The sequence below is a fragment of the Slackia faecicanis genome, from assembly GCF_003725295.1.
Lineage (GTDB): Bacteria > Actinomycetota > Coriobacteriia > Coriobacteriales > Eggerthellaceae > Slackia > Slackia faecicanis.
This window is the reverse complement of the sequence record NZ_QICB01000007.1, coordinates 57,672-101,354: the sequence shown is the minus strand read 5'-3', so window position 1 is coordinate 101,354 and position 43,683 is coordinate 57,672. Positions and strand designations below refer to the sequence as shown.

General features: G+C 61.6%; 35 protein-coding genes and 1 CRISPR repeat array (1 of these 36 cut by a window edge). Of the genes, 4 read left to right on the top strand and 31 right to left on the bottom strand.

What is annotated here, in order from left to right; all coding sequences use genetic code 11:
* From DMP07_RS08035 to DMP07_RS07995, 9 genes are all read right to left on the bottom strand, one after another.
* Positions 1–2,571, bottom strand: a 2,571-nt coding sequence (locus DMP07_RS08035) for a hypothetical protein (RefSeq protein ID WP_211324549.1), incomplete at its 3' end; no start/stop codon positions are given.
* A gap of 285 nt (positions 2,572–2,856) precedes the next feature.
* Positions 2,857–3,708 (bottom strand): twin-arginine translocase subunit TatC, encoded by an 852-nt coding sequence (gene tatC, locus DMP07_RS08030; RefSeq protein WP_123198628.1) that lies wholly within the window; start codon positions 3,706–3,708, stop codon positions 2,857–2,859.
* Positions 3,708–4,355, bottom strand: a complete 648-nt coding sequence (locus DMP07_RS08025) for a twin-arginine translocase TatA/TatE family subunit (RefSeq protein ID WP_123198627.1) — start codon at positions 4,353–4,355, stop codon at positions 3,708–3,710. The genes tatC and DMP07_RS08025 overlap by 1 nt, the downstream gene beginning before the upstream one ends.
* A 393-nt stretch (positions 4,356–4,748) precedes the next feature.
* Positions 4,749–5,423 (bottom strand): winged helix-turn-helix transcriptional regulator, encoded by a 675-nt coding sequence (locus DMP07_RS08020; RefSeq protein WP_123198626.1) that lies wholly within the window; start codon positions 5,421–5,423, stop codon positions 4,749–4,751.
* Between the two features lie 8 nt (positions 5,424–5,431).
* Positions 5,432–6,763, bottom strand: a complete 1,332-nt coding sequence (locus tag DMP07_RS08015) for a glutamine synthetase family protein (RefSeq protein WP_123198625.1) — start codon at positions 6,761–6,763, stop codon at positions 5,432–5,434.
* A gap of 139 nt (positions 6,764–6,902) precedes the next feature.
* A complete protein-coding gene (locus DMP07_RS08010) occupies positions 6,903–7,631 on the bottom strand; it encodes a type 1 glutamine amidotransferase (protein ID WP_123198624.1) in 729 nt (242 codons plus the stop codon).
* A gap of 2 nt (positions 7,632–7,633) precedes the next feature.
* Positions 7,634–9,004 carry a Mur ligase family protein gene (locus DMP07_RS08005; protein ID WP_123198623.1) on the bottom strand — a complete coding sequence of 457 codons (1,371 nt, stop codon included), beginning with the start codon at positions 9,002–9,004 and terminating at the stop codon, positions 7,634–7,636.
* A 100-nt stretch (positions 9,005–9,104) separates the two neighbouring features.
* Complete coding sequence (locus DMP07_RS08000; protein ID WP_211324548.1) at positions 9,105–9,299, bottom strand: CASC3 protein CASC3; 195 nt, start codon at positions 9,297–9,299, stop codon at positions 9,105–9,107.
* A gap of 1 nt (position 9,300) precedes the next feature.
* Complete coding sequence (locus tag DMP07_RS07995) at positions 9,301–10,680, bottom strand: amidohydrolase family protein (RefSeq protein ID WP_244594949.1); 1,380 nt, start codon at positions 10,678–10,680, stop codon at positions 9,301–9,303.
* Between the two features lie 105 nt (positions 10,681–10,785).
* Here DMP07_RS07995 and DMP07_RS07990 point away from each other — a divergent pair, with 105 nt between their 5' ends.
* Positions 10,786–11,643 (top strand): class I SAM-dependent methyltransferase, encoded by an 858-nt coding sequence (locus DMP07_RS07990; RefSeq protein ID WP_123198621.1) that lies wholly within the window; start codon positions 10,786–10,788, stop codon positions 11,641–11,643.
* 72 nt (positions 11,644–11,715) lie between these two features.
* On the opposite strand, the gene DMP07_RS09065 is transcribed toward DMP07_RS07990, so the two are convergent.
* The 12 genes from DMP07_RS09065 to ppk1 form a co-directional block, all read right to left on the bottom strand.
* Complete coding sequence (locus DMP07_RS09065) at positions 11,716–11,844, bottom strand: hypothetical protein (RefSeq protein ID WP_280176196.1); 129 nt, start codon at positions 11,842–11,844, stop codon at positions 11,716–11,718.
* A 64-nt stretch (positions 11,845–11,908) separates the two neighbouring features.
* Positions 11,909–13,297, bottom strand: a complete 1,389-nt coding sequence (locus DMP07_RS07985) for an MFS transporter (RefSeq protein WP_123198620.1) — start codon at positions 13,295–13,297, stop codon at positions 11,909–11,911.
* A 6-nt stretch (positions 13,298–13,303) separates the two neighbouring features.
* Positions 13,304–14,755 (bottom strand): M20/M25/M40 family metallo-hydrolase, encoded by a 1,452-nt coding sequence (locus DMP07_RS07980; RefSeq protein ID WP_123198638.1) that lies wholly within the window; start codon positions 14,753–14,755, stop codon positions 13,304–13,306.
* Between the two features lie 263 nt (positions 14,756–15,018).
* A complete protein-coding gene (locus DMP07_RS07975) occupies positions 15,019–15,645 on the bottom strand; it encodes a TlpA family protein disulfide reductase (RefSeq protein ID WP_161957060.1) in 627 nt (208 codons plus the stop codon).
* A 70-nt stretch (positions 15,646–15,715) separates the two neighbouring features.
* Entirely contained in the window at positions 15,716–16,636 is a 921-nt protein-coding gene (locus DMP07_RS07970; RefSeq protein WP_123198618.1) for a 4Fe-4S binding protein, read from the bottom strand.
* Positions 16,637–16,640: 4 nt separating this feature from the next.
* The gene (locus tag DMP07_RS08810) at positions 16,641–16,838 is read right to left on the bottom strand and encodes a CD1871A family CXXC motif-containing protein (RefSeq protein ID WP_123198617.1); all 198 of its coding nucleotides are present in this window, start codon (positions 16,836–16,838) and stop codon (positions 16,641–16,643) included.
* A 119-nt stretch (positions 16,839–16,957) separates the two neighbouring features.
* Entirely contained in the window at positions 16,958–18,544 is a 1,587-nt protein-coding gene (purH, locus tag DMP07_RS07960; RefSeq protein WP_123198616.1) for a bifunctional phosphoribosylaminoimidazolecarboxamide formyltransferase/IMP cyclohydrolase, read from the bottom strand.
* A 275-nt stretch (positions 18,545–18,819) separates the two neighbouring features.
* Positions 18,820–19,800, bottom strand: a complete 981-nt coding sequence (locus tag DMP07_RS07955) for an XdhC family protein (protein ID WP_123198615.1) — start codon at positions 19,798–19,800, stop codon at positions 18,820–18,822.
* Positions 19,801–19,990: 190 nt separating this feature from the next.
* The gene (gene purN / locus DMP07_RS07950) at positions 19,991–20,608 is read right to left on the bottom strand and encodes a phosphoribosylglycinamide formyltransferase (protein ID WP_123198614.1); all 618 of its coding nucleotides are present in this window, start codon (positions 20,606–20,608) and stop codon (positions 19,991–19,993) included.
* Positions 20,609–20,709: 101 nt separating this feature from the next.
* Positions 20,710–21,759, bottom strand: coding sequence for a phosphoribosylformylglycinamidine cyclo-ligase (purM, locus tag DMP07_RS07945; RefSeq protein ID WP_123198613.1), 1,050 nt, complete (start codon positions 21,757–21,759; stop codon positions 20,710–20,712).
* A gap of 138 nt (positions 21,760–21,897) precedes the next feature.
* On the bottom strand, positions 21,898–22,986 hold the full coding sequence (locus DMP07_RS07940; RefSeq protein WP_161957059.1) for a class B sortase: 1,089 nt from the start codon (positions 22,984–22,986) through the stop codon (positions 21,898–21,900).
* 430 nt (positions 22,987–23,416) lie between these two features.
* Positions 23,417–26,593, bottom strand: coding sequence for a polyphosphate kinase 1 (gene ppk1 / locus DMP07_RS07935; RefSeq protein ID WP_123198611.1), 3,177 nt, complete (start codon positions 26,591–26,593; stop codon positions 23,417–23,419).
* 278 nt (positions 26,594–26,871) lie between these two features.
* Here ppk1 and DMP07_RS07930 point away from each other — a divergent pair, with 278 nt between their 5' ends.
* A complete protein-coding gene (locus DMP07_RS07930) occupies positions 26,872–28,518 on the top strand; it encodes a polyphosphate--AMP phosphotransferase (RefSeq protein ID WP_123198610.1) in 1,647 nt (548 codons plus the stop codon).
* Positions 28,519–28,791: 273 nt separating this feature from the next.
* Here DMP07_RS07930 and DMP07_RS07925 read toward each other — a convergent pair whose 3' ends face one another.
* The 3 genes from DMP07_RS07925 to DMP07_RS07915 all read right to left on the bottom strand — a co-directional run bounded on the left by DMP07_RS07925 (position 28,792) and on the right by DMP07_RS07915 (position 31,686).
* Positions 28,792–29,292, bottom strand: coding sequence for an L-2-amino-thiazoline-4-carboxylic acid hydrolase (locus DMP07_RS07925; protein WP_123198609.1), 501 nt, complete (start codon positions 29,290–29,292; stop codon positions 28,792–28,794).
* 76 nt (positions 29,293–29,368) lie between these two features.
* Positions 29,369–30,985 (bottom strand): chaperonin GroEL, encoded by a 1,617-nt coding sequence (groL, locus tag DMP07_RS07920; RefSeq protein ID WP_123198608.1) that lies wholly within the window; start codon positions 30,983–30,985, stop codon positions 29,369–29,371.
* A 218-nt stretch (positions 30,986–31,203) separates the two neighbouring features.
* On the bottom strand, positions 31,204–31,686 hold the full coding sequence (locus DMP07_RS07915) for a low molecular weight protein-tyrosine-phosphatase (protein WP_123198607.1): 483 nt from the start codon (positions 31,684–31,686) through the stop codon (positions 31,204–31,206).
* A 172-nt stretch (positions 31,687–31,858) separates the two neighbouring features.
* On the opposite strand from DMP07_RS07915, the gene DMP07_RS07910 reads away from it, so the two are divergent.
* Together DMP07_RS07910 and DMP07_RS07905 are read left to right on the top strand one after the other, a co-directional pair.
* Entirely contained in the window at positions 31,859–33,079 is a 1,221-nt protein-coding gene (locus DMP07_RS07910) for a cation:proton antiporter (protein WP_123198637.1), read from the top strand.
* Positions 33,080–33,147: 68 nt separating this feature from the next.
* On the top strand, positions 33,148–33,348 hold the full coding sequence (locus DMP07_RS07905) for a hypothetical protein (protein WP_123198606.1): 201 nt from the start codon (positions 33,148–33,150) through the stop codon (positions 33,346–33,348).
* Between the two features lie 67 nt (positions 33,349–33,415).
* Positions 33,416–34,433: a CRISPR direct-repeat array (repeat unit 36 nt; unit sequence GTTGTGCTGTTACCCAGAATGACGCTGCACCAAAAC).
* A gap of 52 nt (positions 34,434–34,485) precedes the next feature.
* On the opposite strand, the gene csn2 is transcribed toward DMP07_RS07905, so the two are convergent.
* From csn2 to DMP07_RS07870, 7 genes are all read right to left on the bottom strand, one after another.
* On the bottom strand, positions 34,486–35,169 hold the full coding sequence (gene csn2, locus DMP07_RS07900; RefSeq protein ID WP_123198605.1) for a type II-A CRISPR-associated protein Csn2: 684 nt from the start codon (positions 35,167–35,169) through the stop codon (positions 34,486–34,488).
* Positions 35,166–35,474 carry a CRISPR-associated endonuclease Cas2 gene (cas2, locus tag DMP07_RS07895; protein WP_123198604.1) on the bottom strand — a complete coding sequence of 103 codons (309 nt, stop codon included), beginning with the start codon at positions 35,472–35,474 and terminating at the stop codon, positions 35,166–35,168. Before cas2 ends, csn2 begins: the two co-directional genes overlap by 4 nt.
* A gap of 10 nt (positions 35,475–35,484) precedes the next feature.
* Positions 35,485–36,357 (bottom strand): type II CRISPR-associated endonuclease Cas1, encoded by an 873-nt coding sequence (gene cas1, locus DMP07_RS07890; RefSeq protein WP_123198603.1) that lies wholly within the window; start codon positions 36,355–36,357, stop codon positions 35,485–35,487.
* Positions 36,347–40,471, bottom strand: coding sequence for a type II CRISPR RNA-guided endonuclease Cas9 (cas9, locus tag DMP07_RS07885; RefSeq protein ID WP_148039659.1), 4,125 nt, complete (start codon positions 40,469–40,471; stop codon positions 36,347–36,349). The genes cas1 and cas9 overlap by 11 nt, the downstream gene beginning before the upstream one ends.
* 387 nt (positions 40,472–40,858) lie before the next feature.
* Positions 40,859–41,386, bottom strand: coding sequence for a gamma carbonic anhydrase family protein (locus DMP07_RS07880; RefSeq protein ID WP_123198601.1), 528 nt, complete (start codon positions 41,384–41,386; stop codon positions 40,859–40,861).
* A 684-nt stretch (positions 41,387–42,070) separates the two neighbouring features.
* Entirely contained in the window at positions 42,071–42,952 is an 882-nt protein-coding gene (locus tag DMP07_RS07875) for a TrmH family RNA methyltransferase (protein ID WP_123198600.1), read from the bottom strand.
* Positions 42,953–43,223: 271 nt separating this feature from the next.
* Positions 43,224–43,683: the end of a PFL family protein gene (locus DMP07_RS07870; protein ID WP_123198599.1), read on the bottom strand. 905 nt of this gene lie beyond the right edge of the window; the window shows 460 of its 1,365 coding nt (coding positions 906–1,365); the start codon falls outside the window, past its right edge; it ends in the stop codon at positions 43,224–43,226.

The following is a 43,683-nucleotide window of genomic DNA, read 5'->3' as shown; positions in this document are numbered from 1 at the left end:
GCCGGCCTGGGCGGCCTCGTCGGAGACGGTCACCTCGGTGGAGGTCACGTTGCCCTCGGCGTCCTTGGACACGACGGACTCGGTGCCGTCGGCGGACTCGGTGGTCACGGTCTGGGAGCCGTCGGGCTGGGTGACCGTGGTGACGGTGGAGCCGTCGGGACGCTGCTCGACATCGGTCTCAGGCTGAGGCTCGGGCTGGGGAGCCGGGGCCGGCGGCGCAGGCGGGACGATTTCGGAAACGGTCCACTTGCCGTTAGACTCGCTGGCCTTGTAACCTTCCGCAACGAACTCGTCGGCAGGCTTAGACGAGAACGTTCCGCCCGTGATAAAGCCCGTGCAATTCTCGGAATAGACAGCGTTGACACCGCCATTGGAGGCGCTGAAGGAACCGCCCGTAATGTTGAGCTTCACCTTCGCCGTAGCATCCTCGGGATTATTCTGAGGATTGCTCTGGTAGAAAGCGGTATGACCGGCAACAGTTCCCCCGGAGACATTGACCTCAATCGGAAGCTTCGTAGTGTGCTGGGCGATAGCGATGCCCGCACCATCCGTCGTGCTTCCGTTGCCGTTAGGCTTGACGCCAGTGGGAGTACTGGTGCCCTCGATCGATCCGCCCGTCACGTTCAAGACGCCCGCACGAATCTCCATGCCCGTATCACCCTTGATCTCGGCGCCATCGATGTTCCACTTGGCGTATCCGGCGGCATAAATCATGCCGTCAATCTTCGCGGTAGACCCAACGTTAACAACAGGAACATTGCCTTCGGTATCAACAATCGAGCCGTTCAGATACATGCCGCCGTTAACGGTAGTGCCATCCATCTTGACCGTAACGCCAAATGCATGGGGCTCTTTGAGAGCCTTATCGTAATTAATATCGACACCGTAGCCGAATCCGACCGTTCCATCATTCGGATAAGAGATGGTCGCATCCTTGCCAACAATTACATTCGAATAAGCTTCGGCCGTCGGAAGGGTGGAACCGAAAACACAAATTGCATCAGCGCCGTACGGTTTGTCGCCCGACATCCAGGTTCCAAGCGGGGCAATCGTTCCGTCCTGAAAGTCAAACGTACCAGCTTTGACGAGAACAACGGGATCGGCCTTAGTGGCAACGATTTTTCCATCGACACCAGAATCCTTGATGGCCAACGTTGCAGCAGGGTCATCAAGGGTGATGAAATTCGAAGAAACATCGGTCGTCACCGTGTGGCCAGCCAAGTCGAGCGCGACGCTCTTCCCCTTCACCACAAGACGCTCGTTACACTCTGAGTCCTTGAGTAGCGCCACCGTTTCGCCATTCCGAGCGGCAACAAACGCATCGGCAATCGACGGATAATAAACACCCGCTATTTCAGCAACGCGGCTTTCTTCGGGAACCTCAACCGTCCACTTTCCATCGGAATTCTGAACAGGCTTGTATCCAGGGGCGCAGAAATCCTCTCGAATAGAGCTGCTGAACTTTCCTCCAGAAACCAAAACGGAAGCCTTATTGCTGCCGCCGGAGGCAATGACCAATGCATCGCCTTCAGCGATAATGTCGCCTCCCGATATTTTCGCACTAACGTCCCCATACTTAGCATTAACATTGATGGCCGCATTTTTGAGACCGCCGGTGCCATCGCCCCAGCTACCAGTATCTCCCTGGCCCTTCGACGTAACGATTCCACCAGTCATGACAAGATTGCCGGCATTCAAGGCGATACCGCCCGCCTGACCATAAACAACGCCACCGTTGATGGAAACAGTGCCTTTCTGAGGGTTGTAGATAGCATAATCGGCCCGAGAAACAAGCGTGCCACCATTGACGGTAATATTTCCGTCATAGGTCTTATTGTTGCCATTGCCGGAGACCGCATACCATCCAGCCTCGATCTTTCCGCCATTCATGATGAAAGAAGAATCGGCTGTCTTGTTACCAAGCGTGACCGCGAATTGTCCCCTATTCGCATTGTCAGCAGTAAACGAAGCGGTGTCGATCTTGCCGCTTTCCATGACAACAACACCGCCGCTTTCGGCGCTAACAACTCCGTAGCCAGTATCGGCGGAGGCATACTCTGTTTCAGTGTAAATTCGGCCCTTACCAGAACCATCTTTTTTCGCGTCCGTGCTATCGGTAATAGTCAAGCTGCCATGTACCACAATATTGCCCGTTTTGGTATTTGCCGCCTTGAGCTGGTATCCGCTAAGGTCAAGAACAACACCGATACCCGCATTCACGCATGCCGATGATTCACTTTGGGAGATATCGGCATCAGAAGCAAGTTTGATTGTATCTCCATCAACCGCCTTCTCAAAGGCTTCGTTCAACGAAGCATACTCAACCGTACCAATGGTGGCAACGCAACGGGTATCAACAGCAGTTTTACCAGTCGAATCCTCAGCTACCGTTTCATCCTGGACCGCCAGCATTTCGTCGACTACGTTACCGCGCTGATAGGCGGTTTCCTGGGCGGCAGCAGCCTGATCGACCTCTTCGGCGATGGCGACCGCGGGAACGCCCAGCGATGCGGCAAGGGTGGCTGCCGTAACGACGGAAAGCGCCTTGCCTCGTTTGCTCTGCATATCCATGTATGTTCTCCTAACCCCTGTTCAAAGGTATGAATTCTCTCTCTTGACACCCTCGAACAGACCGATCCGATACGCTTTTCATAGTACCAATATTCACCCTTGGCCGCGACGGGAAAACGCCGTTTTGCTCCCTCGCGGGTCGCAAATCGACAAACGGCGGGCGTCGGCGAACGGCGCATGCGGCAAGCGCGCGCCGCGCATACAAAAAGCGGGCCCCTTTCGGGAACCCGCTTCGATGGCTTCGACACTCATACGGCCCGCGCAATCGCGCGGCGGCCTTCGTGCTTAATCGTCGGCAAGACGCTTCTTGATGGCCTCTTTCTTCTGGCCCCATTCCTCCTGCCATTCGGCCTCTTCGCGCGCCTCGCGCTCGGCCTCTTCCTTCTGCTTCTTCACGCGGTTGCCCAGCACCAGGCGCGCCACCAGAAGGCTGACCTCATACAGCATGAGCAACGCGGCAAACATCATGAGCATGGTGACAGGCGATGCGTCCAGCGTGACCATGGCGGAAATGACCATGAGCACGATGTAGACCGTACGCCAGGAATTGCGAAGCTTGGCATACGGAATGATTTCGAACACCACCAGATAGAACACCACCAGCGGCAGCTCGAACGCGAAGCCGAACGCCAGCTCGAAGTTGATGATGACGTCGATCCACGCCTTGGCATCGGGGAAGATGTTCGCGAAGCCGTTGGCCTGGTCGGTCAGCCACTGCACGGCCGGGTTCAAGATCAACGTATAGCAGAACACGGTGCCGCCGATGAACAGCAGCACGCCCGCCATGAACGTGGGAATGAACCACTTGCGCTCGTTAGGCTTGAGCGCCGGCAGGAAAAACGCCAGGATCTGCCACAAAATGATGGGCATGCACGCCACGACCGACGTCCACAACGCCACCTTGAAGCGAATGGTGAACGAACCGAACACGTCGAAGACGTTCAGGGCGATGGCGCCCGTGGTGGGGTCTTTCGGCAGGTAGTCATATACCGGCAGGCACATGAACTGGATGATCGTGGGGGTTGCCATGTAGAAGATGCACATGGCGATGAACAGGCTGACCACGATACGGACAAGGCGCATGCGCAGCTCGCCCAGATGGTCGAAAAGGGGCATACGCGCCGGACCGATAGGCATTAGTTGTCCTCCTTCTTGGCAGAATCAGACGCCTCGGCGGCATCGGCGGACGCGGGGGCTGCCGCATCCTGGTTCTGGAGCTTTTTCGCGACGGGCTTGGTGCCGAAGATTTCGTCGGCGAGGTCTTTGTCGGCGGCCTTTTTGGCCTCCTGCTGGGCGGCCACCTGGGCGGTAGCCTCCTTGCGGGCGCTCATGACCTCTTCGTGCACCTGGGTGGGGGTTTTCACCGCTGCGGCGGCAACGGCGGTGCCGGCAGCGGCTGCGGCGGCAGCGGCCTCGTCGGACGCCTTCTTCTCGGCGGCAGCGGCGGCACGGACTTCCTTGGCGGCCTCGTTGGCGGCCTCGCGCTTCTTCTTGTCTTCGCGCTCTTTGTCGTACTTGGCCTTGCGGGAAGCGAAGGATTCCTTCTTCTCCACCTTCTGCTTGTTGTCTTTATCGATCGCATCGAGCGGGTTTTTCACCGGCTTGTCGCTCATGGGATCGTAGATTTCGGTCTTGACGACCTTGTTCATCTCCTCCTGCGCGCTGCGGAACTTCTGCACCGCCAAGCCGATGGTCTTGGCAAGCTGCGGCAGCTTGTCGGGGCCGAAGATCAAAAACCCGAACAGCAAGATGAGGAATAGTTCGAATCCACCTATACCGAACACAATCAACCTCTCAAACTCTCGTAGAATAACCGGCCTATCTTATCACACGCGCGAGCGGCGACCTGCACCAATGGCGCGCGGGGGCATCTTCATTTTTTATCCGCGCCGACGCCATAACGGTCCCACGGTTTCGGCATACGCGCGCGTGCGTTTCGTGATAGCGAATGAGCAAAGAGGCAGCCGGGTGCAAGCGCAAGCACGACGTTCGGGCGGATCGGCAGGCGGCTGCGCAAAACGCCGGCGACGACCGGCGGTCGGAATGCCGCCGGCAATGCGCGACGGCCGCCATGCCGCAGCCGACTCAAGGCAGCAGCCGGCGCGATCGTTTCCGCCCTGCTGCGGCGCCTTAGGCGAATGTCCCGCGCGACACGGCGCCCGACCGCCCCGCTTCTATCAGTTAGACCACAGGTACCCCGCGCCGCGCACGGTTTGGATATGCTGCGCCGCCTCGGTGCCCAGCTTGGCGCGCAGCCTTCGCACATGAACGTCCACCGTGCGGCTGCCGCCGTAATAGTCGAAGCCCCACACCTGCGAAAGCAGCACCTCGCGCGAATAGATGCGCCCGGGGTGCGTGATCAGAAACGCCAGCAGCGTGTACTCCATGAACGTCAGGTCGATCGGCTCGCCCGCCACCTTTACCTGATAGGTGGCCAGATTCACCGTGAGCGGGCCCACGTGCACGAAATCGGAATCGGACGTCATCTCACCCGGCCACAGAAGCCTTCTGCAGCGCAGCTTCACCTCTTCGTCGGTGGCGTACGCGCACGCGAAATCGGCGTTCACCTGCACGGGAAGACGCACCGACGCCATGGTTTCGGAATCGAGCACCAGCAGAAGCGACGCGTGGCCGCCGCGCGCCAGGGCCTCCTCCACCCCGGCGACATCGCAGCCCCCGTCCGTCGCGTCGATCACCAGCAGGTCGAACGACGCGCCGCGCATGGCATCGAGCGCCTGTTCGGGCGGCACTTTAAGCGCTCGCGCGTCCACGTCCATCGACGCGAACAGCTGCGAGGCGCGCTCGGGCGTGATCACGCGCCCGCACGAAACGATAACCGTCTTCGAATGCATGATGCCTCCTAGAGCGCAGCCAGATAGCGGTCGATTTCCCACGACGTCACATGCGCGCGGTATTCCTCCCATTCGGCGCGCTTGGCGCGCACCAGGTAGCCGTGAACGGCGTCGCCGAGCACCTCGCGCATCAGCTCGGACGCCTCGAACGCATCGATCGCGCGGGACAGGTCGCGCGGAAGGGGCGCATAGCCCGCAGCGGCTACCTGATCGGCCGACATAGAGAAGATGTCGCAGGTCGCGGGCGGCTCGAGCGTCAGGCCTTCCTCGATGCCTTTCAGGCCCGCGGCGATCGTGACGGCGAGCGTCAGATACGGGTTGGCGGCCGAATCGACGCTGCGGATCTCGGCGCGCGTGGACGAACTCTTGCCCGGCTTGTAGCGCGGCACGCGCACCATGGCGGAACGGTTCGCCTGGCCCCAGGACGCATACAAGGGCGCGCCCATGCCGGCCACGAAGCGCTTGTACGAGTTCACGTACTGGCTGGTTATCAGGGAATATTCGGGCGCGTACTTCAAAAGGCCCGCGATGTAGCCCTTGCCGACGGCCGAAAGCCCCCAGCCCTGGGGGTCGTCGGCGTCGAAGAAGGCGTTGCCGTTCTCGTCGAAGAGCGACTGATGCACGTGCATGGCGCTGCCAGGATGGTTCTCGAGCGGCTTGGGCATGAACGACGCGTGCATGCCGTGCGCCGAAGCGGCCTCTTTCACCACGTGGCGAGCCGTGACCACCGCATCGGCCGCGGCCAAGGCGTCGCAGTAGCGCAGGTCTATTTCTTGCTGCGCGGGCGACGATTCGTGATGGGAGTATTCCACCGACACGCCCATCTGCTCAAGCGTGAGCACCGTATCGCGGCGCAGGTCGGCCGCGTCGTCGAGCGGGGCCAGGTCGAAATAGCCGCCGCGGTCGATCGGGTCGGGCGAGGTGGCGCTTTTGAAGCAGAAGTATTCGACGGCCGTTCCCACGTTCACCGAATAGCCCATCGAGGCGGCCTTCTTGAGCATTTCCATCAGAATATGACGCGAGTCGGCGGGCGCGGGCGTGCCTTCGGGCGTGCGCAGGTCGCAGAACATGCGCGCCACGCCGTTGTTGCGCGGGCGCCACGGCAGCGTCTGAAACGTGGACGCGTCGGGGTGCGCCAAAATGTCGCTTTCGTTCAAAGACGCCAGCCCCGCCACCGACGACCCGTCGAAGCCGATGCCTTCCTCGAACGCGGTGTGTATGTCGGAAGGCGTGATGGCGAGGTTCTTCAGGTTTCCGAACACGTCGACGAACCATAGGCGCAAGAACCTGATATCGCGCTCTTCGATCTGCTTGACGACGTATTGCGTGGTGTCGATCATGGGTCATCCTTTCATGAAGCGGCGCCCGCGAAGGCACCGGAAAACGACGAAGGCCGGCTCGCAGCGGAGCCGGCCTGGCTGGTCGGGATATGCGCGAGCGGCGGCCGGCGGCCTCGCGCAAAGGTTCGCGCGGCGGCGTCTACGAAACGCCCAATCTGCGCGCCATCACGCGGTTCGCTTCGGCCTCCACCGCGTCGTCGAGAGGCGCCAGTTCGCAGGATTCGCCCCGACGTTCGAGCGCACGCGCCAGAAGATAGTCCGCCACCTGGGGGTTTTTCGGCAGAAGCGGGCCGTGCAGATACGTGCCGATCAGGTTGCCCTGATGCACGCCTTCGAAGCCGTCTTCGCCGTTGTTGCCGTGCGTGGCGCCCAGCACGCGGCCGAGCGGCTTCACGCCCGCGCCCAGCGTGGTGCGGCCGCCGTGGTTTTCAAACCCGACGACTGGCATGGAGGCGATATCGCTTTCGATCACCGCGTTGCCGATCAGGCGGCCTTCGCCGCGCACCGTTTCCATATCCACGATGCCCAGGCCCCCCACGGATTCGTCGCCCATGGTGTAGCGGTGGCCCAGGAACTGGTAGCCGCCGCACACGGCGAGCAGCACGCCGTTATCGGCCACATACGAACGCAGCTCGGCCTTACGCGCGGCGATTGCGTCTTTGGCGATCATCTGCTCGCGGTCGGCGCCGCCGCCGATGAACACGATGTCGGCGTGCGAGAAATCCATGGCGTCGCCCATGCCCACTTCGGTCACCTGCACGGGAATGTCGCGCCACTCGCAGCGGCGGCGCAAGGCGATCACGTTGCCGCCGTCGCCGTAGAGGTTCAAAAGCTCGGGGAACAGATGCACGATGTTGAGAGGCTTCATGGCTACTCCCCTTCCTTGCGCGCGCAGCCGTCGGCGGACGCTTTTTCGAGCGCTTCGAGCTCGCGGCGCAGCGGCGGCAGCGCGGTATAGTTGGCGATCACGTACACTTTGCCGTCGGATTCGTCGGTGGCGGCAAGCACGTCGGCGGCGTTTTCGACGATCGTCGAAGGAATGCCCGCGTACTTCAGGCGCACCTGCATGTCGTTGGCGCGCGATCCGCCGACGAAGGCCTTGAGGCCTTCGATCTGCGACCAGCGCTCGAAATCGATATCCCAGAACCACGACACGTCGCAGCCGTCGGCCTCTTCGTCGTTGACGAAAAGCGCCAGCACGCGGCCGCCCTCGTTGAGCACGATGCGGATGTTCTGGTTGAAGCCCGTGGGGTTTTTGGCCAGGTTGGTCATCACGCTGCGCCCGCCCAGACGAAACGTCTGCAAGCGGCCGTTCGTGGGACGGTATGCCTCCACCGCCTGCTGGAAGCCTTCGAACGACACGATTTCGGACGCCTTGCTCAGCGCGTAGACGGCCAGCGTGTTGTACACCATGTACACGCCCGTCTGGCCGGTCTGCACCGTATGGCCGTCGATGTCGAAGGCCAGCGAGCCGTCCAGCATGCGCACGTTTTCGGCCGCGAACGAAAGCTCGGGACGGCCCCAGCCGCACGACGGGCAGCGATAGGCGCCCAGCTGGCCGTAATGCACGTAATCGTATTCCAGCGCGGCGCCGCACTGCTGGCAAAAGCGGCTGTCGCTGATGCGGTCGGCATCCAGGCCCATGTCGCACGCGATGCCGAAGGCCAAAGAGCGGTTGGGCACGCGGGCGGCGATGGCGGCGCACAGCGGGTCGTCGCCGTTGTAGAGAAACACCGTGTCGGGCGAACCCTCGAGCGCCGCGGCGATCGCGCCCTGCACGTGTTCGATTTCGCCCACGCGGTCGAGCTGGTCGCGGAACAGGTTAAGCAGCAGGAAAAAGCGCGGCTTGACGCGCGGCACCACGTAGCGGGTATACATCTCGTCGCACTCGAAGCACGACACGGGCGCATCGGAGGAAGCGCCTTCGGCCGCGCGTTCGGGCTTGACCAAATACGCCGTGACCACGCCCGATTCCAGGTTGTTGCCGTCGCGGTTGCAATATAGCGGTCGGCCCGAAGACGCCAGGCAATCGGCCGCCAGGTTGGTGGTGGTGGTTTTGCCGTTCGTGCCCGTGATCACCGCGATGTTATCGGCCGCGCCCGACAGATCAGCCAGCACGGCGGGGGCCGCTTTCATGGCGATGACGCCCGGCAGATTGCCGGCCGAACGATGCATGAACGTCTCGCCCGCCCAGCGGGCGCTCTTGCCGAGGAATGCGGCAAAAGAAGAACGGAATCCCATGGTTCCTCCTGCGAATATCTTTGCAAACTTCGCCATCATACGCGAAAAAACCCCGCGCCGTCGGGCTTGCGGGGTTTTTCAGAAATGCTCTAAACAGGCGTTAGGCGGCGCCGCCCATGGCCATGATGGCCACCGTGGGAATGCCGAGGGCCAGCACCAAGATCACGCACACCACCACGGTGAAGATCTTCCTGGTGCGCGCCGCGTTCTCGCGACGTTTCTTCTCGGCCTCTTCGCGCCTGCGCGCCGCTTCAATCTGGGCCGCGCGCTGTTTCGCCGTCATTTTCTGCGCCATGCTAATCTCTCAGCTTTCCACGAATATGAATGCCGCGGTGCGCCACCTCGGCAGGATCGACATTGGTGTTCCAGTGGCCGCCGCGCTCGTAGCGGACGACGCCTTCGACCATGGTGAAGACCACATCGGCCGCGGCGGCGCCGGTGACGACCGCCGTGACGGGATCGACCAGGGGCGTCTGACGCGAGCCGGAAAGGTCGACCGCGATCACGTCGGCGCGCTTGCCGGGCTCGAGGCTGCCCACTTCGTCATCGATGCGCAGGGCGCGGGCGCCGCCGATAGTGGCAAGCTCGAGCATGGTCTGCGCGGTGAGGAAGTCGGAGCGGTCCACCGAGCGGTGGATCAGCGTGGCCAGGCGCATCTCCGTGAACATGTCGGAGGTGTCGGTGGCCGCCGGCGAGTCGGTGCCGAGGCCCACGCGGATGCCAGCCTGCAGGAACTTCTGCAGCGGTGCCAAGCCCATGCCCAGCTGCGCGTTGCAGCGGGTGCACACGGCGATCGCCGCGTCGTATTCTTTCAGCTTGGCGATATCGGCCTCGTCAACATGGACGCAGTGCACGGCCAGCACGTTCTGGCTGTGGAAGGCGCCCCAGTTCAGCGCGTAGTTGACCGGCGTCACGCCCGTGGGAAGCCACATGGGGCGGTCGGTCAGGCTGTCGTTGCCCGCATCGATGCCGCGCACCGAAAGCGGCGTGGAGCCGTTTTTGATGTACTGGTATTCCTCATAGCTGCCGGCCATATGCATGGCCACGGGAATTCCCAGCTTGTCGGCCACTTCGTTCACGCGCGCGAAAATGGTGGGATGGCAGGCGTGCAGCGCCTTCGGCGCGATGCCGATGCGCGTGATGGCCGGATCGGAATCGGCCGTCCACTCCTGTACGTCTTTCACGGCCGCTTCGATCGCGGCATCGACCTTCGCCTTCTCGGGAACGCCGACGCTGCGATAAATCACCGAGCGCAGGCCCAGATCGCGCGTGGCTTCGCGCGATGCGCCCGTGTTGGTGAAGTCCGCCACCGTGGTGACGCCGCCCGAAAGCATTTCCATGCCGCCGAGAAGCGCGGAATCATAGCGATCGTCGCGCGTCATCATGTCGGCCTTGGCATGCTCGTGAGCGAGCCATTCCGCGTAGGGAACGTCGTGGACGACGCCGCGCAGCACCGTGTATTCGAGATGCGTATGGCAATCAACGAAACCCGGCATGATGGCGGCACGGCCGAAATCGCGCACCTCCTCTTCGGGGTAGCGCGCTTTCATACGTTGGGCACCGCCTATTTCAACGATGCGCCCATCGCGCACCAAGACCGCGCCATCGTCGATCGGCGGTTGCGTGACGGGGATGATATGTTCTGCACACAAAAGCATGCGGACATAATAGCGCATCGGCTTTGGGCTATACTGGCAAGTCGCACAAAAAAGGGCGGCGGCGCGCGTTTGCCGCCGAAAACACAGATTCGAAAACCGTCTACCGTTTGCAAAGGCATCACTATGACTCAAAGCGCTTCTTCGACCGACATCGAACCCAAGACCTCCGGCGACTATCTGCGCGCCTCGGCACGGGCATCGGCCGAAAAAGCGAGCGATACGCAAGACATCCACGCCGGCCACACCGTGATCGACACGGCCACCGGCGGCGAGGCCGATGCCGCAGTGTCCGAACAGCGCGTGCAGCAGATCTTCGGAGCCATCGCCAAGAAATACGACCGCTTCAACGCCGCCTCGAGCTTCGGCCTGTACAAGCGATGGCTGCGCGCCACCGTGGCCGCGGCGAACCTCACGCCCGAATCGGACCTGCTCGACCTTGCGGGCGGCACGGGCGACGTCAGCTACACGGCCGCTAAGACCAACCCGCCCGCGCACATCCAGCTGACCGACTTCGTGCCCGAAATGCTCGACGTGGCGCGCGACCGTGCCCGCCAGGGAGCGACCTGCGGCGTTCCCACCGATTTCGACGTTGTGGACGCGCAGGACATTCCTTATGCGGACGATTCCTACGACGCGGTCACCATGGCCTACGGCATCCGCAACATCCCCGACCGCGAACAGGCGCTCGCCGAAACCTACCGCGTGCTGAAGCCGGGCGGCACCTTCGCCTGCCTCGAATTCTCCACGCCGCCCAACGCGTTGTGGCGCGGCCTGTACCACATCTACCTCAAGCTCATGATCCCCTTCTGGGGCAAGGTGTTCACGGGCCAGACGAAAGGCTTCGTGTACCTGGCCGATTCGATCCGCGCCTTCCCCGACCAGGAAACCTACGCCGCCATGCTGCGCGAGGCGGGCTTCAAGGACGTGACCTGGAAGAATTACGCGGGCGGCATCGTGGCCGTCCATACGGGCCGCAAATAACGCCGGCCGCCGAAAAGCGCCGAATGCGAAAGAGGGCGTCTGCCGCATCAAAACGGCAGACGCCCTCTTCGTCTATACGCACGGTCGGGCGGCGGCGAAAAGCGCCGAGGCGGGAAGACCCGGGTCGGCGGCCTGCATGGCCGCAAGCACCATACAGGCCGCGATGATGCCGAAGCCGGGCGAAGGCGACGATGAAGCCATCGCCCGGCGCCGCGCCGCGGGTTCACGCGCGTCATGAGCAAGGACGCGAACGCGCCGAAAGCCTTTACGCGGCCGTCACCTCGAAGCCTTCCGCGTCGAGCTCGGGCGCGCCCTCGGCGCGGCGGCGTTCCACCAGCTTGCGGGCCGCGGGAATGGACGCCAGAAGAGCCACGCCCATGAGCACCGACGCCACGCCCATCATGACCCACACCGGCACGAACGACAGGTACGCGTCGAACAGCAGGCCCGAAGCCACCGAGCCGATGGCCGCGCCGAACAGCTCGAAGGCCGTCACGATGCCGGTCACCGTGCCGAAATCCTTCTTGCCGTACTGCTTGGCCACCACGACGGGCGGCGCCACCGTTCCCATGCACGTGGCGAACGAGAAGAACACGCAGGCCACGATGGGGCCCCAATCGGTGGCGGCGAAGCACAGCGCCACGGCCGCCGCGGTAGAGGCGATCGTGCCGAGAGCGGTGCCCACCTTCAGGCCGAAGCGGTCGTAGATCGCGCCGAGCGACACCTTCGCCACGATCACCAGGCCCAGATAGAACGACCACACGGCGCCCGCCCACATGACGGAATGGCCGCCCGTGACCACCTCGACGCCGTCCACCGTGACCGACGTCATGTTGGCCACCGCGTTGGTGATGAACGCGCCGTTGGCGATACCCATCATGACGAAGCCGAACACGAGGGCCCAAAAGCCCGCGTTCTTGCGCAGCACGGCCCAGCCCACCGACACGGTGACGGGCGCGTCGGGCGAACGGTCGGCCTTGGCCTTTTCGGTCGAACCCGCGCCGTAGGGCGCCAGGCCCTTGTCGCTCGGGCGCGTGGCGAAGGCGACCAGCGTGACGGGCAGAGCCGCCACCAGGCAGATGACCGCGAGCACCACGAACGCCGTGCGCCATCCGTACGACGCGATCACCGCGCTCGTGACGGGCGACAAGATCACGCCGCCCACGCCCGAGCCCGAAAGGGCGATCGACACCGCCAAGCCGCGCTTGAGCGTGAACCAGTTCGAAATGATCACCGACACGAGCAGGCGCGTGCCCGCGACCACCACCATGCCGGCGATGATGCACAGCACGTAGAGCTGCCACACTTCCTGGATCATGGACAAGCCCACGAGGGCCACCGCACTCGTCACGATGGTGAAAGCGCCCAGGGCGCGCGCCGGGTAGCGGTCAGTCAAGCGGCCGATCACCAACGAGGCGAACACCGCTACCACCGTGCACAGCGACACGCCGGTGTTGAACTGCCCCACGGTGATGCCCAGGTCGCGCACGATGTGGGTCTGGAACAGCGGGATGCAGTTCACGAAGGCCGTGTAGCAGGTAGCCATGGTCAGCAGGCCGCCGATGACCACCCACCAGCCGAAGAAGAAGCCCTTCTTTCCCTCGGGCTTCGCCGCACCCGTCTGCGCGGGCGTTTCGTTGCGATTGTCAGCCATGGGGCCTCACTTTCCCAGCATGTCCAGATGGCGGATGAATTCGATGTAGAAACCCACGCCGCGCTTGTAGGCATCGACGTCGAGGTTCTCGTCCTGGCCGTGGATGCGCATGCGCTGGTCGCCGCGGAACAGGATGCCTGCGAAGCGGTACGTGCGCGGGCAGACGCGCGCGAAGTGGCGGGCGTCGCTGCAGCTGGTCTGCACGTAGGGGGCGATGCCCGCTTCGGGATAGACGCTATGCACGACGCGGCGCAGGTAGTCGAAGGCGGGATCGCCCTCGAAAGGCGAAACGGGCGAAGGCTCGCACACCTCGTCCAGCTCATAGGTGGTCTGGTCGTCGAAGCGCTCCTTGATGCGGTCGAGCGCGACGGCCACCGATTCGCTCGGGTCGATGCGCACGTTCACCGTGCCCTTGGCCTTCTTGGGAATGACGTTATGGGCGCGCGAGCCCTCGAGCTGCGTGAGCGCGTAGGTGGTGCGCACCATGGCGGCCGTTTCGGAGCCGCCCTTCATGATCTTCACCACGAGCGGGCGGAACAGCCACAGGTTGCCGAACACCAGGCGCAGGCCGAAGCCGCCGCGGGCGGCAAGCTCTTTGAGCATCGCGGCCACGGGCGCGGACAGCGCGGCGCGCGGCGGGTTTTTCTGCAGGTCGTCGAGGCCGGAGACCAGCTTCGCCGTAGCATCGCCCAGCGAAGGCGTGGAGGCGTGGCCGCCCGATGCCGACGTTTCGATATAGGCGTCGAAGATGCCCTTCTCGGCCACGCCGATCGCGGCGAATTCGCCCTGCACGCCCAGCGGCGGGTTGTCGATGACCGCGCCGCCTTCGTCGAGCACCATGTAAGGAACACGGCCGATTTCCTTGAGATGCTCCACCATATGCGGAGCGGTGTCTCCGCCGTCTTCTTCGGTGTTCGACGAGAAGAAGTACACGTCGCGCGGCGGCATGTAACCTTCGCCGATCAGCGTGTCGGCGGCTTCCACGAGCGCCGCCCAGATGCACTTGGTATCCACCGCGCCGCGAGCGTAGATTTTGCCGTCCTCGATATCGGCAGCGAACGGGTCGTGCGTCCAGCCGGCGGGATCGGCCTCCACAACATCGTGATGGGCCATGAACACGATCGGCGCAAGCTCGCGGTTTTCGCCCTTCCACAAAAGCGAGATGCCGTAGGTGTCGATCATCTCGAGCTCGCAGGCCTCGAAGACGCGCGGATACAGGCCGCGCAGCTTCGGCACGAACTCGTCGAACGCCGAGTGGTCGGCATGGGGATCGGCCGCGGCCCAGATCGTCTTGCTGCGCAGGATTTCGCGGAAGCGCTCAACGGCCTCGTCGGATCCCATGATGTCGCTTTCCGGCAGCGGATCGGTCACCGGCGTAGGCTTCAACCGCACCGCATTCACCGTCAACACGATTGCCAGAACAACGATCAGGGCCGCTATCACGGCAAGCACGAGCATGCCCATCCCCTCCTTCCGACACCGGCGAACGGCCGTCCTTCGGCACGGTTCGAGCTCGGCGTCTCGTTTTTCGGTATACGGACGGCGATTATAGCGCGACGGGCCGGAACCCCGGCGAGTGGCACCCGAGCGCCGCGAGCGGCAAAACGCACGCATCCTGGATGCTTCCCATGAAAAAGCCCCGCTTCTCGCTTTCGAGAAACGGGGCTTTCGACGCCTCTGCTTTCACGGGCGCGAACGCGCGAAAACGCAGGGGCGCTGCGCTATGCGGCGGCCTCTTTGACGGCCTGCTCGAACTTGGAATACATGTCGGGGCCGGAGCCTGCGAAGATCTTGGTCACCACGCCTTCGGCATCGATCACCACGGTGTAGGGAATGCCGCTCGTGGGATAGGCGCGCTGCGCGTCGAAATCGAGGTCGAGCGCCCAATCGAAGCCGTAATCGTGCTGTGCGACGAAATCGGACACGAGCCCCTCTTCCTCACCGCAGTTCACCAGCACCACGTTGGTTTCGGGATAGTTCTCCTTGACCTTCTGCAGGTCGGGCATCTCTTTGATGCAATACGGGCACCACGTGGCCCAGAAGCTCAAAACGGTGACGCCGCCCTGATAATCGGCGATGCTTTTCGTCGAACCGTCGAGCAGCTCGAGCACGGCGTCAGGGGCAGGATGGCCTTCCGCCGCGCCGCGCATCTTCGTGGAATCGATGGCCGTCTGACCATCTTGCTGCACTTCAGGCGCAGCGGGCTCTTCGGACTGGCAGCCCATCAAAGGAACGCTCGCAAGGGCGCATGCCGCGAATGCGCTCGCGGCCAGTCCCGCCGTGCGGCGCATGCGGCTGCGGGATTCGCCGCTCGAAGCGGCCGTTTCGACAATGCGGGATTTCATCATAGGAACCTCCATCATCCTTTTGTATAGCGACCGCTTCATGGCAGCCATCAGGCGCCGGCGCGGCACTGTCCTAAGGCCGTTCGTCCCGATCGGACGAAGCGTTTTTCACGGGCGCAGGCGCATCGGACGCGCCGAGGCGCTTCGAGCCGGGCAGCTCCACGCTGAACCAGATGGCGCCGTGGGCGCATGCTTTCTTGCATTCGCCGCATTCGATGCACTCGCGGTCGCCCACGTGCTTCACGTCCATGCGACACATCTGCACGCAGGCGTTGCAGCCGGTGCAGGCGTTTTGGTCCACCACGTAGCGAAGCGCGCAGAATCGGTTGAAGAATCCGTACAGCGCGCCCAGCGGGCACAGGAACCGGCAAAACGGGCGGTACACCGCCATGGCGCCGAACACGATCGCCGCCAGCACGAAGGTCTTCCACCCGAACAGCATGCCGACCACCGATTGCAGCTCGGGCGTCGCGGACACGAGCACCACGCCGGCAAGCGTTCCCGCAGGGCACACATAGCTGCAAAACAGCGGCGAGCCGATGCCGTCGATCGCCAGCATGACCACGGGCCCTACGATGACGAGCGCCAGCATGACGTATTTCAGCAGGCCCAGGCGGCGGCTCCACGCGCCCTTGCGCACCTGCGGAACATGCAGCAAGCGGCCCAGCTTGTCGAGCATGTCCTGGATGAAGCCGAACGGGCATGCCCAGCCGCATATCGTGCGGCCGAACAGCGCGCCGAACGCAAGCAGGCAGCCCGCCATGTAAAACGGCAACTTGAGCGTCGATGCGCCGAGCGCCTGCTGCAGCGCGCCGATCGGACACGCCCCCACGGCGCCCGGGCACGAATAGCAATGCAGGCCGGGAATGCAGGCCGCCTTGGACGGCGCGCGATTCACCGTCATCGTGGCGATGCCCTGGAAGTCCAGGTTGTACAGAAGCGCCGTGAGCAGCTGGATAAAGCGGCGCTTCGTGCGCGCGATGAAATTCTTCATGACCCTACCCTATGCCGATGCACTCGTAGCAGATGAGCGACGCCTTGCGCCACACGTCGAGCGCATCGCCCTGCATGACGCCGAACGCGATCAGCACGGCGGCGGCCGCCAGCACGACCGCCCATGCGGGCACGCGCAAAGAGCGCTTCGAAGGCGAAGCGGCGGCGCGGTTTTCGGAACGGTTTTCGTTATTCGTAGCCATGCGCCGCATTGTAGCATGCGCGACTGAAACCGCACGCCGCTTCGCCGCATACGCAAGAAGGCGGCCCGCAGGCCGCCTTCTGGAAAGCGCGATGGAATCGGATTCGGCCGATCCGTATATTAGTGACGGAAGTGGCGATGGCCGGTGAACACCATGGCGATACCGTGCTCGTCGCACGCCTGGATGACTTCCTCGTCACGCACGGAGCCGCCGGGCTGGATGATGGCGGTCACGCCGTAGCCCGCCAGCTGGTCGACGCCGTCGCGGAACGGGAAGAAGGCGTCGGAGGCGGCCATCAGGCCGTCGGCCGACATGCCCATGCGCTCGCAGGCCTCATGGGCGCGCTCGCAGGCCAGCTTCGCGGAATCGACGCGGTTCGGCTGGCCGGGGCCCATGCCGATGCCCGCACGGTTCTTGGAAACCAGGATGGCGTTGGACTTGACGCCCTTGCACACCTTCCAGGCGAACATGAGCTCGTCCATCTCGGCCTCGGTGGGCTTGCGCTTGGTGGGAACGGTGAAGTCTTCGGGCTTCTCGTTCACGCGGTCGAACACCTGGGCGAGCATGCCGCCGTCGACCGAGCGGAACTCGATCGCAGCCGGGGCGTCGACGCCGCCGGTGCGCAGAACGCGCAGGTTCTTCTTCTGCTGCAGCAGCTCGAGGGCGGCCGGCTCATAGGAGGGAGCGATCAGCACCTCGACGAACTGCTTGTTCTCGTTGATGTGCTCGACCATGGCAAGCGACACCTCGACGTTGGCCGCGATGATGCCGCCGAACGCGCTCTTCGGGTCGCAGGCGAAGGCCTTGTCGTAAGCCTCTTCCACCGTGGCGGCGGTAGCGGAACCGCAGGGGTTCTGGTGCTTCAGAATGACGACCGCCGGGTCGCTGAACTCGCGGGCGATGGCCCAGCAAGCGTCGGTGTCGAGGATGTTGTTGTAAGAGAGCTCTTTGCCGTTGAGCTGCTCGGCATTAACCAGGGAGTGCGCGGTGGCGAACTCGGGCATGCGGTAGTACATGGCAGCCTGGTGCGGGTTCTCGCCGTAGCGCAGGTCCTGCTGCTTCACCAGGTGAAGGTCGCGCTGCGCGGGATGCAGCTCGGCCTGCTGGTCCAGCTGACCGCCCAGCCAACGGGCGATGGCGCCGTCATAGGCGTTAGTGGTCTGGAACACCTTCAGAGCCAGCTCGACGCGGGTCTCGCGGGTGGTGGCGCCGTCGTTGGCACGCATTTCCTCGAGAATGGCGTCGTAGCGCTCGGGCTCGGTGACCACGGCGACGCTTTCGAAGTTCTTAGCGGCGGAACGCAGCATGGAGGGGCCGCCGATGTCGATGTTCTCGATGCAGGTGCCGAAATCGGCGCCGGACTCGACGGTCTTCTCGAAGGCGTAGAGGTTGACGACCACCATGTCGATCATGCCGATGCCGTGCTCTTCGGCCTGGCGCATATGCTCGGCGTTGTCGCGCTTGGCAAGAAGGCCGCCGTGCACCTTGGGATGCAGCGTCTTCACGCGACCGTCCATCATCTCGGGGAACCCGGTCAAGTCGTCGATCGGACGCACGGGCACGCCTGCGGCCTCGATGACCTTGGCGGTACCGCCCGTGGAAACGATTTCCACGCCGAACTCTTCATGAAGCGCGCGGGCGAATTCCACGATGCCGGTCTTATCGGTGACCGACATGAGCGCTCGTTTGACCTGAGGATTGCTCATCCTGCTTTTTCCTTCCTGCTAGGCCAGCCATTATCGAATGGCCCTATAGTAACGCCACCCGCTCGCGATGCCCGCGGCAAGCGGCATCGTTCGGCGAATCGCCACGAATCCATCCATCATGTCGTGTGCGCGGCAGCACCGACCGCCTACCGGGTGTGGAAAACGGTTGCTCCGCGCCCTGACCGGCAACGCAGGCGAACGCAAAAACGCCGCGGCCCTATCGGTTCCGCGGCGTTTCGCCGGTCATCGAGAAAAAGCGCTTCGGAAGCGGTGCCTTACCACAGGCCGTTGTCGTGCTTGTCGCGCGCCTCCTGGCTGTAGCGCTGCTTGTAGCGCACGTCCACCAGCTCGGCCACGATGGAAATGGCCAGCTCGGCGGGCGTCTTGGCGCCGAACTTCAAACCGATCGGGCGCTTGACGGCCTCCCACTGCTCTTCGGTCATGCCGGCGTCCAGGCACAGGTCGTGCACGCGGCTGTTCTTGCCCTTGCAGCCCATCATGCCCACGTAATGGACGCCCTGCTTGCTTGCCCACACGCAGCCCTCGGGGTCGTGCATATGGCCGCGCGTGACCACGCACACGTAGTCTTCGGGATCGGCCTTCATGCCGGCCAGCTCGTCGAACGAGCCGATCAGGGTACGCTTCGCGTCGGGGAAACGCTCCTCGTTGAGGAAGGACGCGTCGTCGTCGACCACTTCCACGACGAAGCCCACGTGACGGGCCAGGACAGCCGTTTCAACCGCCACGTCGGACGCGCCGAGCAGCCACACCTTCACCGGGTCGAACAGCGCCACCGACGTCCAGGTAAGGCCGTCGAACTGGTCGTTGTGCATGGACGGGCCGCGCGTGACGTCTTTCATCTGGAAGAAGTCGCGGGCGGAATATTCGCGGGCGGCCACGGCTTCTTTGGCATCGTTGCAGAAGAACACCAGGTCGCGGCCGTCGGCGCTGCCCACGTCGCCGTACTTCTTCGTGACTTCGTTATCGACGTTGGCAACCGCGGCGTCGGCGTCTTCGACCACCTTGAAGCCGATCCAGGCAAGGTCGTGCTCGTCGATGGCGCGGGCAGCACGCTCGAACACGCAGGCGTCCTCGGCGGTCAGCGCGGCGGAAATGCGCGCGAGCGCTTCGGGGGACGTACGCTTGTCGGCCTCGGCGGCCTCGGCGGAAAAGCACGGGAAATCGTCGGCGGACAGCTCGACGGCGCGTCCCGCGCGCAGGTCGGCCGCGATGGCAAGAAGCGTTTCTTTACGCATGTCTGGTTCCTTTCATGTGATACACCCGCTGCGAAAGCATGTCTGCACCGCACGCGCGACAAGCCCCCTTCGCACGACGGACCCCCGAAAAACGAGGGTCCGTTTATCCTGAGTTCAGAATATATCAGCATTCTCGGCATGCGACAAATGAAAACTCCCACGCTGCTCACCGACGAGCCGAAACAATGCCCTAGCCGCGCGGCGCGATGTGCACCTTGCGGTCGTCGCCGACCGTCACGCGGCCCTCGGCGATCATCTGCAACGCCTCGGGATAGAGCACGTGCTCGACCGCGTGGATCTTCTCCTCCAACGAATCGAGCGTATCGTCCTCGGCGATTTCAACGGCACGCTGGGCCACGATGGGGCCCTTGTCGTATTCGGCGTTGGCGAAATGAACGGTGGCGCCCGTCACCTTCACGCCCGCCTCGTAGGCGTCGCGGATGGCATGCGCGCCCTTGAACGACGGCAACAGCGCCGGATGAAGGTTCAGCACGCGGTCGGGGAACGCGTCCAAGATGGGATCGGTCACCATGCGCATGTAGCCCGCCATGACCACGTATTCGCAGCCTGCGGCTTTAAGCTCGGCGGCGATGGAGGCGTTGGCCGACTCGTAATCGGCGTAGACGTCTTTGCAAAGCGCGACGGTCTTGATGCCCGCCTGCTGCGCGCGGACCAGGCCGTAGGCGTCGGGGCGGCTCGAAATGACCACGCACACCTCGGCATCCAGGCGGCCTGCCTCGATTTCGTCGATGATGGCCTGCAGGTTCGAACCCGAGCCGGAGATGAGAACACCGATTTTCAGCGCCATGGCGCTCCTTTCTATCGATTCGTGCGAAAAACGAAGGAAGCGAAGGCCGCTTGCGCGACGCTTCGCTTCCCGTACGTCGGGCGAACCCGACGGCGACACCGTTAAGCAGGATACTGGACGCAGCCCGTGCCTTCGATGATCGAGCCGATCACGCAGGGGTCTTCGCCCGCGGCCTTCAGGTTCTCCATCACGGCTTCGACCTGGGAGGCGTCCACGATCAGCGCCATGCCGATGCCCATGTTGAAGGTCTTGAGCGCCTCTTCCTCGGACAGGCCCGCGGCCTCGACGGCCATCTGGGTGATGCCGGGAACTTCCCACTTCGCGGGGTCGACCAGCGCGTCGAGATTCTTCGGCAGCGCGCGGTTGAGGTTCTCGGTCATGCCGCCGCCCGTGATGTGGGCCAGCGCATGCACGGCGCCCGGAAGCTCGCGCAGGCAGGACAGGACAGGCTTCACGTAGATGCGCGTGGGCTCGATCAGCGCCTCGCCGATGGTCTTGCCGCCCAGGCGCTCGTCGGTCTTGGCCAGGTCTTCGGCGGTCTTGCCTTCCACCATGACCTTGCGGACCAGCGAATAGCCGTTGGAATGGAAGCCGCTCGAACGCAGACCCACCACGACGTCGCCGCATTCCACGTTGTCGGGGCCGATCATCTTAGGACGGTCGACCACGCCCACGCAGAAGCCGGACAGGTCGTAATCGTCGGGGTCCATGACGCCCGGGTGCTCGGCCATCTCGCCGCCGACCAGAGCGCAGCCCGCCCGTCGGCAGCCGTCGGCGATGCCGCCCACGACGCCCGCGACATGCTCTTTGCGCAGCTTGCCGATGGCGATGTAGTCGAGGAAGAACAGGGGCTCGGCGCCGCAGGCGAGAATGTCGTTGACGCACATGGCCACCAGGTCGATGCCCACCGTGTCATGCTTGCCGATCAGCTGGGCCACCTTGAGCTTGGTGCCCACGCCGTCCGTGCCGGAAATCAGGATGGGGTCTTCCATGTCCTTCATGGCGGCAGCGGAGAACAGTCCGCCGAAGCCGCCGATATCGCCGATCACCTCGGGGCGATACGTCGAATGCACCGCGTCCTTGATGGCGTCGACCGCTGCCGCGCCCTCTTCGATATCGACGCCGGCGTCGGCGTAGGTTACCTGAGTCATGAGTCTCCCTTCATACCGGTGCACGCGGACCATGCCGCGTTTGCTCGCTTCGTTCCATAATGACATGTCGAGGCGCATACCGCCACATGCAGCATGCGCCTCGATACGAAAAACAACCTGTTCGGGCGAATACGGATGCTACGACGCCGCATTCGCAGGCTCGGCCGCCTCCACCACGGCGCCGAAAAGCACCGCGCGCGTAGCCGCGTAATCGTCGCCGCACGTGATCAGCGTGAACAGCTTCATGGCCGCGCTCAGGTCGACATCGGTCGGGGCCGCAACCGTCGAGCCTTCGACGTTGGCGGCCATGTAGACGTCTTGGCTGCTACGGTCGGGGAAATCGAACTGCAGGATCGACGTCTGCGACGCGTCCACGATGTCGGCCGCATAAGTCATGCAGCGATAATTGCGGTCGGGCGTGAATACGTAGAACGTGCGCGCCGCGTCGAACGCGGGCTGCTCGGTCATGGCCAGGATATGCGCAAACATGGTGTCGTCGTTCATGTTGTGGCCGTAGATCACGTTGTTCTGGTCGGTCATCGCGGGCGCATTGTCCGACGAAAGGAAGATCGACCCCTTGTGCACCAAGCCGCCCGTTTCGCCCGCGAAATCCTTCTTCAGGTATTCCTCGTCGGTTTCGCCTTGGACGATCGGGTAATCGATGCTCGTGCCCGGCATGTAGATCCAGCCCACCGTGTCGGGGTTGCGGCTGAGCAGGGCGTCCCAATCGACCGTCATCGACGAAAGGGCGTCGGCCTCTTTCTGGATGGCGGCCTGGGCGGCCACGTCGTCATAGGTCTTGGTGCCGCTCCAGTAGCCGTAGCCGATCACGCCCAGCACGGCCACGCTTGCCATGAACACCAGGATGGCAACGACGAGCACCGCCGTCCAGATGCGGTTCTTCCGCTTGCGGCGCTTGCGCTCCTCGGCATCGTGGGCGGCCGCGCCGTAGCAGGCGCGCGCATACGCCTGGGCTTCCTCGGTCAGGAAAGACTGCGCTCCCCCGCGCGAAGACGCGCCCGAACGATTCGGCGAAGCGGGCGCGAAGCCCGTCGGCCCGCCTGCATCGGGGCCTGCGGCCGAAGCGGGCCGCGCCGCGTCGATGCGGGGAATGAGCCCCGAAAGATCGCTTCGCCGCATCGGCGCCGCGCCCTGGGGGCGCGAAGGCGCGCCTTGCCCGCGGGCGTCGCGTTCGGGGTTTTTCGATATGTCGTTTCGTTTCTCCATGCAGCCCATCATAAAGAAAAGAACGCGCGGCGTGCGCGAATTCGTCCCAAGAACGCAAAAGGCCTGCCGGGCTTGAGAACCCGGCAGGCCTTTCCGTCACGTGCGAATGGCGCGGCGCTATTTCTTCATCTCTTCGATGAAGCCCTTCACTATGAAGCCGACCACGATAACCACCACGATGGCGGCGACGATCCAAATGGCCGCCATGGGCACTTGCATTCCAAAAAGCTCCATGTCTTCCTCCTTGAGGCGCTGGCTTTTCCTTTTCGTTGAGGATGGTACCGCACGCCACGGCTTCACGCAATCTTCACGAGCGGCGGTTGCCGAACCGACACCTTCGCAGCGCGGCGGGCGCCCCATATGAAAACAGGCCCGCGACCTGGGAGGTCACGGGCCTGGACATCAGCCTTGCAGCGAAGAGACGCGCGCCCTAGCGACCGAACAGGCGAGCGAAGAAGCCCTTTTTCTTCGGCATTTCGATCGGGCGGCCCGGCGCCTTGTGGTCGGGCAGGTCGTCGGCGGGAGCGCCGAGGGGCTCCCTGCGGGCAGCCGCGTATTCGCTTTGCGAAGCGGCGACCGACGCGTTAAGCGGTTCGGAAGCGCGCGGCTCGGCAGAGGACGGGTTCGCGGCAGGCATCGGCACCGTCGCGTACGCCTGCGCGGCGGAAGGCTGCGCCGCCTCTTGCACGGGCGCGGCTTCGGACGCAGCCGGCTCTGCAGGCTTTTCCGCAGGCTCGGCCTCGTCGGCCTTCGCGGATGCCGCGGAATCGGACTCGTCCGTCGCAGCCGGCTCGGCCTCAGGCGAAACGGCCGGGACCTCGGACTCCCGGGAATCGGCCAATGCGACGGCAGGCTCGGCCGCGGCTTCTGCCTGGTCGATGGCCAGTTCCGACGCCGCCTGGTCATCGAGGCCGTCGGCGCAAGCCTCGGCTCGGACGGCCTGCGGCTCGGAATCGTCCTTTTTCGCATGGGCGCCTGCCGACTCGCCCGCCAAGGCGGACGCGCGCACCACGGGCTCGGCGTCGCACGGCGCGGCATGGGCCGGGACGCGCTCCTCGCGGGCGGCTTCCTCGGCGGGCGCGTCAGCGGCTCCGCCCTCTTCGGCATCGGCCGCACCAGGGATCTTTTCGACCGGCCCAGCAGCCTCGGCGCCCGCATCCTCGGCAGAAGCGCCCTCGCCCGCCGCGGCCTTGCCCTCGTAGCGCACAGGCTCGGCGTCCATCTCCAGATCGATGGCGTGCCCCTTGCGCTCGGGCTTGGCCTCATACACCAGATCGTCTTGCGCCTCTTCGACCAGCGCCTCGATCTGCGTGGAAAGGCTGCCATGCATGACCAAGTTGGGGCCTGCGGCGCGCGGAGCGTTCTCGGCAGCCACGTAGGCCTCCTTGATCAGGTAGTCCTGGGCGTCGAAAGGCCTGGCCAACGGCTTGCCCGCAGCGTCTTTCGGCACGAAGCGGCCCAGCTCGGTATAGGTTCCGTCGGGCTTGAGCTCACGCAGTTTGGCCGTGTCGGAGAGCATGGTTTCGAAATAGCCGAGCACCTTGGCGCGCAGGTCGGGGTCGTTCACCGGCCAGGCTATTTCGACGCGCTTGTCCAAATTGCGCGTCATCAGGTCGGCGCTGGACAGATAGATCTTCTTGTCGTCGCCCGCACCGAACATATAGATACGCGAATGCTCGAGCAGACGGCCCACCACACTGACCACGCGGATGTTGTCGGTCTCGCCGGGAACGCCAGGCACCAGGCACGAAATGCCGCGCACCAGCATGGTGATCTTCACGCCGGCGCGGCTTGCCTCGGCCAGCTTCTCGATCACGTCTTTGTCGGTGACGGAGTTGGTCTTCATCATGATTTCCGCGGGCAGGCCGGCCTTGGCCTTCTCGATTTCGCGATCCACCATGACGCACAGGCCCTGCTTGATCATCAGAGGCGCCACCAGCAGCGTCTGATAGGTATCGGTCGCGCTTTCAAGCTGCATGCTGCGGAAGAACATGGCCGCATCCTGGCCGATTTCCGGATCGGCGGTGATCATGGAAAGGTCGGTGTAGAGCTTGGCCGTCTTCTCGTTGTAATTGCCGGTGCCAAGCTGCGTGATGAACTGCAGGCCCTTGTCGGAGCGGCGCGTGATCGCGCAGATCTTGCTGTGCACCTTGTAATCGCGGAAGCCGTAGATGATGTTGCAGCCCGCCTGCTCGAAGCGCTGCGACCATTCGATGTTGTTGCTTTCGTCGAAACGCGCGCGCAGCTCGAACAGCGCCGTGACCTCTTTGCCGTTTTCGGCCGCGGTGATCAGGGCCTCGGCCAGACGCGACTGGCTGGCCAGGCGATACAGCGTGATTTTGATCGACAGCACGTCGGGGTCGACCGCCGCCTCCTGCAGCAGGTGGACGAAGGCGTCCATGGTCTCGTACGGATACGACAGCATGACGTCTTTCTTGAGCACCTGGTCGATGATGCTGCGGCCGCGCACCAGCTCGGCGGGCCACTGCGGGCTTGCCGGCTCGTCGACGAACGGGCCCGCGAGCTCTTTGCCCACCATGCCGGGAAGCGCGAAGGCGTAGCCCATGTCGAGCGGCAGACCCACCGTGTAGATCTGGTTGCGCTTGAGCCCCAGGCGCTTGGCCAGGAAGCGCTCGGTCACCGTGGACAGCGGGCGCTCGCTTTCCAGACGCACAGGAGCCAAACGGCTGCGCTTCTTCAGGATGCGCTTCATATGGCTGCGAAAATCCTCGTCGTATTCGTCGGATTCCTCATAAGTGTCCAAGTCGGCGTTGCGCGTGACTTGGATGACGTTGGCATGCTTGACCGGATACATGCTGAAGATCTTGTCGGCCACCATTTCGAGCGCATGCTCGAGCAGGATGAAGGAATAGCCATCGCCTTCGCTATCGAGCTTGATGGTGCGCGGGCAGTTCAGCGGCATGGGAATGATGCCCATCACCACGTCTTCGGCGGCCTTGGCGCGGTATGCCTTGCGGCGGTCTTTCGACATCTTTGCCGGCTCTTCGGGCAGGTCGTCCAAGCGCACGGCAATGTAGAGCGCCCCGTTTTCCAAGTGCGGGAACGGGTGCGTGGCGTTGACGATCTGCGGCGATACGAGCGGCATCACGTTGGCCTTGAGGTACTGCATGAGCTGGTCGTGCTGCTTCGGCGTCAGCTCGTCGGGATAGAGCTGATGGATGCCCTGCGCCTCGAGCTGGTGGCGCACCGTGCGGAAGTCTTCGGACACCTGCGGCGTGAGCTCGCGCACGTGGGCGTACACGGCCTCGAGCTGCTCGGCGGGCGTCATGCCCGTCTTGCTGTCGTACACCGTTTCTTTGGCCAGCTCAAGATCGAGCAGGCTTCCCACGCGCACCATGAAGAACTCCTGCAGGTTGGAGCGCCAAATGGCGATGAACTTCATGCGCTCCAGCAAAGGAACGTTGGGGTCGATCGATTGGTCGAGCACGCGCTCGTTGAACGAGAGCCAGGAAAGCTCGCGGTTCTGCATGTAGGATTTCGTCTTCGGACGCCCCTTGGCCTTGACGGCCTTCGTGTCTTTGACTTCGGATCCGACCCGGCCTTCGTACGGCGCTTTGTCGGTTTTGACGATTTCGTTATCTGCCATGATGCCCTCCTCGACGCATGGCTTGCGGAGAGGATTCTTCCCCTTCTAGACTTTCAATTATAGCGTGATGCCTGATGAGAGACGCATGGCGTAAGAATCGTTTGACATCTATTTGACGTAAGACGTCCGCTACGCCCCGAGCAGGAGCGATGCGCGGCGAAACGGCGGCGCAGGCGCTTCGGCGACGGGCAGCACAGCGTTTTTTACGCGCCTTGCGCGCATGACGGCCGAAACGCGCGTACACTGCCGATAGGTACTGCCGATCGAAAGGAGTCCTCATGCTCGAACAGATAGACCTCTCCGAAAAAACCCCGAAGGAAGCATACAAGCCCCTCTATGACGAGCTCATGGCACGGCTCGTGGTTCTGCAGCAGCGGGCGCACGCCGCAGGCGTCGGCCTGGTGGTGCTGTTCGACGGATGGAACGGCGCCGGCAAGGGCAGCCGCATCGGCGACCTCGTGTATAACCTGGATGCACGCATGACGCACGTGCACGTGCTGTCCACCTTCGACGAAGAGCAGGCCGCACGTTTTCGCGACATGAAGACCGGCGTCACAGGCTTCGCGCCGCTCATGCAGGAATTCTGGCAGGCGCTCGGCCCGCGCGGCGATATGACCGTCTACGAGCGCGGCTGGTACACCGCCGCAGCGCAGCGTCTCCTGTACACCGATAAAGAAAACCATATGCGCGCCTACGAATCGGCCGTCGAAGAATTCGAACGCCAGCTTGCCGCCGACGGCTACGTGGTGGTGAAGTTCTTCGTCCATATTTCCCAGAAAGCGCAGAAAAAACGCCTGACCCGCCTGCACGAAAACCCCGATACCGCCTGGCGCGTGAGCAAGCAGGAACTCAAGCATATCGACGACTACGACGCCACCTACGCCAAATACGACGAGCTGCTGCGTCGTACCGATTTCGATTTCGCGCCGTGGACGCTGGTCAACGGCGAGGACAAGCGCACGGCGAACCTCACGGTGTGCCGCACGCTGGTCGAAGAGCTGGAGCGCGCGCTGGCCAAACAGGCCGACCCCGCCGCCGAGGCCGCCGCGGCGAAGGCCGCCGAAAACAGCGCCGGCCTGCTTGCGGCAAGCGACCCGCGCGAGCGCAGCGCCGAAGAGACCGAGGCCGTGCTTGCCGCCGCCCGTCAGGCGGCCCTGGAGCAAAGCGCCCTGGCCCCCGCGCATTCGCGCTTCACCATGGTGGCCCGCCCGCCGCGTCTGGAAGACATCGACTACACGCTTTCCTTGGAGCGCGAAGAGTACCTGCAGGCCCTGAAAAAGGAGCAGAAGCGCCTGGGCGAGCTCGAACTGAAAATGTATCGGGCGCGCATTCCGCTGATGCTGCTCTACGAAGGCGACGACGCGGCCGGCAAGGGCGGCAACATCAAGCGCGTGGCGCAGGCGATCGACGCGCGCGCCTACACGGTGTTTCCCAGCCCCGCCCCCACCAAGCCCGAGCTCATGCATCCGCATCTGTGGCGCTACTGGACGCGCCTGCCGCGTGCGGGCCATGTGGGAATCTACGACCGCAGCTGGTACGGCCGCGTGCTGGTAGAGCGCGTGGAAGGATTCGCAAGCCCCGAGCAATGGGCGCGCGCCTATGACGAAATCAACGAGTTCGAACACGAACTGCAGGCATGGGGCGCGATTCTGCTGAAATTCTGGGTGGCGGTCGATTCCGACGAGCAGCTGCGCCGCTTCAACGAGCGCGAGACCAACCCCGACAAGCAGTGGAAGATCACGTCCGAAGACTGGCGCAACCGCGACAAGCATCCGCAGTACGCCGCCGCGGCCGACGACATGTTCCGCCTGACCTCGACCGCCTACGCGCCGTGGCGCATTCTGGAGTCGAGCGATAAATACTACGCGCGCATCAAGGCGCTGCGCATCATCAACCAGGCCCTCGAGGAGCGTCTGGGACTGTAGGGGCGCGGCGGCACCGACCCCGCTCGCATGAGGCGGCGCTTCGAACCGAGCCGCAGCCGGAAAACCCGCACGGAAGCGGTGCGCGAGCGGAGCGGGCGAACCCGCCGGCACGCTCCCCCGCCGCAGCATGGCGGACGGCACGGCAAACGAATTTCGCGACGCAGCGCCATGCCGCGCGCGATACGACCCCCGATACGACGAAGGGCCTCGGGATGATTCCGGGGCCCTTCCCTTCATGCCGCACGGCGCGGCGCGCAAATCAGCGATCAGCGATCAGCGATCATAGATCAGATGGCACACGTCGTCGCCGCGGGCGATCGTCTTCGGCAGGTCGAGCGAGCAGCCGTATGCCTCGCCGATGCCGCGGTCGCCGCACATGGCCCAATCGCACAGGTTCGAGATCTCTTCGTCGGTGCATCCCTGCTTCTGCCACGCCTTTACAAGCGGGCAGTAATGGAATTCCAGCTCGAAGCGGTCGTCCTGTACGTCTTTGATATCCATCTCGAACACCATCTGCGCAGGCTTGCCGAACAGGCCTTTCTTCAGGCTTTTCAGACTCTTGGTGCCGCCGCCCTTAGCCACCAGCTCGGCGCCCTGGAATAGGCCGCAACGCCTCACCGCCGCGGGAGCGAACGCGGCTGGGTCGGCGCCTGCCTTCTTCGCCTCGTCGGTCAGAAGATAGAGCCACAGCGCGCGATGCTCGAGCAGTTCGCGAATGGCCTTGATCAACGGGTTCTTGATACGCGGCTCGTTGGTCACGACGCTTTTCGCCATGATATTCCCTCCTTGCAAAAGACGCCGCCCCTTGCGAGACGGCGTCTACGGCACGGTTTTCGAAACCGAAACGACCTTATTTCTTGATGCCCAGGTCTTCCCAGGTGATTTCCTGGACCTTGTCGTTCATGGTGACTTCGGTGACCAGGATCAGGCATGCCAGCGAAACGGCGGACTCCAAGGAGGTACGCACGACCTCGGTGGGGTCGGCCACGCCCATGGCGACCATGTCGCCGTATTCGCCCGTGGCGGCGTTCAGGCCGCAACCCTTGTCGAGCTGCTTGCACTTCTCGACCACCAGGGTGCCTTCGTAGCCGGCGTTTTCGGCGATCGTGCGCACGGGAGCCTCGAGGGCCTTGCGCACGATATCGATGCCCACCTGCTCGTCGCCTTCGGCCTCGAGGGCGGCGAGCGCGGGAATGGCCTGCAGCAGCGCGGTGCCGCCGCCTGCCACCACGCCCTCGCGCAGCGCGGACTGCACGGAGCGGATCGCGTCTTCGATGCGGCGACGCGTGGAGATGAGCTCGGTTTCGGTGGCGGCGCCCACGCGCAGCACGCCGATGCCGCCGGACATCTTGGCCAGGCGCTCGCGCAGCTCGCGACGCTCGCCGCGGCTGGTGGTGCCTTCGTATTCGGCCTTGATCTGCTTGCAGCGCTCTTCGATGGCCGCCTTATCGCCCAGGCCGCCCACGATCAGCGTTGAATCCTTGGTGATCTTGACCTTCTTGGCGCGGCCGAGCATGGCCTTGTTGGCGTCGGTCAGCTCGATGCCCAGCTCGGGGGTGATCACCTGGCCGCCCGTGAGGATGGCGATGTCCATGTTCTGCTTCTTGCGCGAATCGCTGTCCATGTAGCCTGGGCACTGCACGGCCACGACGTTCAGAGCGCCGCGCATCCTGTTGAGCAGCAGCGTGTTGAGAGCTTCGGTTCCCACGTCGCCCGCCACGATCAGCAGCGGATGGCCAGACTGCTTCACGGCTTCGAGAACGGGAAGGATGTCCTGGATGTTCTGGATCTTCTGGTCGGTCACCATGACGTAGGGCTCTTCGAGCTCGCCGAGCATGTTGGGCATGTCGTCGGCCATGTAGGGCGAAAGGAAGCCGCGCTCGAACATGAGGCCCTTCTTCACCTCGACCTCGATGCCGAAGGTCTGGGACTTCTCGGCGATGATGACGCCGTCTTTGCCCACCTCGTCGATGGCCTCGGCGATCTTCTCGCCGATCAGGGCGTCGCCCGCGGAAATGGTGGCCACGTTGGCGGTCTGCTCGTGCGTCTCGATCGCGATGGCGTTTTCCTTCACGGCCTCGATCGCGGCGGCGGAAGCGCGCTGGATGCCGCGACGGATGGCGATCGGATCGGCGCCCGCGGCGATGCTGCGCAGGCCGATGGTCACGAGCTCGTCGGTGAGCAGCGTGGCGGTGGTGGTGCCGTCGCCCACTTCGTTATCGGTCTGGCCGGCAACCTCGCGCACCATCTTGGCGCCCATCTGCTCGACGGGATTGGCGAATTCGATATCCTTGGCAACGGTCACGCCGTCGTTGGTGACCTGCGGCGCCTTCCAATAACGGTCGTCCTGCGTGGCGACGTAGCGGCCCTTGGGGCCGAGCGTCACTTTCACGGCGTCGGCGAGTTTATGAACACCTGCGGCAAGGCCGCTTCGGGCATCGGCGTTGAAAGCGATTTCCTTAGGCATGAGCCAGTCCTCTCTCTGCACGCGGCCCTTGGTGCGGGCCCGCGTTGTGTGAGTCGCGCGAAGGCGTTTGACGCGCCGTTCGCACTTCGTCGAACAGCAACCAAGATTAGCACTCTTTTATTGAGAGTGCTAGGGCGCAAGCGCAGTGTTGAAGGCCGGTTTGGAAACGAATAGGAAACGTCCACGGCCGGCGCGCGCGACGCCCGCGTGCCCCGCCCTTAGCGCAGCCAGGCCAGCAGCGCTTCGCAGCCGCGCAGCACGTCGTCGTAGGTGGTTTCGAAATCGCCCGTATACCAGGGGTCGGCCACGTCGGTCGCCGTGTCGGCATCGGCCCCTTCGGGAAATTCAAGCAGCTTGCGCACCTTGTCTTGCGGGTCGCCCTTCAGCATGCGGCGCATGTTGCGGATATTGGCCGCATCCATGCCCACGAACAGGTCGTAGGCGTCGTAGTCGGCCGCACGCAGCTGCACGGCGGCGCGCGGCGCGAAGGACACGCCGTGGTCGGCCAGGACGCGCTTGGTGCCGGGATAGGTATCGTTGCCTATTTCCTCGGTGCTCGTCGCCGACGAGGCGATGACGAAATCGGCCTCACGGCCCGCCTTTTTCACCAGGTCCTTCATGACGAATTCGGCCATGGTGGAGCGGCAGATGTTGCCGTGGCAGACGAACATGATGCGATGGACGGGGCGGCGTTGCTGCATGGCGCGTTCCTCCTGTGACGGTCTTCGGAATAGGGATCGCCGCCATTATGACAGACGCGCGCGGCGGCGGCGCGGCGAGCGGCGAAGGCATCGAAACGTTGCCGGAAACGCAGGCGCCGGCGCCCCTGTGCTACCCTTGATGCGTTCTACCGGCATCATCGAACGGAAGGCCATGACCCACGATTTCGTGTCGCTCGCCGTCATTGCGCTCGTCGCGGCGGCGGCGCCCATCATAGCGAACCTCATCCCGCGCAAACCCATTCCCGAAACGGTGCTCCTTTTGGCGGGCGGCGCCGTGCTGGGGCCGGCGATGCTCAATGTGATTTGGACCGACGAAAGCGTGATGCTTCTGTCCGACCTGGGCTGCGCCATGCTGTTTTTGCTGGCAGGCTACGAAATAGACCCCAAGACCGTCATGGGGCGCGAAGGAAAGCGCGGCCTTGCCACGTGGCTCGTCACGCTGATGCTCGCCTTCGCCGCCGTGCACTGCTTCACGAGCGTCTCGGCGCGCGGCCTGGACGGCCTGGCCGTCACGATCGCGCTCACCACCACGGCGATCGGCGCGCTCATGCCCATCCTCAAAGAGCGCGGGCAGCTGAACACGCGCCTGGGCGAATCGGTGCTCGCCTACGGCACGTGGGGCGAACTGGGGCCGATCGTGGCCATGGCGCTGCTTTTGTCCACCCGCTCCACCTGGGTGACCATCGCCATCCTGTTCCTGTTCGTGGCCATCGCCGTGCTCACGGCCATGTTCGGCCATCAGTCTTCGCGCAAGGAAGGCCCCATCCGCGACATCTTCTTCGCGGGGCGCGACACCACCTCGCAGACGTTCGTGCGCACCACGCTGATGCTGCTGATCGCGCTGGTGGCCGTATCGGCCCTGTTCCATCTGGATATCGTGTTGGGCGCGTTCGCCGCAGGCTTCATCCTGCGCTACCTCATTCCCGAAGGCGACCACGAGCTTGAAAAGAAGCTCAACGCGATCGGCTACGGGTTCTTCATCCCGCTGTTCTTCGTGGTGTCGGGCGCCAAGATCGACCTGTTCGCCGTGCTGGACGACCCGCTGCTGCTCATCGGGTTCATCGTCATGCTGGTGCTGATCCGCACCGTGCCGATCTTTCTTTCCATGCGCCGCGACAAAGATTCCGAGGTGACGGCCATGGGCGGACGGGCGCATGCCACGGTGGCGGTTTATTGCACCACCGCGCTGCCGCTGATCGTGGCCGTGACGTCGGTGGCCGTGGGCGCGGGAGCCATGGATGCCGACACGGCCTCGGTGTTCGTTTCGGCTGGCGCGCTCACCATGCTGATCATGCCGCTTTTGGCGGCCGCGATCTATCGCGTGGCCGACACGCACCCCATCGAGTTCTTGAAAGAGCACGTTTCGCGCTGACGCGCCGTCTGACGCAAACAGACGAAAGACCGCAGCGGCGGAAACGTGGAAACGAGAAAGGAGCCGCTATGTCGAGAACGCGCAAAGACAGGCCCTGGCGCCTCGGCGGCGACAGGCACAAGTGGATGGTCGCGGCCAACCACGGCGCCCACGGCAAGTTCACCGCGATGATGCGACGCAAGCGTAGACGCGAAGAAAGCCTGCTGAAAAGAAACGGCGAGGAAAAGCCGTCGCCGCGCAGCCGTTGGCGCTACGAGTACTTCGACTGATGGCCAGCTGGTTTCGTACTACATCAAACGGTTCCCAGCGAAGGAAGGGGCGGCCTATAGGCCGCCCCTTCCTTCGTTACCCAGAATGACGCTGCACCAAAACGGCATGGCCGAGGTTCGCAGCCTCGCCGGTTGTGCTGTTACCCAGAATGACGCTGCACCAAAACAGATCATCAAGAGCGTTATCGGCGACGATGGTTGTGCTGTTACCCAGAATGACGCTGCACCAAAACAAGGGATGCGAGGTAACGGCCGTTAAGCCGTTGTGCTGTTACCCAGAATGACGCTGCACCAAAACAAACAGACCGTTGAAATGTACGAGATCCGCGTTGTGCTGTTACCCAGAATGACGCTGCACCAAAACCTAAAAGCCTGTCAAGACTCATTGATTATGGTTGTGCTGTTACCCAGAATGACGCTGCACCAAAACGCGGGCTTCGGCGCGTTTTCGTCCGGATAGTTGTGCTGTTACCCAGAATGACGCTGCACCAAAACTCGCGGTCGGTCGCGTTGACGTATCCCGAGGTTGTGCTGTTACCCAGAATGACGCTGCACCAAAACGGGTCTTGCGCAGCCGCGCCGCCCCCGCCGTTGTGCTGTTACCCAGAATGACGCTGCACCAAAACTACTCTTCGGCGATGCAGCGACGGCGCACGGTTGTGCTGTTACCCAGAATGACGCTGCACCAAAACTTGTTGAACACGGTGACCCCCGCTTCGAAGGTTGTGCTGTTACCCAGAATGACGCTGCACCAAAACACGGGATCCCGTCGCAGTCGTAGGCCTCGGTTGTGCTGTTACCCAGAATGACGCTGCACCAAAACAGCGAAGTCGGGGTTCGAGCCAACCGCTTTGTTGTGCTGTTACCCAGAATGACGCTGCACCAAAACGGCTTTTCCGACGCGGCGGGAGGTGGATAGTTGTGCTGTTACCCAGAATGACGCTGCACCAAAACACCGGAACGGCCGCTATGATTCCGTTTTTGTTGTGCTGTTACCCAGAATGACGCTGCACCAAAACCAACCCTCTGGTTTGTTCGTCACGAACTCAGTTGTGCTGTTACCCAGAATGACGCTGCACCAAAACCTCAAATCGGGCAAATTCCCTGCTGCAAGGGACGGTATTCTGGGTAAATCGACTATTCTTCAATATAGTCTGCGTCAATATGCAATCCATTTTCAAGGTTCCCGAACTTATTACCGCCGCCCTGCTCGTACGACAAAACGCACAATTGCTGAGCGACGACCAATCCACAGAACTCATTGTATTGCTCGTCGGTGAGATACACTGGGGCATTCACGAAAGCGATAACACTCTCAGGAAAAAGGTCGGCACATATCCTGATGAAGTGCGTTAGCCTATCGAAAACGGTCCGATCGCCTGCGTCATCAATTGCAAACCCTGCCATTTTGATATATTTCGCGGCATCCCATGATTCCGAAAAATAATAGTCGGCATTCATCTGCTCGAATTGCCCCTCGAACACCTCTTCAATGCGGCAATTCATTTCTTCCATAAGCCCGACGCAGTCTCCCTCAGAAACTACCCGAGCGAGAACCTTCTTCATCGCAGCCGCAACGATCCGCCTATCATTCAAATCAATTGCAAGAACATCGCCCGCAAAATATAACACCTTCGACGCCTTTACCTCGCGACCGTTATCGTCGAAGAAAAAAGCCGGCTCAAGAGAATCTGCGGAAAATCCCTGAGCAAGCGAGAGCGCACATCGCGCATAAAGCGATCGGTCTTCGATTCTTAAAACGTTTACCGCATCTCGCCGAAGGGGCAATGCGGAGTCGAATTTCTCGAATACGAGCTTCATAGCACCACCACCCTATCCGAGTTGTCGATGACGCCCTCGTCGCCATGATGGCCAACAATATCCACAATCGAAGAAAACTGCTTTTCAGTCACTTTCAGCACCTGGACCAAGCCCTGCGAAGGCCTATTCTTTCGCAATCTTGTTATGGCGGACTCCGCAGCCGCCCCATCAAGCACCATTTTCGAGTACACGCTCTCCTGCATCATCAGGTACCCATCCTTGATGAGAAACTTCCTGAACACTCTGTAGCTCTTCCGCTGAAGAGCCGTATCAACTGGCAGATCGAAGAAGACGATGAGACGCATAAATCTATTCCTAGGCAAGAGAGAACTCCATATAGGCATCGATATCGGCACGGCCGCCCAAGATGGCAAGATTCGTTTTTGTGAACAAAGACAAAATGGATGAGAGGCGATAAGTTCCCTGTGGCAGCTGGTAGAAGTCCGAAAACAACTCAAGAATATCCGACTTCGTCCTTGTGTCGAGCGATTCACCTGGATGATTCGCCACGTACAAATCGACCACGGGCCTAAAGGGTTCCATGAAATCGCACGACAGATTGAAATGGTTGTACTCATTGCAATGATGTATGCCCAGCTGCGTTAAATAACCCCTTGAAGTTATCTCTCTGTTCAGCCAGGCAAGCAGAATCGCATAGCCGTAATTGAGCTGTGCATTAATGGCGTTGTTCTCATCTCGGCTAAATCCCATTCCAAACAACGCATTGAAGTACACCTTCGCAGCGTGCCCTTCCCTATTCGTCACATCGCCTGGCTCGACGCTCATCGCATAGTCCCTGAGCATGCGAGCCTGCTCGAGCTCAAGCAACTCGAGCACACGAGCCTGATTGCTGATTTTCGACACAACGATGCGACGCCAAAGTTCATCACCGACGGCGCTATCCCATGCAATCTGCTCGCGAATACGCTTCGTGGAATCATGAGCGCCGTATATAGGAGAGTACTGCCCTATGGGATCGTGCTTGATATCGCAAAACACCACCGGGATACGCGCCTGAGCCAATTCGGCCATCAAATACGAACTGACATACGCCGCAGTACTCTCCACAACAACCATGGCAATCTCGGACAAATGAATCATCGTCTGATCATCTTGACGCACAACCATGTAGCCGTTCTTGTACGAACAGCGACAACGGTTGGTGATGTAGACGGTCCTATAGCTCAACCTGAGAACGCCTCTCGAACATTCCCGTTACCGAAGAGTCGACGAAAGTGATATCGGAAATCGCCCCTCCGAAGCTGATGCCGTTCATTCGTCCCGACGCCCCCGCTAAATTCAGAGATTTCAAGCCTATACCAGCATCGCAATGCAGCATCGAAAGGAGCTCGTTAATTGAAACGACCTTCTCTGGGAGACTTTTACCGCAATAAGCCACCGACACCTTAGCCGCAAAAAGCTTCTCAGCAATCTTTCCATACCTCGGATAGTAATCTCCGACAACAGCACACAAATGTCTAAACAGTTCGTCCGCCCCCGCAGCTAGCTCTTCGGGTCGTTCGGCCACCTCCCTCTTCGATTCAAAATCGCAGAGCAGCTTCATGTACTTCCTGGGAAGCCACAACTGGCGCGCATTAATCATCTCGGACGGCGATGTCAGGTAATATTCGACACCGCCCCATTCAATCTTCTGATACTTCATCACGCATGAACGCAAAATACGGGCTTCCTCGTAGCGAGAATCGACATACTCCCTCAAGTCATCTTCGTCCTTGATTCCGTATGACACATTCACGGGAATGCCAACCATGGACACCTTGCGCTTCTTCTTGCCACGCACTACCTCTGCATGCTCAACAACGCTGTAAAATGCATAGCTAACACTCTCGTAGTGCCCATACCTGTCCACAGGAAGATTCGCCTTCAAAGGAATAGCCTTGTCGCTCTTGCCACGAGGCGAATACACCGTCTGGTTCCAGAACGAACCCGTCAGTTTTTCAACCTTGCGCGAAACGAAGCAGTCTTTGTAATTCAGGCACTTCCTTATTCGCTCCACCTCGTATTCTCCATGCCACGAATCTCGAAACACTTCGCCCGTTTCGGGGTCGAATCCATTGATGCCGAAGCTATTCACGATCAAACCGGCATGGCTCTTCGTAGCCTTTTTCGTCGCAACGGCAAACCGAGAGAACGTTCCATAGTCGAAGTCTTCGGAAATGCGGGGAAAACGAGTCGCCACGAATCTGCTGAGCTGACATGCCAAGTAGGCATCATGAGCATGATGCCAATCGTTCACGGCACGCACCTTATAGAACCCATACTGCACTCGAAGATTATGGGAAAGCTCCGCCTTGACCGTTTCGATCGTCGAGTCGGGATAAATCGATTGCAACAATGTAACGACGTGCTTCGAAATCTGACGCGTTTCAACAAGCTGCCTGTTGATGAATCCCTTCGCCTGGCGATCGGTCACCCTGTCGGTCGTCAGAGCATTGAATTTTTTATCACTCATCAGCTTCGCATCATGCCAACTGGCCCATCGAGCGAAACAACGGCTGCGCATGGCGGCAGGCAGCGGATACTCGTCAAGCTTGCGTTCGTTTTCGGACTGCTTCACCAGCACCATGTTGTCGATGGAATCGTCCTTCACGACCGATTGAGGCACAATGTGGTCGATGTGATAAAGGGACAAGTTCGCTATATCCAGCGGCTCGCCGCTATATGCACACTTTCCACGTTGGAGAAAATACAGATAGAGACGCTTGCTATCCAATCCGTCTTTATGCCTAGACAGTTCGCTCTTGAGGTCCTTCTGCCCCTCGTATAGAGCCATGTCTTTCGTAATGGCGGCATACAGGTTTTCTATTTGCTTATAACGAGTCGTAGTGCGCTTGCCCTTTGTCTTGCCCACTTCCTCGCGAGCCATCTCTACGCAAATCTTCGCAGGCGCATGACCGACGATCGAAACGATTTCATCGACGATTTTCAGGCTCTGATTGATGCCGCGTTTAATTGCGGGAGACCCAGGAATGTCATCCAGCAAGTCATTTGACCTATTGTGCAAAAACTCCTGGTTCCTTGCATCGAGAAGCGGTTTGAAACCGAACCTTTCGTCGGCAAGAATCTCCATCAGGTTCATGGGGGTCGATCGATCGCTATCGCGCAGCACGTCCATAATGCAGGTGCTGCGACCCTGATAATCAACCCTCAACTCCTCGAGGAATTCCCGGGACAAATTGGACCAGCCCGTATAACGCAGCTTACAAATACGCTTCACCTGAGCACGCGAAAGAGCACCGTTTCCACCGCACTCGACAGGGCCATACGTCGTGTTGACGCGCCGCTTGAGTATGTCCTTGTCCTCGAACACCGTAACCCACAAGATAAGGTTTTCAACCATCTCGTAGTCCTCAAACGTTTCAATGGGGCGCTCAAGAATGCAAGCGAAATCGACATACGAGCGCAACGAAGACGCAAACTCCGTTTCACGCTGAGTGCCCTTGATCTTATAGTGAGACCCGAAACGGCTCTTCAGGTACTCCTCGACATCCGCGACCTTCACGCGAGTTTTCTTCTTGAATACATCATCGTAGATCGCCTGCACCGTTTCGACATCCATGCGGACAAACCGCTCGCCGTCGGCATCATGTTTGCATACGTTAAGTTCCTGACGAACGCAAAATTCGCTGTACAGAAGAGAGTTTTTAGGAATGACCTTCTTACCGAGGTAGTAGCTGCACTCACCAGTCAAATTCGTAATGAACGCCTCCGCACACGCGTCCCTATCGATGACGTCATCGAAGTTCCAAGGGCGCACGGGCTCGGACTCTTTTCCCGGCTTGCGGACGGCCCACCCGAACGGCTTCTTGCGATTCGGATTGCTTTCCTTACCCAAGGGGCCCACATAATAAGGCAGACGAAACGCGAGTAGCTGGCAAATCTCTTCCCCGTGTTCGGCGAGGGTAGGATAATACGCTTTTTGATTATCGATAACAGCTCGCATCTCCTCCAAATGGAGCTGATGGGGGATCGCGCCGTTCTCGCTGGTCCTGAGTTTTCGCAGGAACGTTCCGTCCTCCATCTTTTGCAGGGACTCATCCCAGAATCGAGCATCGTCATCAACGAAAGAATCCGCAAACGGAGCAATCTGCTTCTTTAGCTCCGCATAGAAATCATCGCGGGAGACGCTTCCTAGAATGTAGGACGTATACCCCTTCGCATCTTTCTTTTTCTTATACGTGCCATCGGCATAGCGGGCGCCCCTGAATATCAAGTTGTAGATTCGATTGACCCCCTGATCGTCCTTGGGGCAATAGCGTCGCACAAGACTCTTCAGCTTCTTCAGGTCGGCACGATGATCCTCCCAACGACGAACCATTGCCGCGGAAAGAGTTTCGCCCTGGGCGTCGGACAAAATACCCGAAAGCAAATAGGCACCGTGCAACTCCTTGAGCGAAGCGTAAAGGTCGGCATACTCCTCGGGCAACACCTCGTCCTCGAAGCTCTGTGACTTTGCCTCGTCACTAAGCGCGAACGACGCATCGCTCGCCTCGTCTAGAGGAATGATCTTTGAGAAATTCGCCTTATAACCGAATGCCGCCTTCGCTATCTCCTTCGCTGCAGCAGCCTCCGATTTCGGCAGCCCGAGGGCCGCAGCGAAATCATCTCGACGCACCGCCCTCACTTTGGAAGTGTCGCCTAGCGCAAGTATCAAAGCGCTTGCGTCGGTGTCCTGACGAAGATAGTCGACTCCCTTTTCCTCGAAATACAACTCAAACGCAGAAAGGAAATTCTCGACAGCAGCACCAGCATCGGCGTCTGCCGCAGACATCTCCCCCTCAACCAAAAAATTGCCTCGATACTTCATCATGTGATGAAGGGCGAGGTACACAAGGCGTATATCCACCTTCTCGCTCGAAGTTACCAGAGCATGTCGGAGGTGGTAGATTGTCGGATATCCGCCTTCGCGAGAATAGAAATCGGCATCGTCGTATTCGTCACCTACGAAAAAGGTGAACTTACTTGCAAAGTCGCGATCATCCTTCACAAGGGCCGACTGAGCCATGCGGCAGAAGAAATCAGGATCGACCTTTTCGATGTCGGGATAGAGAAATGCGCGCAGGTCCTGGATTCGCTGCTTGCGGCGGCCGTAACGACGACGAAGCGTGCGCGACATCCTCGTGTCGGCGGCGGTTTTCGCCTGATCGAACAAACGACTCCCCCACGTATTCTTGCCTTTGAATTTACACAGATCGCCGTCTTCATCGACAACGGCCCATCCGACGGAGTTCGTGCCGATATCGAGTCCGATATAGTAATCACCGACGTTCCTCAGATTCACCTTGAAGCACTCCCTCCCATTTGATACTATGCCCTCGTTGCTCTTACCCAGAGTGACGCTGCGAGTCAAAATAAAGGCTCTGCCTCACCCGCTGCATATAGCAGCCCCATTTAGATGGGAATCGAAGAACCCGAAAGGGTTCTTTCTTTTTTCAACAAATTAAATCAGAGCAAAACATCAAACAGCCGATATCTGCAAACCATGCTCTCATGGTAGCAAAGAAGCTTTCGCGAGGATATATTTATAAGTCCCGATTTCATCCCATCCAGGTAATAAATCGCGCCTCTCAAAAGGCTCTACCGCTCGCCCCAAAACGCACGCCGTCCGCATATGCGCAAAGAAAGCGGCCTACAGGCCGCCTTCTTCTCATACATTCTTGGATATGCGCTATTTCACGGGAACCGGGTAATGCGGGGCCGCGGCGTAGGCGAAGGCGTCGTCGGTGTACACCTCGTCGTTGTGCTCCTGCGGACGCTGGCCGGGCTCGAAGGTCTTCTTCACCACGCCGGGAACGCCTGCCACCAGCGAATAGGGCGGAACGACCATGCCCTCCTTCACCAGCGCGCCCGCGGCGATGATGGAACCTTCGCCGATGACGGCGCCGTTCATCACGATGGCGCCCATACCCACGATCACGCGGTCTTCGATCGTGGCGCCGTGCACGATGGCGCTGTGGCCGATCGAAACACGGTCGCCGATCGTGACGGGGCAATCGTAATCGGCATGAAGCATCACGTGGTCCTGCACGTTGCTCAGAGCGCCCACGGTGATGGGGGCCACCTCGGCGCGCATGACGGCGTTGAACCATACGGAGCTGTTCTCGCCGAGCGTCACGTCGCCGCTGATGGTCGCATTCTCCGCGATGTAGGCCGCCTTATCGATGTCGGGACGCATTCCCTTGAACTCGATGATCATTTCGGTTCCTCCATTCATGTTGGTTACTATCAGTAACCCTGTTTCTTATTGCTTCTTGGATTCCATCCAACATGAATGACGCCGCAGCCGCACGACGCCGTATGCGAGCACGCCATTGCGCTGTTCGGCGGCTCCCTTTCAGTCTACCGTGCCGACCTTATTAGTATTAAATAAATACTTAGTTACTAATACTTTTTAAATTTTTTATTGAAAACTGCAAGCTTTTTCACTGTTGATAACTTTTTCAACAAGACACACTTTTCAACATTCTTGTTAATAGTTTCTTCCACATACCTTGATAACGCAGGGGTTTTCAACAACACCTGGTGTCACCTTGGGTTTTTCTTCCATATATTCAAGTATCGAAAAGTAACTTAAGACCTTGTTTTACACTTATTACTCAAAGAATGTTGAAAACTTGGTGGATTCCACAGCATCTTGTGTTTAAAACTTTCTCCCCCACCGGAAAAAGTTTTCCTGGAATTTGCGGCGCCTTGAAATTCATCAAAACGAGGCAAAACGCAGCGTAACTCCTTTCGCCCGGCGAAGCCGACCGCTCGCAGCGGCGGCCCGCCCAAGCCCCTCGAACGCAAGACGGTCCGCCGGCTCGAACGCCGACGGACCGTCGAAAAAGCATCCTTCCGCCCGATTCGCCCCCGCGAACCGCGCCGCGTGCCGATGCCGCTAACGACACAGCTCCCAGAACGTGACCGCCGATGCGGCCGCCACGTTAAGGCTGTCGACGCCGTGCATCATCGGGATGCGCACCGTGAAATCGCACCCTTCGATCGTGCGATGCGACAGCCCGTCGCCTTCGGTGCCGAACACGAGCGCCAGCTTGTCGCATGCGGCAAGCGTTTCGTCACCCAGCGGAACCGAATCGTCCGAAAGCGCCATGGCCGCCGTTTTGTAGCCGAGCCTGCCCAGCGTTTCCAGACCCGCCGCGGGCCAATCGCGCACGGTTTCGCCGATGCGCGTCCACGGCACCTGAAACACCGTGCCCATGGACACGCGCACGGCGCGGCGATACAGCGGGTCGCAGCACGTCGGCGTGACGAGCACGGCATCGATGCCCAGCGCAGCGGCCGAGCGGAAGATGGCGCCGACGTTGGTGTGGTCGACGATGCCTTCCAGCACGGCGATACGGCGGCGGCCGTCATCGTTTTCCGCTGCGGCGCGGGCCTCGTCGATGCCCGCCAGCAGTTCCTCGACGCTCAGCAGCGCGGGGCGGCGCATGGCGCACAAGATGCCGCGCGTCAACGCGAAGCCGGTCAGCTTCTTCAGCTCGGCCTCGGGCGCCACGAACACCGGCACATCGAGCCCAAGCTGTGCGCCCGCACGCTCGATCGCCTCGATCGTCGAAGCCGCGGCCTCTTTCCATTCGGGCGTCATCAGCACCGAAACGGGCTGCATGCCGCCCGCGAGCGCGCGATCGATCACCTTGATGCTCTCGGCGATGAAGATGCCCTTCTCGGGCTCGAGCTTATTGCGCAGCTGGGCCTCGGTCAGGCGCGCATAGGCATCGAGCCGAGGATCGTCCAGACTGGTTATTTCAACATACGACACGTTCGTCTCCTTGCTTTGACCGGTCCGACCGAAACGCGGCCCGCGCGACGGGCCCGCAAGCGCCGCCTCCGTGCGAGGGCGTCGGACAATGTCCACGATTATAGGCCGGCGCGAAAGGGCGCCCGCGCGGCCGGGCGGGCAAAACGCGAAGAACGGCACAAGCGCGCCTCGACCTCTTCCCCGCGGCTTCGCCCTGCAACGAAAAAACGCCGCCGAGCCCGCTGGCCCGACGGCGTTTGAAACCGCGCGCGGCGCCGATGCGCCGAACGGCTTAATTCTTGAACGAATGGATCGGCGCGGGAATGCGGCCGCCGCGGCTGACGAACGCCTCGCAGCTCTTCGTGTTCACTGGCATGATGGGGGCGTATCCCAGCAGGCCGCCGAACTCGGCCGTTTCGCCGACGCCCTTGCCGATCACGGGGATCACGCGCACGGCCGTGGTCTTCTGGTTCACCATGCCGATCGCCGCCTCGTCGGCGATGATGCCCGCAATGGTGGAAGCCGTGGTGTCGCCGGGAATGGCGATCATATCCAGGCCCACGCTGCAGACGCAGGTCATGGCCTCGAGCTTCTCGATGGTCAGGCAACCGTTGGCCGCCGCGTCGATCATATTCTTATCCTCGGACACGGGAATGAACGCGCCCGACAGGCCGCCGACATAGCTCGACGCCATGACGCCGCCCTTCTTCACCTGGTCGTTGAGCATGGCGAGCGCCGCCGTGGTGCCGGGC

Excerpts from the sequence above, each read along its gene's own strand:
- DMP07_RS07930 (WP_123198610.1), top strand. The coding sequence starts at position 26,872 with ATGCTCGAACAGATAGACCTCTCCGAAAAAACCCCGAAGGAAGCATAC.
- purN (WP_123198614.1), bottom strand. The coding sequence starts at position 20,608 with ATGGCGCTGAAAATCGGTGTTCTCATCTCCGGCTCGGGTTCGAACCTG.
- DMP07_RS08000 (WP_211324548.1), bottom strand. The coding sequence starts at position 9,299 with ATGGCGCAGAAAATGACGGCGAAACAGCGCGCGGCCCAGATTGAAGCG.
- DMP07_RS08005 (WP_123198623.1), bottom strand. The coding sequence starts at position 9,004 with ATGGGATTCCGTTCTTCTTTTGCCGCATTCCTCGGCAAGAGCGCCCGC.
- purM (WP_123198613.1), bottom strand. The coding sequence starts at position 21,759 with ATGACTCAGGTAACCTACGCCGACGCCGGCGTCGATATCGAAGAGGGC.
- groL (WP_123198608.1), bottom strand. The coding sequence starts at position 30,985 with ATGCCTAAGGAAATCGCTTTCAACGCCGATGCCCGAAGCGGCCTTGCC.
- DMP07_RS07970 (WP_123198618.1), bottom strand. The coding sequence starts at position 16,636 with ATGAAGAATTTCATCGCGCGCACGAAGCGCCGCTTTATCCAGCTGCTC.
- tatC (WP_123198628.1), bottom strand. The coding sequence starts at position 3,708 with ATGCCTATCGGTCCGGCGCGTATGCCCCTTTTCGACCATCTGGGCGAG.
- DMP07_RS07995 (WP_244594949.1), bottom strand. The coding sequence starts at position 10,680 with ATGCGCTATTATGTCCGCATGCTTTTGTGTGCAGAACATATCATCCCC.
- DMP07_RS07940 (WP_161957059.1), bottom strand. The coding sequence starts at position 22,986 with ATGGAGAAACGAAACGACATATCGAAAAACCCCGAACGCGACGCCCGC.
- DMP07_RS08810 (WP_123198617.1), bottom strand. The coding sequence starts at position 16,838 with ATGGCTACGAATAACGAAAACCGTTCCGAAAACCGCGCCGCCGCTTCG.
- DMP07_RS07975 (WP_161957060.1), bottom strand. The coding sequence starts at position 15,645 with ATGATGAAATCCCGCATTGTCGAAACGGCCGCTTCGAGCGGCGAATCC.
- DMP07_RS08010 (WP_123198624.1), bottom strand. The coding sequence starts at position 7,631 with ATGAAGCCTCTCAACATCGTGCATCTGTTCCCCGAGCTTTTGAACCTC.
- DMP07_RS07990 (WP_123198621.1), top strand. The coding sequence starts at position 10,786 with ATGACTCAAAGCGCTTCTTCGACCGACATCGAACCCAAGACCTCCGGC.
- DMP07_RS08020 (WP_123198626.1), bottom strand. The coding sequence starts at position 5,423 with ATGCATTCGAAGACGGTTATCGTTTCGTGCGGGCGCGTGATCACGCCC.
- DMP07_RS07980 (WP_123198638.1), bottom strand. The coding sequence starts at position 14,755 with ATGCTCGTGCTTGCCGTGATAGCGGCCCTGATCGTTGTTCTGGCAATC.
- DMP07_RS07985 (WP_123198620.1), bottom strand. The coding sequence starts at position 13,297 with ATGGCTGACAATCGCAACGAAACGCCCGCGCAGACGGGTGCGGCGAAG.
- ppk1 (WP_123198611.1), bottom strand. The coding sequence starts at position 26,593 with ATGGCAGATAACGAAATCGTCAAAACCGACAAAGCGCCGTACGAAGGC.
- DMP07_RS07910 (WP_123198637.1), top strand. The coding sequence starts at position 31,859 with ATGACCCACGATTTCGTGTCGCTCGCCGTCATTGCGCTCGTCGCGGCG.
- DMP07_RS07915 (WP_123198607.1), bottom strand. The coding sequence starts at position 31,686 with ATGCAGCAACGCCGCCCCGTCCATCGCATCATGTTCGTCTGCCACGGC.
- csn2 (WP_123198605.1), bottom strand. The coding sequence starts at position 35,169 with ATGAAGCTCGTATTCGAGAAATTCGACTCCGCATTGCCCCTTCGGCGA.
- DMP07_RS07905 (WP_123198606.1), top strand. The coding sequence starts at position 33,148 with ATGTCGAGAACGCGCAAAGACAGGCCCTGGCGCCTCGGCGGCGACAGG.
- DMP07_RS09065 (WP_280176196.1), bottom strand. The coding sequence starts at position 11,844 with ATGGCTTCATCGTCGCCTTCGCCCGGCTTCGGCATCATCGCGGCCTGT.
- DMP07_RS07880 (WP_123198601.1), bottom strand. The coding sequence starts at position 41,386 with ATGATCATCGAGTTCAAGGGAATGCGTCCCGACATCGATAAGGCGGCC.
- DMP07_RS08015 (WP_123198625.1), bottom strand. The coding sequence starts at position 6,763 with ATGATCGACACCACGCAATACGTCGTCAAGCAGATCGAAGAGCGCGAT.
- cas2 (WP_123198604.1), bottom strand. The coding sequence starts at position 35,474 with ATGCGTCTCATCGTCTTCTTCGATCTGCCAGTTGATACGGCTCTTCAG.
- purH (WP_123198616.1), bottom strand. The coding sequence starts at position 18,544 with ATGAGCAATCCTCAGGTCAAACGAGCGCTCATGTCGGTCACCGATAAG.
- DMP07_RS07955 (WP_123198615.1), bottom strand. The coding sequence starts at position 19,800 with ATGCGTAAAGAAACGCTTCTTGCCATCGCGGCCGACCTGCGCGCGGGA.
- DMP07_RS07925 (WP_123198609.1), bottom strand. The coding sequence starts at position 29,292 with ATGGCGAAAAGCGTCGTGACCAACGAGCCGCGTATCAAGAACCCGTTG.